General features: G+C 62.6%; 54 protein-coding genes and 2 pseudogenes (1 of these 56 cut by a window edge). 30 read left to right on the top strand and 26 right to left on the bottom strand.

The features are described 5' to 3' along the window. The 7 genes from PPUTUW4_RS16070 to PPUTUW4_RS16040 form a co-directional block, all read right to left on the bottom strand. Positions 1-1,368: the 5' portion of an AAA family ATPase gene (locus tag PPUTUW4_RS16070; protein ID WP_015095638.1), read on the bottom strand. Its footprint begins 396 nt before the window's first position; only the first 1,368 of its 1,764 coding nucleotides appear in the window; its start codon is at positions 1,366-1,368; its stop codon lies beyond the left edge, outside the window. Positions 1,369-1,652: 284 nt separating this feature from the next. Next, entirely contained in the window at positions 1,653-2,420 is a 768-nt protein-coding gene (gene phnE / locus PPUTUW4_RS16065) for a phosphonate ABC transporter, permease protein PhnE (protein WP_015095637.1), read from the bottom strand. Further along, positions 2,417-3,244 carry an ABC transporter permease subunit gene (locus PPUTUW4_RS16060; RefSeq protein WP_015095636.1) on the bottom strand — a complete coding sequence of 276 codons (828 nt, stop codon included), beginning with the start codon at positions 3,242-3,244 and terminating at the stop codon, positions 2,417-2,419. Before PPUTUW4_RS16060 ends, phnE begins: the two co-directional genes overlap by 4 nt. Then, positions 3,238-4,035, bottom strand: a complete 798-nt coding sequence (locus PPUTUW4_RS16055) for an ATP-binding cassette domain-containing protein (protein WP_015095635.1) — start codon at positions 4,033-4,035, stop codon at positions 3,238-3,240. The genes PPUTUW4_RS16060 and PPUTUW4_RS16055 overlap by 7 nt, the downstream gene beginning before the upstream one ends. Continuing rightward, the gene (locus PPUTUW4_RS16050) at positions 4,032-4,883 is read right to left on the bottom strand and encodes a putative selenate ABC transporter substrate-binding protein (RefSeq protein WP_015095634.1); all 852 of its coding nucleotides are present in this window, start codon (positions 4,881-4,883) and stop codon (positions 4,032-4,034) included. The genes PPUTUW4_RS16055 and PPUTUW4_RS16050 overlap by 4 nt, the downstream gene beginning before the upstream one ends. A 272-nt stretch (positions 4,884-5,155) precedes the next feature. After that, positions 5,156-6,334, bottom strand: a complete 1,179-nt coding sequence (locus PPUTUW4_RS16045) for a PLP-dependent aspartate aminotransferase family protein (protein WP_007976078.1) — start codon at positions 6,332-6,334, stop codon at positions 5,156-5,158. After that, positions 6,331-7,707 (bottom strand): pyridoxal-phosphate dependent enzyme, encoded by a 1,377-nt coding sequence (locus PPUTUW4_RS16040; protein ID WP_015095633.1) that lies wholly within the window; start codon positions 7,705-7,707, stop codon positions 6,331-6,333. The genes PPUTUW4_RS16045 and PPUTUW4_RS16040 overlap by 4 nt, the downstream gene beginning before the upstream one ends. A 274-nt stretch (positions 7,708-7,981) precedes the next feature. Here PPUTUW4_RS16040 and PPUTUW4_RS16035 point away from each other — a divergent pair, with 274 nt between their 5' ends. The 6 genes from PPUTUW4_RS16035 (at position 7,982) to PPUTUW4_RS16010 (ending at position 14,315) form a co-directional block, all read left to right on the top strand. Then, entirely contained in the window at positions 7,982-9,343 is a 1,362-nt protein-coding gene (locus PPUTUW4_RS16035; RefSeq protein WP_015095632.1) for an NAD(P)/FAD-dependent oxidoreductase, read from the top strand. Beyond that, entirely contained in the window at positions 9,343-9,753 is a 411-nt protein-coding gene (locus PPUTUW4_RS16030; RefSeq protein WP_003201555.1) for a RidA family protein, read from the top strand. The genes PPUTUW4_RS16035 and PPUTUW4_RS16030 overlap by 1 nt, the downstream gene beginning before the upstream one ends. Positions 9,754-9,763: 10 nt before the next feature. Then, positions 9,764-10,438 carry a DUF1028 domain-containing protein gene (locus tag PPUTUW4_RS16025; protein WP_015095631.1) on the top strand — a complete coding sequence of 225 codons (675 nt, stop codon included), beginning with the start codon at positions 9,764-9,766 and terminating at the stop codon, positions 10,436-10,438. Then, positions 10,431-11,600, top strand: coding sequence for an acetylornithine deacetylase (gene argE / locus PPUTUW4_RS16020; protein ID WP_015095630.1), 1,170 nt, complete (start codon positions 10,431-10,433; stop codon positions 11,598-11,600). Before PPUTUW4_RS16025 ends, argE begins: the two co-directional genes overlap by 8 nt. 35 nt (positions 11,601-11,635) lie before the next feature. Further along, positions 11,636-12,676: an ABC transporter substrate-binding protein gene (locus PPUTUW4_RS16015; protein ID WP_015095629.1), complete on the top strand. Its 1,041-nt coding sequence runs from the start codon at positions 11,636-11,638 to the stop codon at positions 12,674-12,676. A 571-nt stretch (positions 12,677-13,247) separates the two neighbouring features. Continuing rightward, positions 13,248-14,315 carry a GGDEF domain-containing protein gene (locus PPUTUW4_RS16010; protein ID WP_015095628.1) on the top strand — a complete coding sequence of 356 codons (1,068 nt, stop codon included), beginning with the start codon at positions 13,248-13,250 and terminating at the stop codon, positions 14,313-14,315. On the opposite strand, the gene PPUTUW4_RS16005 is transcribed toward PPUTUW4_RS16010, so the two are convergent. From PPUTUW4_RS16005 to PPUTUW4_RS15990, 4 genes are all read right to left on the bottom strand, one after another. Then, positions 14,312-14,671 carry a cupin domain-containing protein gene (locus PPUTUW4_RS16005; RefSeq protein WP_015095627.1) on the bottom strand — a complete coding sequence of 120 codons (360 nt, stop codon included), beginning with the start codon at positions 14,669-14,671 and terminating at the stop codon, positions 14,312-14,314. The genes PPUTUW4_RS16010 and PPUTUW4_RS16005 overlap by 4 nt on opposite strands. Positions 14,672-14,684: 13 nt before the next feature. Further along, complete coding sequence (locus tag PPUTUW4_RS16000; RefSeq protein WP_015095626.1) at positions 14,685-16,082, bottom strand: FAD-dependent oxidoreductase; 1,398 nt, start codon at positions 16,080-16,082, stop codon at positions 14,685-14,687. Between the two features lie 70 nt (positions 16,083-16,152). Continuing rightward, positions 16,153-17,436, bottom strand: a complete 1,284-nt coding sequence (locus tag PPUTUW4_RS15995) for a glycosyltransferase (protein ID WP_015095625.1) — start codon at positions 17,434-17,436, stop codon at positions 16,153-16,155. 98 nt (positions 17,437-17,534) lie between these two features. Continuing rightward, positions 17,535-18,467: a GntR family transcriptional regulator gene (locus tag PPUTUW4_RS15990; RefSeq protein ID WP_015095624.1), complete on the bottom strand. Its 933-nt coding sequence runs from the start codon at positions 18,465-18,467 to the stop codon at positions 17,535-17,537. Positions 18,468-18,666: 199 nt separating this feature from the next. Between PPUTUW4_RS15990 and PPUTUW4_RS15985 the strand changes: the two genes are divergently transcribed. The 14 genes and pseudogenes from PPUTUW4_RS15985 to PPUTUW4_RS30500 all read left to right on the top strand — a co-directional run bounded on the left by PPUTUW4_RS15985 (position 18,667) and on the right by PPUTUW4_RS30500 (position 32,160). Then, the gene (locus PPUTUW4_RS15985; RefSeq protein WP_015095623.1) at positions 18,667-19,722 is read left to right on the top strand and encodes a spermidine/putrescine ABC transporter substrate-binding protein; all 1,056 of its coding nucleotides are present in this window, start codon (positions 18,667-18,669) and stop codon (positions 19,720-19,722) included. 82 nt (positions 19,723-19,804) lie between these two features. Beyond that, positions 19,805-20,665 (top strand): ABC transporter permease, encoded by an 861-nt coding sequence (locus PPUTUW4_RS15980; protein WP_015095622.1) that lies wholly within the window; start codon positions 19,805-19,807, stop codon positions 20,663-20,665. Further along, complete coding sequence (locus PPUTUW4_RS15975) at positions 20,662-21,468, top strand: ABC transporter permease (RefSeq protein WP_015095621.1); 807 nt, start codon at positions 20,662-20,664, stop codon at positions 21,466-21,468. Before PPUTUW4_RS15980 ends, PPUTUW4_RS15975 begins: the two co-directional genes overlap by 4 nt. Then, entirely contained in the window at positions 21,461-22,540 is a 1,080-nt protein-coding gene (locus tag PPUTUW4_RS15970) for an ABC transporter ATP-binding protein (protein WP_007976116.1), read from the top strand. Before PPUTUW4_RS15975 ends, PPUTUW4_RS15970 begins: the two co-directional genes overlap by 8 nt. Before the next feature lie 32 nt (positions 22,541-22,572). Next, positions 22,573-23,856, top strand: coding sequence for a glycosyltransferase (locus tag PPUTUW4_RS15965; protein ID WP_015095620.1), 1,284 nt, complete (start codon positions 22,573-22,575; stop codon positions 23,854-23,856). Beyond that, a complete protein-coding gene (locus PPUTUW4_RS15960) occupies positions 23,849-24,217 on the top strand; it encodes a cupin domain-containing protein (RefSeq protein WP_015095619.1) in 369 nt (122 codons plus the stop codon). Before PPUTUW4_RS15965 ends, PPUTUW4_RS15960 begins: the two co-directional genes overlap by 8 nt. 132 nt (positions 24,218-24,349) lie before the next feature. Further along, positions 24,350-24,694: a cupin domain-containing protein gene (locus PPUTUW4_RS15955; protein ID WP_015095618.1), complete on the top strand. Its 345-nt coding sequence runs from the start codon at positions 24,350-24,352 to the stop codon at positions 24,692-24,694. A gap of 5 nt (positions 24,695-24,699) precedes the next feature. Further along, entirely contained in the window at positions 24,700-25,767 is a 1,068-nt protein-coding gene (locus PPUTUW4_RS15950) for a phosphotransferase (RefSeq protein WP_015095617.1), read from the top strand. Beyond that, positions 25,754-27,262 (top strand): aldehyde dehydrogenase family protein, encoded by a 1,509-nt coding sequence (locus PPUTUW4_RS15945; protein ID WP_015095616.1) that lies wholly within the window; start codon positions 25,754-25,756, stop codon positions 27,260-27,262. Before PPUTUW4_RS15950 ends, PPUTUW4_RS15945 begins: the two co-directional genes overlap by 14 nt. A 27-nt stretch (positions 27,263-27,289) precedes the next feature. Continuing rightward, positions 27,290-27,769 (top strand): annotated as a pseudogene (locus PPUTUW4_RS30305) (NTP transferase domain-containing protein); the annotation flags it as partial. Positions 27,770-28,063: 294 nt separating this feature from the next. Beyond that, positions 28,064-29,542 (top strand): aldehyde dehydrogenase family protein, encoded by a 1,479-nt coding sequence (locus PPUTUW4_RS15940; RefSeq protein WP_015095613.1) that lies wholly within the window; start codon positions 28,064-28,066, stop codon positions 29,540-29,542. Between the two features lie 264 nt (positions 29,543-29,806). Continuing rightward, on the top strand, positions 29,807-30,943 hold the full coding sequence (locus PPUTUW4_RS15935; protein WP_015092973.1) for an IS3 family transposase: 1,137 nt from the start codon (positions 29,807-29,809) through the stop codon (positions 30,941-30,943). 757 nt (positions 30,944-31,700) lie between these two features. Further along, complete coding sequence (locus PPUTUW4_RS30045; protein WP_177325100.1) at positions 31,701-31,847, top strand: hypothetical protein; 147 nt, start codon at positions 31,701-31,703, stop codon at positions 31,845-31,847. A 187-nt stretch (positions 31,848-32,034) separates the two neighbouring features. Next, complete coding sequence (locus PPUTUW4_RS30500) at positions 32,035-32,160, top strand: hypothetical protein (RefSeq protein WP_263986893.1); 126 nt, start codon at positions 32,035-32,037, stop codon at positions 32,158-32,160. A 127-nt stretch (positions 32,161-32,287) separates the two neighbouring features. On the opposite strand, the gene PPUTUW4_RS15930 is transcribed toward PPUTUW4_RS30500, so the two are convergent. Together PPUTUW4_RS15930 and PPUTUW4_RS15925 are read right to left on the bottom strand one after the other, a co-directional pair. Beyond that, complete coding sequence (locus tag PPUTUW4_RS15930; protein WP_015095610.1) at positions 32,288-33,247, bottom strand: biotin/lipoyl-binding protein; 960 nt, start codon at positions 33,245-33,247, stop codon at positions 32,288-32,290. A 3-nt stretch (positions 33,248-33,250) separates the two neighbouring features. Next, positions 33,251-33,622, bottom strand: coding sequence for a DUF3302 domain-containing protein (locus PPUTUW4_RS15925; RefSeq protein WP_015095609.1), 372 nt, complete (start codon positions 33,620-33,622; stop codon positions 33,251-33,253). A 151-nt stretch (positions 33,623-33,773) separates the two neighbouring features. On the opposite strand from PPUTUW4_RS15925, the gene PPUTUW4_RS15920 reads away from it, so the two are divergent. The 4 genes from PPUTUW4_RS15920 (at position 33,774) to PPUTUW4_RS15905 (ending at position 37,816) form a co-directional block, all read left to right on the top strand. After that, the gene (locus tag PPUTUW4_RS15920; RefSeq protein ID WP_015095608.1) at positions 33,774-34,436 is read left to right on the top strand and encodes a hypothetical protein; all 663 of its coding nucleotides are present in this window, start codon (positions 33,774-33,776) and stop codon (positions 34,434-34,436) included. A 77-nt stretch (positions 34,437-34,513) separates the two neighbouring features. Beyond that, positions 34,514-35,596, top strand: a complete 1,083-nt coding sequence (locus PPUTUW4_RS15915) for a sterol desaturase family protein (RefSeq protein WP_015095607.1) — start codon at positions 34,514-34,516, stop codon at positions 35,594-35,596. A gap of 331 nt (positions 35,597-35,927) precedes the next feature. After that, on the top strand, positions 35,928-37,148 hold the full coding sequence (locus PPUTUW4_RS15910) for a hypothetical protein (protein ID WP_015095606.1): 1,221 nt from the start codon (positions 35,928-35,930) through the stop codon (positions 37,146-37,148). Positions 37,149-37,183: 35 nt separating this feature from the next. Continuing rightward, the gene (locus PPUTUW4_RS15905; protein ID WP_015095605.1) at positions 37,184-37,816 is read left to right on the top strand and encodes a PQQ-binding-like beta-propeller repeat protein; all 633 of its coding nucleotides are present in this window, start codon (positions 37,184-37,186) and stop codon (positions 37,814-37,816) included. A 188-nt stretch (positions 37,817-38,004) separates the two neighbouring features. Here the strand turns inward: PPUTUW4_RS15905 and PPUTUW4_RS15900 are convergent, their stop codons facing one another. The 5 genes and pseudogenes from PPUTUW4_RS15900 to PPUTUW4_RS15880 all read right to left on the bottom strand — a co-directional run bounded on the left by PPUTUW4_RS15900 (position 38,005) and on the right by PPUTUW4_RS15880 (position 42,774). After that, a complete protein-coding gene (locus PPUTUW4_RS15900) occupies positions 38,005-38,406 on the bottom strand; it encodes a GFA family protein (protein ID WP_015095604.1) in 402 nt (133 codons plus the stop codon). Positions 38,407-39,132: 726 nt separating this feature from the next. Further along, positions 39,133-40,218, bottom strand: coding sequence for an IS110 family transposase (locus tag PPUTUW4_RS15895; RefSeq protein WP_083884580.1), 1,086 nt, complete (start codon positions 40,216-40,218; stop codon positions 39,133-39,135). Between the two features lie 399 nt (positions 40,219-40,617). Further along, entirely contained in the window at positions 40,618-41,478 is an 861-nt protein-coding gene (locus PPUTUW4_RS15890) for a CAP domain-containing protein (protein WP_015095601.1), read from the bottom strand. 102 nt (positions 41,479-41,580) lie between these two features. Continuing rightward, positions 41,581-41,832, bottom strand: a pseudogene (locus PPUTUW4_RS15885) (hypothetical protein); the annotation flags it as partial. Positions 41,833-41,985: 153 nt separating this feature from the next. After that, entirely contained in the window at positions 41,986-42,774 is a 789-nt protein-coding gene (locus PPUTUW4_RS15880) for an alpha/beta fold hydrolase (RefSeq protein ID WP_041474895.1), read from the bottom strand. Positions 42,775-42,903: 129 nt separating this feature from the next. Between PPUTUW4_RS15880 and PPUTUW4_RS15875 the strand changes: the two genes are divergently transcribed. Both PPUTUW4_RS15875 and PPUTUW4_RS15870 read left to right on the top strand, forming a co-directional pair. Next, entirely contained in the window at positions 42,904-43,848 is a 945-nt protein-coding gene (locus tag PPUTUW4_RS15875) for an aldo/keto reductase (protein WP_015095598.1), read from the top strand. Between the two features lie 109 nt (positions 43,849-43,957). After that, a complete protein-coding gene (locus PPUTUW4_RS15870) occupies positions 43,958-44,611 on the top strand; it encodes a peroxiredoxin (RefSeq protein ID WP_015095597.1) in 654 nt (217 codons plus the stop codon). Between the two features lie 145 nt (positions 44,612-44,756). On the opposite strand, the gene yghX is transcribed toward PPUTUW4_RS15870, so the two are convergent. From yghX to PPUTUW4_RS15840, 6 genes are all read right to left on the bottom strand, one after another. Beyond that, positions 44,757-45,644: a YghX family hydrolase gene (yghX, locus tag PPUTUW4_RS15865; protein ID WP_015095596.1), complete on the bottom strand. Its 888-nt coding sequence runs from the start codon at positions 45,642-45,644 to the stop codon at positions 44,757-44,759. 150 nt (positions 45,645-45,794) lie between these two features. Further along, the gene (locus tag PPUTUW4_RS15860) at positions 45,795-46,196 is read right to left on the bottom strand and encodes a heme-binding protein (RefSeq protein WP_015095595.1); all 402 of its coding nucleotides are present in this window, start codon (positions 46,194-46,196) and stop codon (positions 45,795-45,797) included. Between the two features lie 19 nt (positions 46,197-46,215). Next, positions 46,216-47,433, bottom strand: coding sequence for a glycolate oxidase subunit GlcF (gene glcF, locus PPUTUW4_RS15855; RefSeq protein WP_015095594.1), 1,218 nt, complete (start codon positions 47,431-47,433; stop codon positions 46,216-46,218). 3 nt (positions 47,434-47,436) lie between these two features. Next, complete coding sequence (gene glcE, locus PPUTUW4_RS15850) at positions 47,437-48,501, bottom strand: glycolate oxidase subunit GlcE (protein ID WP_015095593.1); 1,065 nt, start codon at positions 48,499-48,501, stop codon at positions 47,437-47,439. Beyond that, complete coding sequence (glcD, locus tag PPUTUW4_RS15845) at positions 48,501-50,000, bottom strand: glycolate oxidase subunit GlcD (protein ID WP_015095592.1); 1,500 nt, start codon at positions 49,998-50,000, stop codon at positions 48,501-48,503. Before glcD ends, glcE begins: the two co-directional genes overlap by 1 nt. Before the next feature lie 238 nt (positions 50,001-50,238). Then, positions 50,239-52,002 carry an L-lactate permease gene (locus PPUTUW4_RS15840; RefSeq protein ID WP_015095591.1) on the bottom strand — a complete coding sequence of 588 codons (1,764 nt, stop codon included), beginning with the start codon at positions 52,000-52,002 and terminating at the stop codon, positions 50,239-50,241. A 180-nt stretch (positions 52,003-52,182) separates the two neighbouring features. On the opposite strand from PPUTUW4_RS15840, the gene PPUTUW4_RS15835 reads away from it, so the two are divergent. After that, complete coding sequence (locus PPUTUW4_RS15835; RefSeq protein ID WP_007975246.1) at positions 52,183-52,419, top strand: hypothetical protein; 237 nt, start codon at positions 52,183-52,185, stop codon at positions 52,417-52,419. Between the two features lie 38 nt (positions 52,420-52,457). On the opposite strand, the gene PPUTUW4_RS15830 is transcribed toward PPUTUW4_RS15835, so the two are convergent. Then, the gene (locus PPUTUW4_RS15830; RefSeq protein ID WP_015095590.1) at positions 52,458-52,718 is read right to left on the bottom strand and encodes a hypothetical protein; all 261 of its coding nucleotides are present in this window, start codon (positions 52,716-52,718) and stop codon (positions 52,458-52,460) included. A 433-nt stretch (positions 52,719-53,151) separates the two neighbouring features. Here PPUTUW4_RS15830 and PPUTUW4_RS15825 point away from each other — a divergent pair, with 433 nt between their 5' ends. Both PPUTUW4_RS15825 and PPUTUW4_RS15820 read left to right on the top strand, forming a co-directional pair. Next, positions 53,152-54,216, top strand: a complete 1,065-nt coding sequence (locus tag PPUTUW4_RS15825) for a hypothetical protein (protein ID WP_015095589.1) — start codon at positions 53,152-53,154, stop codon at positions 54,214-54,216. 17 nt (positions 54,217-54,233) lie between these two features. After that, positions 54,234-54,587 (top strand): DUF1428 domain-containing protein, encoded by a 354-nt coding sequence (locus PPUTUW4_RS15820; protein ID WP_015095588.1) that lies wholly within the window; start codon positions 54,234-54,236, stop codon positions 54,585-54,587. Positions 54,588-54,601: 14 nt separating this feature from the next. Here PPUTUW4_RS15820 and PPUTUW4_RS15815 read toward each other — a convergent pair whose 3' ends face one another. After that, entirely contained in the window at positions 54,602-54,796 is a 195-nt protein-coding gene (locus PPUTUW4_RS15815; RefSeq protein ID WP_015095587.1) for a hypothetical protein, read from the bottom strand. Positions 54,797-54,919: 123 nt separating this feature from the next. On the opposite strand from PPUTUW4_RS15815, the gene thpR reads away from it, so the two are divergent. Next, positions 54,920-55,459: an RNA 2',3'-cyclic phosphodiesterase gene (thpR, locus tag PPUTUW4_RS15810; RefSeq protein ID WP_015095586.1), complete on the top strand. Its 540-nt coding sequence runs from the start codon at positions 54,920-54,922 to the stop codon at positions 55,457-55,459. The last annotated feature ends 4 nt before the right edge of the window (positions 55,460-55,463 follow it).

The raw sequence follows: 55,463 nt of genomic DNA, 5'->3' as shown, positions 1-55,463 counted from the left end.
GGAACCCAATGCTGGATACAACGGTTGGGCCGGTTGCCCGAGAACCACTACTCCTGATGGGTCGGCGTCGGTAATCAATGCGACAGGAATCTTTAGAGCGCGCTCGCCAAACAGCGGAAGGAAGGAATCAAAATTGAGCCCCTCAACGCTGATCAAGCTTACGCCATGCCCACGCAAGTCGAAGCCTGCCGAAGTGGCCAAGGCATCGACGAGCATCATCTCTGCGGCCCCCTCGACAAAAATGACCCGGCGGGCAAAGAACAACTCCGCCCGAGTGACGTCGAGATAGCGCTCCAGCTTCTCCCGCTTGCCGTTCTCAAATCTTACTTCGCGTGGAAAGAATGTCTCGACCCGTCCCTCCGACTCTACCAAGCAAACCAAGCAATCAAGATTTGCGTTGCTGGCGAAGTTGGGTGAATGGCTCGTCACGAAGAGTTGAACAGGCTGCTCCCCGGCTACCTCTTGCAAGCTCGCCAGATATCTCAACAGTACCGCCTGCAGTTGGGGATGCAGGTGAGCTTCCGGCTCCTCCACAATCAGGCCGCGGTATGCAGCATCAGAGTTTCGGGCAAGCTCACTGAGTACCACCGCCATGAAGATCAGGTTGTTGAAGCCCAGGCCGTTGTGCTCGAGCTCGAAATCATCCACAGAGAGCGTCAACCTGGTAGACAGACGTTGAAAGTCTGACGCACTCAGTCCCACGGCAAGGGCTTGGCGCAACTGCGGTCCGAGCATCGCGTTGTGACGATCAGCAATCGCTGTCTGCGTACCTAGAATAGGTGCGTGATTCCGAAGCTCATCGTCCAATCGCTGTAGTGCTTCATTTATGCCTTGGCGACCCGCGTCATCTGTAAGCAAGTGCAGCAGGCGCGAAAGCTGACTATTCCGCCCTGGACGCATCCCTTGCGCCGCATCACGAAGAGGCTGCAGATAGACCCCTCGCAGGTTTTCAATCATGTCCGCAGTCAGCGACAGCTCTTGGTAATCGCCACACCAGCGCCGTACTCGCAAGCGCCCCCCTTGATCGGCATCTGAGTAACACACATGAAAGTGTGCTTCTGCTTGGCCACCTGCCATGGGCTTGAGCGCGGCCAGAAAATCCGCCTCGTCATCGGGTCCCAGCTCTCGAAAGACGTAGTGGAACTCAATGTCGCCATCCTGTTCCTGCTCCGGAGACCTGTGCCGATCTTCAGGTCCGAATCGAGGGTATGGCTCTTCATAACCTGCCAGCAGAGCTCGTAGTGCATCGACTGCAGCACTCTTGCCTACGTTATTAGCACCCACCAGAACATTCAGACCAGGTTGAAAACGCAACTGGAGTTCACGCAATTTTCGAAAGTTGCGGATATTCAGTTCAGCCAGATACATGCTCAGTGCCTCCGTCCTTGGTTTAAAAATCAGCGCTTAAAGCTGGTTTCGGCGTGCGCGATCAGTAGAGATATTGTAGGCGCAATCAATTTCAACCAGCGCCTCCATTTTCAAAGCGACTGAAGAGAAATGGAGAAAAATCAGGACAGATTTATTTTCCTATTCTAAACGTCCCCTTCTGGCCGTTTTCTGCGAGTCATGCCCATGAAGCGTAGTAGTCAACTCCATACAACTACCTGCTCAGCTCGAACGCAATCAACTGACCAAATCCACCCAACCCCCCATCACGCCTTAACCCACCGCTGCCGACTCCAACTACTCAACCCATCAACAGCAAACACCAGCACCAACATCGCCAAAATCACCGTACTCGCCTGAGCCTCCTGAAACAGGCTAAGACTCACATAAAGCATCTGCCCCAACCCCCCAGCCCCAACAAACCCCAGCACGCTGGCCATGCGAATGTTGTTCTCCCAGCGGTACAAAATGTACGCCAGCAGCTGCGGAAACAGGTTGGGCAGGGTGCCGTAGCAGAAGGCCCAGACGACGTTGCCGCCCTGCAATCGAATGGCTTCGGCAGGTTGTGGCGGAGTGTTTTCCAGCGCTTCGGCGAACAGGCGGCCGAGTACGCCGGTGGTGTGCATGGCCAGTGCCAGGGTGCCGGCGTTCGGTCCGAGGCCGGCGGCCAGCACCATCAGCGCGGCCCACACCAGTTCGGGAATGGCGCGCAGGCCATTGAGTACAAGTCGCGACGCGCTCTGCAACAGCCAGCCGAAGCGCCCGGCCGCTGGCAGCGCCAGCAGCAGGCCAAACACTGCCGCGAGCAGGGTGCCGAGGGCGGACATCGCCATGGTTTCCACGGCGCCACGGCCGATGGCTTGCAGGTGGCCGGCGCTCAGGTCGGGGCTGAGAAAGCGCAGCACGTAGGCGCCCATCTGCTTCAGGTTGCCGCTGCCCGTCAGTTCGCCGAGGTCGATGCCCAGATAGCGGAACGAGGCGACGACCGCAGCGCCGATGCACAGGATCAGCAGCAGGTTGATCAGGCGATTCATGCGAACCTCCAGCGCAGCAGGCGGCTGATCTGGTCGGCGAACAGCACCAGGACGAAGAAGGTCAGGAGCATGCTCGCCACTTCACCGCCGGCGAACATGCGCAGCGACAGGTCGATCTGCTGGCCCAGTCCGCCGGCGCCGACGAAGCCCATCACCACGGATGCGCGGATCGCGCATTCCCAGCGGTACACGGTGTACGACAGTAGCTCCGCCGCGACATTGGGCAGGATGCCGTAGCAGAACGCCGCCAACCGGCCACTGCCGGCTTGCAGCAGTGAGTGGGCGGGGCGCTGGTCGACCGACTCGAAGATTTCTGCGTAGACCTTGCCCAGCATGCCGCTGTAGGTGATGGCGATGGCCAGCACCCCGGCCGTCGGGCCAAGGCCGACGGCGCGCACGAACAGCAAGGCCCAGACGATTTCCGGCACGCTGCGCAGGAAGATCAGCAACCCGCGCACCGGCCAGCGCAACAACCGGCCCAGGGCGCTCGGGCGACCACCGCGCGAGGCGGCCGACAGCGACAAGGCGCGGCTGGCGAGCAGGCTGGCGGGTACGGCCAACAGCAAGGCCAGGGCCATGCCGGCGGTGGCGATGGCCAGGGTCTGCAAGGTGGCTTGCCACAGCAGCTGGAGGAACTCTTCGCCATGGGCCGGTGGCCAGAAGGCCGAAACGAAACGGCCCATTTCACTCTGGCTGTCGGCCTGGAGCAGCACGCCCAGGTCCAGTTCGCTGAAGTGGATGCCGGGCCACAGCAGGGCCAGCGCCAGCAGGCTGAGCAGCAGGCGGGGCAGGGTGGCCGGGTCTCGTGTATCGCGCGTCAGCATCGGGGAATCTGCAGGCTCAAGGGCGCCACCGGAGCGGGCGGGGATTGCAGTTGCTCGTTGGCGTAGAGCCGGTCGAGCAAGTCGTGGTCGATGTCGGCAGCGGGAAGATCGAAGAGGATCTGGCCGTCGCGCAAACCGATGATGCGCGAGAAGTTGCTCAACGCCAGATCCACCGCATGCAGGCTGGCGACCAGGGTCACCTTGTGTTCCCGGGCGTGGCGGCAGAGGATCGACAGGGTGTGCCCGGCCAGCACCGGGTCCATCGCCGACACCGGCTCATCGGCCAGCAGCACGTCGGGGGCCTGGTACAGCACGCGGGCAATGCCCACGCGCTGCAGTTGGCCACCGGACAGTTGCTGGCACTGGGCGAACAGCTTGTCGCCCAGATCGAGTTTGACCAAGGCCGCGCGTGCGCCGGGCACATCCACAGGATGCAGCAGGCTCAGCAGGCTTTTGGCAAAACCCCACTGCCCCAGTTTGCCGGCCAGCACTGCCGTGACCACGCGCTGGCGCGGTGGCAGTGGCGGCGCCTGATGCACCAGGCCGATGCGCGCGCGCAGGCGTTGGCGCTGTCGGGCGCCAAGTTGCCAGGCGTGCTCGCCGAGCACTTCGACTGTGCCGCTGCCGGGACGCAGGGCGGTGGCCAGCAGGTTCAGCAGGCTCGACTTGCCGGCGCCGGACGGGCCGATGATCGCCACCTGTTCACCGGCGCTGATGTGCAGGTCGACCTCATGCAGCGCCCGCACGCCTGTGTCGTGGGTGAGGCTGACCCGGTTCAGATGCAAGGTCATTTCAGCAGGTCGGCAGCGCGCGCGGCTTCCTCGATGCCCTTGTAGTTCTCAGGCTTGGTCTCGATGAAGCGGCTGGCGGCCTGCAGGTCGAGGATCGCCTTTTGCTCCGGGTTGGCCGGGTCGAGTGCGAGGAAGGCGACCTTGATTTTCTCGGCCAGGGCCGGGTCGAGGGTGCCGCGCACGGTCCAGTTGTAGTCGAAGTAGGCCGGCGTGGTGGCGAAGACCTTGACCTTGTCGGTGTCGACCTTGCCGGCCTTGACCAGTTTTTCCCAGACGCTGGCGTTGAGTACGCCGGCATCCACTTTGCCCGCCTGAACCCAGGCGACCGTGGCGTCGTGGGCGCCGGAGTAACCGACGCGGCTGAAATAGGTTTCCGGCTTGATGCCGTCCTGCAGCATGAAATAACGCGGCATCAGGCTGCCGGACGTCGACGAGACCGAGCCGAAGGCGAACGATTTGTCCTTGAGGTCGGCCAGGGATTTGACCGCTGGGTCGGCGGTGATGAATTTGCTGGTGAACTGCGCATCCTGCTCACGCTGTACCAGGGGAATGGCATTGCCGGTTTTCAACCGCGCCTGCACGAAGGTGAAACCGCCCAGCCAGGCCATGTCGATACGGTCGGTGGCCAGCGCCTCGACCACCGCCGGGTAGTCGGACACCGGTACGAACTCGACCTTCATGCCCAGTTGCTTCTCGAGGTATTCGCCTAGTGGCTTGAACTTGCGCAGTAATTCGGTGGGGGCTTCGTCGGGAATGGCGCTGACCTTGAGGGTCTCGGCAGCCTGTGCCAGCAGGGTGGAAAGGGACAGGGTCAGGCCGACGGCCAAGGCCAGGGTACGTTTGAGCATGGAAGTTCTCCGGTTCAATAGCGGAAAAATGTCGATGCGCCCCGCACAAGCTGATTGCTGCACGACGCTTCGTGAGGGTAGACGAAAACGGCGCGATTATAGGGGCTACGGCGTACTTGACCAGCCTGCAACATGAGAGATGGCGCAAAACCTGTGGGAGCGAGCCTGCTCGCGAATGCGGTATGTCATTCAACATTGATGTTGACTGAACTGACGCTTTCGCGAGCAGGCTCGCTCCCACAGGGGTTACGGTACTCAGGACTTTGGACGACTCACATCCGCGCCAACGCTTGCGCCAGATCCGCGCGCAAGTCCTCCACATCCTCAACCCCCACCGACAACCGCACCAGCCCATCGCCAATCCCCAACTCTGCGCGGGTATCGGGCGGGATGGTGGCGTGGGTCATGATCGCCGGGTGTTCGATCAGGCTTTCCACGCCGCCCAGGCTCTCGGCCAGGGCGAAGATCTGTACGTTCTCGAGGAAGCGTTTGGCGCCGGCCAGGTCGCTGTTGAGGTCGAGGGAGATCATCCCGCCGAATCCGCGCATTTGCCGCTGGGCCAGTTCGTGCTGCGGGTGCGAGGGCAGGCCGGGGTAGTAGACCCGTGAGACTTGCGGCTGGCGTTCCAGCCACTGCGCCAGTTCCAGTGCGTTGCTGCAATGGCGTTCCATGCGCAGGGCCAGGGTCTTCACCCCGCGCAGGGTGAGGAAGGCGTCGAACGGGCCGGCGATGGCGCCGACGGCGTTTTGCAAAAAGCCCAGGCGCTCGGCCAGTTCGGCGTTCTGCCCGACCACGGCGATGCCGCCGATCACGTCGGAGTGGCCGTTGAGGTATTTGGTGGTCGAGTGCAGCACGATGTCGAAACCCAGTTCCAGCGGGCGCTGGATCCACGGGCTGGCGAAGGTGTTGTCGGCCACGCAGATGATGCCGCGCGCGCGGCAGGTGCGGGCGATGGCGGCGAGGTCGGTGAGGCGCAGCAACGGATTGCTCGGGGTCTCGACCATGACCATGCGGGTGTCGTCCTGCAGGGACGCCTCGAACGCCGCCAGGTCGGTCAGGTCGACGAAGCTGAAGCGGTGCCCGGCGCTGCGCTGGCGCACCTTGTCGAACAGGCGGAAGGTGCCGCCGTACAGGTCGTTGCCGGAGACGACGTGCGAACCGGCATCGAGCAGTTCGAGCACCGTGGAAATGGTCGCCAGCCCCGAGGCGAAGGCAAAGCCCCGGGTGCCGCCTTCGAGGTCGGCCACGCACCGCTCCAGGGCCCAGCGCGTCGGGTTGTGCGAGCGCCCGTAGTCGAGGCCTTTGTGTACCCCGGGGCTCTGTTGCAGGTAGGTGGAGTTGGCGTAGATCGGCGGCATCAAGGCCCCGGTGGATGGGTCCGGCGTTTGCCCGGCATGGATCACCCGGGTGGCGAAGCCTTGAGGCGGGGCGTTTTTGTCCTGTTGACTCATGGCAGGGATCTCCGCAAATGGTTGAGCATGTCGGTTCGGGTAATCAGGCCGTGGAAGCCCGAGGCATCCTGGATGATCGCCACCAGCCCACGGCCCAGCTCTGCCTCCAGTTCCGCCAGGGTGGCGGCAGGGGACAGGGTTTGCAGTTTGTCGGTCATGGCGCTGGCCACGGTTTTACGGAAGTGCGCAACGTCTTCATGCACCCCCAGCAGGATGTCGGACTCGTCGATCACGCCGACCAGTTGCTGACCCTTTACCAGCACCGGCAATTGCGACACGTCCGCCAGGCGCATGCGCTGGAACGCGGTGAGCAGGGTGTCGTCGGGGCCGACGCTGATCACCCGGCCATCCTCGAAACGCCGCGCGATCAGGTCGCGCAGGTCGCCGTAGTGCTTGCGTTGCAGCAGGCCCTGATCGTTCATCCACTGGTCGTTGTAGACCTTCGACAGGTATCGCGTACCGGTGTCGCAGACGAAGCTCACCACCCGTTTCGGCTGGGTCTGTTCGCGGCAGTAACGCAGCGCCGCCGCCAGCAGAGTACCGGTCGACGAGCCGCCGAGAATGCCTTCGGCGCGCAGCAACTGGCGGGCATGGTCGAAGCTTTCTTCGTCGCTGATCGAATAGGCGTGGCGCACGCTGGAGAGGTCGGCAATCGACGGGATGAAGTCTTCGCCGATGCCTTCCACCGCCCAGGAACCGGGGGTGGGGAGGGTGCCACCGCGGCTGTATTCGGCCATCACCGAACCGACCGGGTCGGCCAGGACCATTTCCAGGTCCGGCTGCACGCGTTTGAAGAAACGGGTCAGGCCGGTGAGGGTACCGGCCGATCCGACGCCGACGACGATGGCGTCCAGATCGTGCTGGGTTTGTGCCCAGATCTCCGGCGCGGTGCTGCATTCGTGGGCCAGCGGGTTGGCCGGGTTGTTGAACTGGTCGGCGAAGAACGCATCGGGAATTTCCGCCGCCAGCCGTGCGGCGACGTCCTGGTAGTACTCGGGATGGCCCTTGCCGACATCGGAGCGGGTGATGTGCACCTCGGCGCCCATGGCCTTGAGGTGCAAGACCTTCTCGGTGGACATCTTGTCCGGCACCACCAGCACGACGCGATAGCCCTTGGCGCGGCCGACCAGGGCCAGGCCCAGGCCAGTGTTGCCGGCGGTGGCTTCGACGATGGTGCCGCCGGGGCGCAGGCGACCGTCGCGTTCGGCGGTGTCGATCATGGCCAGACCGATGCGGTCCTTGATCGAACCGCCGGGGTTCTGTGATTCGAGTTTGAGAAACAGCGTGCAGGGACCGGTATCGAACCGGCTGACGCGTACCAGCGGGGTATTGCCAATCAGTTCGAGTACGGCAGGACGGGAATAGTCGGGCATGTCATCACTCCTTGCGTGAATCCGCACTGGATGGACAGCAATCCGCGCCGGGTCTTCGCGCCGGTCGCGGGCAATGCATCGCTTGGACCATAGGCCGGGATCGGGTCGTCCGCAACCTCGTACGGCCAGCCGGTCACCTCGACGCTTTTTCCTCGCCAGCAACCACAAAAAACATAATTTCGCTATTTCCCGGCTCCGAACAGAATGCGGCCAACACCCTGATACCGATAGCCGCAGCAGAAGAACAACAGTGATCAGCATCGAGGCGGCAGCCATGACCGACCTGAATCAAACCACCTTTCAGAAGTGCACAGCCATGACAGTTGATAAAACCGCAATTGATACGCTTGTTGTCGGCGCCGGCCAGGCCGGCGTGGCCATGAGTGAACACCTGAGCAAACTCGGTGTGCCCCACCTCGTGCTGGAGCGCAACCGTATCGCCGAAGCCTGGCGCACCGGCCGCTGGGATTCGCTGGTGGCCAACGGTCCTGCCTGGCACGACCGCTTCCCGGGCCTGGAATTCGACGGCCTGGACCCGGACGCCTTCGCCGGCAAAGAGCAGGTGGCGCAGTACTTCGAAGCCTACGCCCGCAAGTTCAACGCGCCGATCCGCACCGGTGTTGAAGTCAAGAGCGTACAACGTAATGCCGACCGTCCGGGTTTCACCGTTGAAACCTCTGACGGCGTGATCGAGGCCCGCCACGTGGTGGTCGCCACCGGCCCGTTCCAGCGTCCGGCCATCCCGCCGATTGCCCCGCCAATGGCCGGCATCAGCCAGATTCACTCTGCCCAGTACTACAACCCGCAGCAACTGGCCGAAGGCGCGGTGCTGGTGGTGGGCGCCGGGTCGTCGGGCGTGCAGATCGCCGATGAGCTGCAACGTTCCGGCAAACAGGTCTACCTCTCGGTCGGCGCCCACGACCGTCCGCCGCGCGCCTACCGCAACCGCGATTTCTGCTGGTGGCTGGGGGTGCTGGGCGAGTGGGATGCCGAGGCCATGCAACCGGGCAAGGAACACGTGACCATCGCCGTGAGCGGTGCCCGTGGCGGCCACACCGTGGACTTCCGCCGCCTGGCGCATCAGGGCATGACCCTGGTCGGCCTGACTCAATCGTTCAATGGCGCTGTGGTGAGTTTCGAAAACAACCTCGCCGACAACATCCGCCGTGGCGATGAAAACTACCTCGCGCTGCTCGACAAGGCCGATGCCTATATCGAGCGCAACGGCCTGGACCTGCCGCTGGAACCGGAAGCCCGGGCCATGCTGGCCGATCCGGATTGCGTGACCCGGCCGATCCTTGAGCTGGACCTGGTCAAGGCCGGCGTGACCACGATCATCTGGGCCACCGGTTACTCCACCGACTACAGCTGGCTGAAGGTCGATGCCTTCAAGGAAAACGGCAAACCGCAGCACCAGCGCGGCGTGTCGGCCGAGCCGGGGTTGTATTTCGTCGGTTTGCCGTGGCAGTCCCGTCGTGGCTCCGCGTTCATCTGGGGCGTTTGGCACGACGCCAAGCACATCGCCGATCACATCGTTAAGCAGCACACCTATTTCAACTATCGGGATGCGGCCCAGCGCCAAGCCGACGCCGCCCGTGCACCCGTTCAGAAAGCCAGCCTCATGGGAGTTCGTTAATGCCTACTCATACCCGCATCCGCATGTTCAACACCAAAGACACCTACCCGAACCAGACGCTGGACAACGATCTGTGCCAGGCCGTGCGCGCCGGCAACACCGTGTATGTCCGTGGCCAGGTCGGCACCGATTTCAACGGCCAACTGGTGGGCCTCGGTGATCCGCGCGCCCAGGCCGAACAGGCCATGCGCAACGTCAAGCAGTTGCTGGAAGAGGCGGGCAGCGACCTGAGCCACATCGTCAAGACCACTACCTACCTGATCGACCCGCGCTATCGCGAGCCGGTGTACCAGGAAGTCGGCAAGTGGCTCAAGGGTGTGTTCCCGATTTCCACCGGGCTGGTGGTCAGTGCCCTCGGCCAGCCGCAGTGGCTGATGGAAATCGACGTGATTGCCGTTATCCCTGAATAAGGACTTCGCCATGACTTTTTCCATCGTGGGTCGCTGCGCCGAGACCGGCCAGTTGGGCATTGCCATCAGTTCTTCGAGCATCGCCGTCGGTGCGCGCTGCCCCTGGCTGCGGGCCGGGGTCGGTGCGGTGTCCAGCCAGAACATCACGCTGCCGGCCCTCGGCCCGCATATCCTCGATGAACTGGCCAACGGCTCGGCGCCGCCCCAGGCGCTGGACCACTCGTTGACCCGCAACGGCTACAGCCAGTACCGCCAGGTGGCGGTGGTGGATGCCCACGGGCGTACGGCGGTGTTCAGCGGCAACCATGCGCTGGGCATCAACAACGCAGTGGCCGGTGACCAATGCGTGGCGGCCGGCAACCTGCTGGCCAACAGTGGGGTGATCGAGGCGATGGTCGCGGCCTTCGAAAACAGCGAAGGCTGCCTCGCCACCCGCCTGATGAACGCCTTGCAGGCCGGGCAGGACGCCGGCGGCGAAGCGGGCGCGGTGCACTCGGCGGCGTTGTCGGTGGTCGGTGACCTGACCTGGCCGATTGTCGACCTGCGGGTGGATTGGGCCGATGAAAACCCGATTGGCGAGCTGGGCAAACTGTGGACGGCCTACGAACCGCAATTGCAGGACTACCTGACCCGCGCCCTCAATCCGACCCTGGCCCCCGCCTATGGAGTGCCCGGCGATGAGTGAGTTGCGCAGCCGCGCCATGCTCGCGCGATTGATCGGGTTCGCCACGGTCAGCCGCGATTCGAACCTCGAGTTGATCGAGTTCGTGCGTGACTACCTGCACGGACTGGGCGTGGATTGCGAACTGATCTACAACGCCGAACGGACCAAGGCCAATCTGTTGGCCACGGTCGGCCCGAGCGTGGCGGGCGGCATCGTGCTGTCCGGTCACACCGACGTGGTGCCGGTGGACGGCCAGGCCTGGACGGTCGAGCCGTTCAGCCTGAGCGAGGCGGGCGGCAAGCTTTACGGTCGCGGCAGCGCGGACATGAAAGGCTATCTGGCCTCGGTGCTGGCCGCCGTGCCGGTGTTTCTCGCCAGCCCTTTGAAGCGCCCGGTGCATTTGGCGTTTTCCTATGACGAAGAGGTCGGCTGCCTTGGTGTGCGCGGTTTGCTGGAGGTGTTGCCCCAACGCATCCCGGCCCCGGCGTTGTGTTTGATCGGCGAGCCAACCGAGCTCAAACCGGTGCTTGGCCACAAGGGCAAGCTGGCGATGCGTTGCCACGTGCGCGGGGCGGCCTGTCATTCGGCCTACGCACCTTATGGGGTCAATGCCATCGAGCAGGCCGCACGCCTGATCGGTCGGCTGGGCGACATCGGCGCCACCCTGGCCCGGCCGCCGTTGCACGACAAGCGCTTCGATCCGGCGTTCTCGACTGTGCAGGTCGGCGTGATCCAGGGCGGTACGGCGCTGAACATCGTGCCAGCGGACTGCCGTTTCGATTTCGAGATCCGCGCCTTGCCGGACTTCGCCCCGCAGGTGGTCGTCGATGAGCTGCGGGACTACGCCGAGCAGACGTTGCTGCCGGCCATGCAGGCCGTGGACACCGATACCGCGATCCGCTTTGAAAAAATCTCGGCCTATCCAGGCCTGGCGACACCCGCCGACAGCGCCGCCGCCCGGCTGATTGCCCAGCTGTGCGGCAGCGATGATTTCGGCACCGTGGCCTTTGGCACCGAAGGCGGGCTGTTCAATCAGGCCGGGATTGCGACCGTGGTCTGCGGTCCCGGCAGCATGGACCAGGGGCACAAGTCCGATGAATTTGTCAGCGTCGACCAGATGGCGGCCTGTGACCGCCTGATGGATCGCCTGGCGGCTTACTTGAGTGAATCCGAACACCCATAACAACAGCGGGCCGACCAGCCCCGAGGAAGCGATCCATGTCCAGATCCTTGCGTTGCAGTGTTCCGTTTGCCCTGGCGTTGTTGAGTGCCAGTGTGTGGGCGGCCCCCCAGGACCTCACCGTGATTTCCTTCGGTGGTGCTACCAAACAGGCCCAGGATAAAGCCTACTTTCAGCCCTTCAACGCCAGCGGCGCGGGCAACATCATCGCCGGTGAGTACAACGGCGAACTGTCGAAGATCAAGGCCATGGTTTCGGCCGGTCACACCAGCTGGGACGTGGTGGAAGTCGAAAGCCCCGAGCTGTTGCGCGGCTGCGAGGAGGGCTTGTTCGAGAAGCTCGACGCCGGGCGCTTCGGTGATTCGGCGAACTTCGTGCCCGGTGCGCTGACCGAATGCGGGGTGGCCACTTACGTCTGGTCGATGGTCATGGCCTATGACCAGAGCAAGCAGGCCAAGGCGCCGCAATCCTGGGCGGACTTCTGGAACGTCGCCGACTTCCCGGGCAAGCGCGGCCTGCGCAAGAGCGCCAAGTACACCCTGGAAATCGCCTTGCTCGCCGACGGTGTCAAGGCGGACGACGTGTACAAGGTCTTGAAAACCCCACAAGGCGTGACCCGGGCCTTTGCCAAGCTCGACCAGATCAAGCCGAACATCCAGTGGTGGGAGGCGGGCGCGCAACCGGCGCAATGGCTGGTGGCCGGCGACGTGGTGATGAGCGCGGCCTACAACGGCCGGATCGCCTCGGCGCAGAAGGAAGGCATGAAGCTGAGCATCGTCTGGCCGCAAAGCCTGTACGACCCGGAATACTGGGCAGTGGTCAAAGGTACGCCGAACAAGGCGCTGGCGGAAAACTTCATCGCGTTCGCCAGCCAGCCGCAGACGCAAAAAGTCTTCTCGGAAAACATCCCCTACGGGCCGGTGCATCGCCAGACCCTGCCGCTGCTGCCCAAGGATGTGCAGGAACAACTGCCAACCGCCGAGGCCAACCTGGCCGGCGCGCGGGCGGTTGATGCAGAGTTCTGGGTCGACCATGGCGAAGAGCTGGAACAGCGCTTCAACGCCTGGGCTGCACGCTAACCCAGCAACCACATAACCCCCTTTGTGGGAGCGGGCTTGCTCGCGAAAGCGGTATATCAGTCACATCGATGCTGGATGTGCCGCCGCCTTCGCGAGCAGGCTCGCTCCCACAAAAACCAGTGCGATACCTCGGGTTCCAGCTATGCAGCCTTCGCGCAGTGGTGATGTTAGTCAGGTAAAGCACAGAACCCTGTGGAGCGAGCCTGCTCGCGAAAGCGGTATGTCAGTCGCATCGATGCTGGATGTGCCGCCGCCTTCGCGAGCAAGCCCGCTCCCACAAAAAGCCTGGTGCAATACCTTAGGCTCAAGCGTTGCCGCCTTCGCGCAGTGGTGATGGTAGTCCGTTAAAACACAGAACCCTGTGGAGCGAGCCTGCTCGCGAAAGCGGTATATCAGTCACATGGATGCTGGATGTGCCGCCGCTTTCGCGAGCAGGCTCGCTCCCACAAAAAGCAGTGCGATACCTCGGCCGGGTTGAAATACGGGTGTAATTCGGGATAGCCGTTTGTCGGGCGTATGGTTATGCTCAGCGAGCCTGCCAATCGCCAATGATAACAACCACAGTGAAGCCATGAGCCAATCCGACACGCGTGCGACTGTTCTAGCGCTGTATCCAGAAGATTCCCGTGAGGCAGCGGCGTTGCTCAAGCAGGCAGTGCCGCTGATGGTTCGTCACAACATTCCGCCCAATCCGGTGCACTACGCGCTCTGGTACACCTATAGCAAGGGCCAGGAGCCGGAGCTCAATCGGCACCTGGACCGGGTGGTCAACGATTTCGACTCTTTCCCGCCGGAGTCGGCCGCCAAGCTGTTTCGCGAATACATCATCCGCGACGAACTGGCGGACGCCCGTTCCGGGCAGCAGGAAGCGATCAACCTGGTCGACGACATGGAGCGTGATGTTTCGCGCAGCGTGAAGGGTAACCAGAACTTCCAGGCCAGCCTTGGCCAGTACTTGCAAATGCTCGAAGAACCGGCCACTGAACGCTTGCCGAGCATCCTGATCCAGCTGCAACAGAGCACCCAGCTGATGCAGAGCCAGCAGGAACATTTCCTCTCCCAGTTGCAGTCTGCGCAGCATGAAATCAAAAGCCTGCGCGACAAGCTGGAACGTGCCCAACTGGCTGCGACCCTCGATGGCCTGACCGAATTGCTCAACCGCAGCACCTTCAACCGCAAGTTTGAACAGGCGATGAATGACGCAGCGTCCGGCCTGGCGCTGGTGATGCTGGATATCGACCACTTCAAGCAATTCAACGATCAGTACGGCCATCCATTGGGGGATCGTGTTCTCCAGCATGTTGCCCGGGTGTTGCGTGAATCGCTGTCTGGCGAAGCGTTCGCGGCACGCTACGGCGGCGAGGAGTTCTGCGTGGTGCTCAAGGATTGCCCGGATCTGGCGGCGGCGGGTGCATTTGCCGAGCGCCTGCGCCTGAAAATCCAGTCGCTGCGGGTCAAGGCCCGGGGCACCGATACCGTGCTGGATACCATCACTGCGTCGTTCGGCGTGGCCCATGCACAACCCGGCGACACGCCGGAAAGCCTGCTGACCCGCGCCGACGATGCGCTGTACCAGGCCAAGCGCAACGGGCGCAACCAGGTACGTCAGCAGCCGGACGTACCGGTCGCGGCCGGTTAACCTAGGATGAAGTAGACCTTGCGCACCGGGGTGAGGTTTTCCCAGGTGCCCTGGAATCCGCTGGCGACCACGAAGGAATCGCCGGGGCCGAATGTACGCGCGACGCCTTCGGCATCGGTCAGGCGCACCGTGCCCTCGAGAATGTGGCACAGCTCATCGTAATCGCACTGGCAACGCTCCCGGTGCGGTCCTGCCTCCCAGATGCCGGCCACGGCGTTTTTCCCGGGCGCCACAAAGTGCCGCCAACTCTTGCTGCGATAAGGCGCGTCGACCACGGCCGGGTCGTCGATTTCGGTTTCACGGGGGGCAAGCTCACTGGCAAAGTCGATGACGTGCCGGGGCAGGGCTGTGGACATGGTGGTCTCCGGGTCAGGAATCGAAACCGATGCCAAAGGCATCGAAGGTCTTGAGCAGCAGGTCGCGGTGACCGTCGCGGTCCTCCCGCGCCAGAGAGCGCTGGGCCAGTTTCACGCCGACATACCGCAACGGCTCGGGCGGAAAGCGGAACGGCGCCTTGGAGGTCATCAGCAACTCCGTTCGTTCGGTGCGTTCCCCGGCCAGCAGGTCGAGCATGTTCAGCGCGGCGAAGCGACTGGCCGATACCCCTTGCCCGGTGAAGCCCAAGGCATAGGCGACCCGGCCCTGATGTTCGCAACCGGTGAACATCGTGGTGCGTGCCGAGGTGTCGATGATGCCGCCCCAGGCATGGCTGAAGCGCACATCGCCCAGGGCCGGAAAGGTCTGTTGAAACTGTTCGGCCAGGCGCTGGAAGCTTTGCGGGCGCTGGGTCAGGGCTTCGTCGCGGCGCCCGCCGAAATGGTAGATGGCATCAAAGCCGGCCCAGAGAATGCGGTTGTCGGCGGTCTTGCGCAGGTAGTGGAACTGATTGCCGGAATCGGCGATGCCGTAACGGCCGGTCCAGCCGATGGCGGCCAGTTGTTCATCGCGCAGTGGCTCCGTGACCAGCGAGTAGTCATAGACCGGGATCACGCTCGAGGCCAGATGGCCGAGCAGCGGTGGAGCAATGTTGGTGGCGAGGGCGATCTGCCCGGCGATGATTTCGCCGTCGGCCGTGCGCAGGCGCAGGCTGTCGTTGCGGGCATCCAGTTGCAGCACCGGGCTGTTTTCGAACAGCACGATCCCTTGTTCAAGGCAGACGCGGCGCAGCTCGGCGGCCATTTTTGCCGGGTTGAGCAGCGCGTAGTTGGGCTCGAACAGACCGGCCGCATAGGCCGGCGAATCAAGCTTGCAGGCCAGATCGCTGCCCTCCAGCCACTCGCAGTCAATGCCGAACCGCGCGTAGTTGCGTTGCATGGCGCGCAGTCCGTCGACCTGCCAGGGTTGGCTGGCGACGTTGAGCTTGCCCCGGCGTTCGAACTCGACCTGCATGCCGAAACGATCCAGATCGGCGGCCAGCTCATCGAGGTTCTGCCGGCCCAGGCGGATCAGTTGCTCTGCCTCATTCGGCCAACGCTTGAGGGCGTTGGACACGCCATGGGAAATGCTAGGTGCACAAAAACCGCCGTTGCGCCCGCTGGCCTCACCGCCGCAACGACGCGCCTCGATGATCGCGATGCTCAATCCGGGGTTGCGCTGGCGTGCCAGTAGCGCCGTCCACAATCCGGTGAATCCGCCACCGACCACGGCCAGGTCGCATTCCACGGTTGCGCTGACGGAAGGTGCGGCGGGCGGTGGGGTGACGGTGTCTTGCCAAAAGGGATGGGGCAGGACGTGGTCGAGCGCATCGAGACGCGATGGGGCATTCATGCTGAAACTCCGGCGGTGTGTCGGGCAACGAGGATTGCGTACGGTTGCCCGACGGTTTTTGTTGTTATGGCTAGAGGTCTGGAAGCGCGAGGATCGCGCGGGCGGCAATGTCGGTGCCGCGGGTCGCCTGCATGCGCTCGCTGAACGAGGCAAGGCGTTGCTTCATCGGTTGGTCGGCCAGCAGTTGTTCGAGGGCGCCGGGCAGGGCGGCCAGGGGATCGGCGAAGCGCGGCAGGTAGCGGCCGACGCCGACTTCCTCGGCGCGGGCGGCATTGTCGTGACCGTCCCAGCAATACGGAATGATCAGCGACGGCAAGCCGAAGTACAGCGCCTCGCAGAAGCTGTTGTTGCCGCCGTGATGGATGAACGCATCGCATTCCTTGAGCACGGCCGGCTGGGCAAACCAGCTGTCGAGGTACACGTTGTCCGGCACGGTGGTGTACATGTCGCGGTAGGCGCCGACGTTGACCAGGAAGCGGTACGGCAAGGTTGCGATCGTGCTGATCAGGCGTTTCATCATCCCGGTGTCGGCGGCGCCAAGGCTGCCGAAGCTGAGGTAGATCAGCGGTGCATCGTTGTGCCGTGGGAAGTCCGGGACGATGTACGGCGCTTCGCGGCGTACGCAGCCGTCGAGGTAGACGTAACGCTGCGGATCGAGCGGCTGCCGGCGTTCATAACGCACAGGCGTCGGCGACAGCAGCAGGTTGAGCCAGGGTGAATCGGTGAGGAACTGCCCCGCCGGACAGGGCGCCGTGTTGTTGCCCAGGAGAAACTGCGAAAAGCGTTCATGGGCCGGTGCGACAGCCTTCAGGTACTGCTCGGAGTAACGCTCGCAGGCCTCGGTGTCACTGGCCAGGCATCCGGACAGGTACGGCGGAACAGCGGCATCCGGCAGTTCGGTCTCGGCGCAGGACACCACCCGCACCCACGGGCAGCCGGCGTTGGCGATAGCCGGGAACATCACTACGTTGTCGAGCACGATCACGTCGGGCTTGAGCCGGCCGAGCAACTGCTGCAAGGGTTTTTCCGCTTCGATGGCGGTGTCGATGATGGCTTCCCAGGCGGGCGCCACATAGCTGTCGATCTGCGCCAGCGGGGGCTGGTCGAAGTAGGGAATGCTGCGTTCGATGAAGCGTTCCCAGTAGTGCTGGTGTTCCGCCGCCGACAATGGACTCACTTGCGGAATCGGGTATTCGTCGAAGCCGTACTCGGCGAACAGCCCCTGGAAATGCTCGTGGCAGATGAACACCGGTTTGGCGCCCAGCGATCGCAGCGACTGAGCGATACCAATGCAGTTCAAGGCCGCGCCGAAACTGGCTTCCGGAAACAGGGCGATCAGTTTTTGTTTTTGCATGGCGAGGGCTGTCCATGGCGGGTCAGACCCGCCGCTCCTGAAGGTGTTTTTGATGCTGTCTTATTTTCAAAAAAAATCATCATGTTTTTTCGTGACGCTTAACGGCGCCCAAACAGATGGCTCTGCGGAATGCCCCGGTTGGCGGTTTGCGGGCGTTGTGCGGCGCTCAGGCGCAGGTGCAGGCGCAGCAGGTCGGCGGCGATCTCCATCTGCCCGCGTTCGATCTGCGCGATGATTTGCAGGTGTTCGCGCAGGGCTTCCTGCAGGCGGTGCACGCTGACCGATGGCAGCAGGTTCGGCAAGCGGCGCAAGCCCTGATGCTGGAGCAGGGCGTCGCTGATGAAGCGGTTGCCACAGCTCTGGGCCAGCAGCTCGTGGAAGCTGATGTCCAGCTCGCGAAACTGCTGCAGATCGAAGTCTTCCACGGGGCGGGCGAGCAGGCTTTGCATGGCGCTGCGCAACAGCGCCAGGCGTTGCGGGTCGGCGTTGAAGCTCGGGCTGAGCAAGGCCTCGGGCTCGAGGATCAGGCGGAACTTCAGGCTTTCTTCGAGGGCGGCCAGGCTGTTCAGCGACGGCCGAAACAGCCAGGACTGGCCGGGGCCGCGCTCGATGGCCTGGCTTTCGCTCAGTTGCTGCAGGGCCTTTTGCGCCGCCGGCCGGCCGATATCGTAGCGGCGCATCAGTTCGCTGATGCTGATGCTGTCGCCCAGGCGCCCGGCCATGCGGTCACGCAGCACCGAGGCGGCCAGTTCTTCTTCCTCGGCCTGGGGCAGGGCGGCATTGAACGCCTGGCCCGCCGGCGAAGCCAGCAGTCGGTAGCCCTTGCCGGCTTCGTGGCTCAGCAGGTTTTCTTCCAATAGCACTTTCAGCGCGCCGCGAATCAGCGTGCGCGACACCTGGAATGTGCGGGCCAGGGCCTGTTCGGCCACCGGGTCGCCGGCCACCAGGCCGCTTTCCTGGGTGTGCTCGAGGATGCGCCGGGCCAGTTCCAGGTGATTGGTGCGCGGTTTTTTTTCGGCTGTCGTGCTCAAGCGTCTTTCTCGTTGTGATCCGCTGTGGGACTCAGTTGCCCATCTTATGTCATGCGCTGGCCAGTCGTCAGGCCGTAAAAAAAGCGTTGACATCTTTTGATGCTGGTCCTAATTTCTAAAAAAAAAACACAAGCAATCGTTTCTCCTTTTGCCGTACTGCCTTCGAACACAACAATAAACAATCGTCGGGTGAGTATTTATGAGCAAGCTGAATGATCTTCTGTGCGCGGGATTGGCCGTTTCCCTGGCGATCGCTTCACAGGCTGCAAGTGCGAAAGACATGGTGATTTCCATCTGGGACGGCTACATGGCCCCGGATGCGCTGGAGAAGTTCAAGGCTGCCAGCGGTGTGGACGTCGACAAGGCGCTGCACGCCACCAACGAAGAAATCATGGGCAAGCTGATGGCCTCCGGTGGTGAAGGCTATGACGTGGTGTTCGTCTCCTCGCCCTTCGCCGAAGTCCTGCACAAACAGGGACTGCTGGCGGACATCGATCCGGTCAAAGTCCCCAACCTGAAAAACCTCTACCCCGAAGCCTCTCGCCTGGAATATGACCAGGGCAACCAGTTCTCTGTGCCTTACACCTGGGGCACCACGGGCATCTGCTATCGCTCCGACAAGGTGACGCCGGCGCCGCAGAGCTGGAACGAGCTGCTCAATCCGAGCGATGCCCTCAAAGGCAAGGTGACGATGCTCGCCACCGACCGCTGGATGCTCGGCGCCGGTTTCCTCGCCAGGGGCTGGTCGGTCAACGACAGTGACCCGGCACAAATCGCCGCGGTTCGCGACCAGTTGATCGCCACCAAAAAACGCATTCTGTCCTTCGACGACACCACCTTCTATTCCAAGCTCGCTTCCGGCGAATCGCTGATGGCCCATGCCTGGGACGGCTGGTGCAACTACGGCACGCAGGCCAACGCGGCGATCAAGTTCGTGGTGCCGAAGGAAGGTTCCGACCTGTGGGTGGACACCATGGTGGTGCTCAAGAGTTCGAAGCACCAGGACCAGGCCTTCAAGTTCATCAACTTCATGCTGGCCAAGGAAAACCACGCCTGGGTCGCTGAAAACATCCTCTACAAAGTCCCCAATCAGGCGGCCATGGCCGGGTTGTCCGCAGACCTGCTCAAGCAATACCCCAACCTGACCATCGCCCCCGCCGAGCTGCTGAAAATGGAGCAATTGCGCGACCTGGGCGGCACCACGCAAAAGGCCTACACCCGCGCCGTCACCGAAATCATGGCGGCGCAGAACTAACGCCACGTCGATCCGAGGCATGCCCGGCATGCCTCGCCACGCACGCAAGCCGCTTCTGTCCTGAAGCGGGAGGGTAGAGTTAATGAGTGCTTTACATGCTGACAGGCGTCTGTCGGCCTGGCTTCTTGCGCCTGGCTTCGGCTGGCTGCTGATGTTCCTGGTGATTCCGTGCCTGCTGGTGCTGGTCTACAGCTTCGTCGAACGCGGTGCGTATGGCGGCATCGACTGGTTGTTCACCTGGGAAAACTACCAGCGCGCGTTCGATCCGCTGTACCTGGGCATCCTGCTCAAGTCGGCGAAAATCGCCGGGCTGGCCACGGTGTTCGCGGTGTTGATCGGCTACCCGGCGGCCTACGCGATTGCCCGGGCGCCACGGCGGCGCCAGGCGGTGTATCTGTTCCTGGTGATGCTGCCGTTCTGGAGCAATTACCTGATCCGCACCTACGCCTGGATCGTCCTGCTCAACCGTGAAGGCCTGATCAACCGCCTGCTGCAAGTGTTCGGCTACAGCGGCGAACCCATCAGCCTGCTGTACACCGAGTCGTCCGTGGTGTTGGGGCTGGTCTACAACTACATCCCCTTTGTGATCCTGGCGATCTTCTCGTCGCTGTCGCGGATCAACAACGAACTGTGGGACGCCTCGAAAGACCTCGGCGCCTCGGGCTGGATGACCTTTCGCCGGATCATCCTGCCGCTGAGCGTGCCGGGGATTGCCGCTGGTGCGGTGTTTGTCTTCGTGCTGAGCATCGGCAACTTCATCACCGCCGACCTGCTGGGTGGCAAGCAGGTGCAGATGGTCGGCAACCTGATCTATGCGCAATTCCTCACGGCGCGGGACTGGCCGTTCGGCGCCGCACTGAGCTTCTTCCTGATCGCGATCATGCTGATCCTGTTGTTCATCCAGGCCCTGGTGGCCCGTCGTGCAGAAGGGGCGCGCTCATGAGTCAGTCACGTTCTGTCAGCGCCACCGTGCTGGGTTCGCACCTGGGGCTGGTGTACGCCTTCCTTTATATACCGATCCTGGTGTTGATCCTGCTGTCGTTCAACAAGTCCGGGTTGCCCACCGCCTGGGGCGGCGTGTCGCTGAAGTGGTATGCGGCACTGGCGCACAACACGGCGATCCTGTCGGCGGCGCTCAACACCCTGATCGTCGCCTTGTTGGCGACCTTCATTGCCTGCGTGCTCGGCACGTTCCTCGCGCTGGGCATCGAGTTGCGCCGCAAGGGCAATGACAAGGGCCAGGTGGTCGATACCCTGCTGATGGCGCCGATGATCATTCCCGACATCGTGCTGGCGATTGCGCTGCTGAGCTTCTTCAACCTGCTCAAGGTCGGTCTGGGCCTGCACTCGATCATCATCAGCCACGCCGTGTTCAACATCGCCTTCGTCTGCGCGGTGGTGCGCACGCGGCTCAAGCACTTCGACTACTCGATCCTCGAGGCCTCGATCGACCTCGGCGCGAGCTGGTTCACCACCTTGCGCCGGGTGCTGCTGCCGGTGATTTTCCCCGGTGTGCTGGCCGGTGGATTGCTGTCGTTCACCCTGTCGGTGGACGAATTCATCATCGCATTTTTCAACTCAGGCTCCGGCCAGGCTTCGACCACGTTGCCCATGCAGATCTACGCCATGATCCGCTTCGGCGTCACCCCGGAAATCAACGCTCTGGCGACGCTGGTGATGCTGGTCAGCATCACCGCGCTGCTGGCTTCGCAGCGTCTCAACAAGGCTCCTCGCACCCATGAATAATTCATCTGCGGTACTGATCCTGGATAAGGTCAGCAAGTCTTATGGCAACGGCCTGGCGGTCAACGAGGTGTCGCTGAGCATCCGCGAGAACGAGTTCTTCGCGCTGCTCGGGCCGTCCGGCTGCGGCAAGACCACGCTGCTGCGCATGCTCGCCGGTTTCGAGACCCCCAGCGGTGGCTGCATCTACCTGGACGGCAATGACATCTCGCCGCTGCCGGCCAACAAGCGTCCGCTGAACCTGATGTTCCAGTCCTATGCGCTGTTTCCCAACATGACCGTGCGCAAGAACATCGCCTACGGCCTGGAAATGGAGCGTCTACCCGAAAGCGAAATCCGCCGGCGGGTTGATGAAGTGCTGAGCACTGCGCAGCTGGGTGAGCTGGCCGAGCGCAAGCCCGATCAGCTGTCCGGCGGCCAGCGTCAGCGGGTGGCACTGGCCCGGGCATTGGTCAAACGGCCACGGGTTTTATTGCTCGACGAGCCCTTGGGCGCCCTCGACAAAAAGCTGCGGGAAAAGATGCAGCTGGAACTCAAGCGCCTGCAACACGAGAGCGGCATCACCTTCATCATCGTCACCCACGATCAGGAGGAAGCGCTGGTGATGTCCGACCGCATGGCGGTGCTCGACGGCGGCAAGGTGTGCCAGTGCGGCAGTCCGTCGGAGCTGTACGAGAACCCCAACAGCCGGTTTGTCGCCAACTTCATCGGCGTCAGCAACCTGCTCGAAGGCGTGCGCTCGGGCCAGCACTCGGTGCGCGTGAATGGCCAGGAGTTGAGCGTGGAAACCGACGCGCCGCTGGTGTCCGGCCAGTCCGTCGCCGTGGTGGTGCGCCCCGAACGCCTGCAAGTGCTGACGGAGCAGGGCAGCGATTGCCCCAATCAGGTCAGCGGCAAAATCGTCGAGGTCGCCTACCACGGCCTCGACACCAACCTGCACGTGCAGACAGCCCTCAGTGACAAACCGTTGATCGTGCGCGTGCCGTCCTCACAGTTTGAATTCGCCCATTTTGCAATCGACACGACCATCCGGCTGGGCTGGCAGGCCCGGCATGCCCGCGTATTGACACGCTGAACAATAAAAAGACCAGGCAGGAGCAGCACTCGATGAAACAGAAAGTGATCGCATTCTTCCCCGAAGCCGCCTACGGCCCGGCGCTGAACTCAGTCGGTATCGCCCAGGCCTGTGAAGCCCTGGGCCATAAAGCGGTGTTCCTCACCGACCCGGGCATGAGCGGTGTCTACGCCGGTTATGGTTTCGAGGAGCACATGGTCAACATGTCGGCACCGATGCCGGCCGAAGAAATGGCCCGCTACTGGGTGGACTTCATCAACGGCCACATCCCGAACTTCCGCAAGTCGCCGCTGGAGCAGATCGACAACTACGTCAAGGAATGCTGGGCGGCCATCGTCGAAACCGCCAAGTGGGCGCAAAAGGACCTGCCGGCGGTACTGGACAAGGTCAAGCCCGACCTGATCTGCGTCGACAACGTGATCCTGTTCCCGGCGATCAAGCAATATGGCAAGCCGTGGGTACGGATCATTTCCTGCTCGGAAAACGAGATCGAAGACCCGGATATCCCGCCGCACCTGTCGGGCATGAGCATCGACGACAAGGCCGGCCACGCGCAATTCCGCCAGCGCTTCGAGGAGGTGGTCGGGCCGATCCACGAGGACTTCAACCAGTTCCTCCAGGCCCACGGTGAACAACCTTATCCGCCGGGCACCTTCTTTGAAGCGTCGCCCTTCATGAACCTGCTGCTGTACCCGGATGCGGTCAAGTTCGACCGCCGCCATCCGCTGCCGGCCGAGCGTTTCCATTACCTGCAAGGCTGCGTGCGTCACGACACGCCGTACGAGATTCCACCGTTCCGTGCCCACAACGACAAGCCGCTGCTGTACGCCAGCTTCGGCAGTCTCGGTTCCGGCGATGTCGAGTTGCTCAAGCGCCTGATCGAGGCGGTGGGCAAGCTGCCTTACCGGGCGTTGTTCAACGTCGGCGAGCACCTGGACGAATACACCGACCTGCCGGACAACGTGCAGATTTCCAACTGGTTCCCGCAGCCGTCGGTGATCGCCCAGGTCGACGCGGTGATCCACCACGGCGGCAACAACAGCTTCACCGAGTGCCTGTTCTTCGGCAAACCGGCGATCGTCATGTCCTACGTCTGGGACGGCCACGACAACGCCATGCGCGCTGAAGAAAGCGGTCACGGTTTCAAGCTCGACCGCTACGAATGGAGCGAAGAGCAGCTCGCAGAAAAACTCCACGCCTGCCTCAACGACGAGGCCATGCGCCAACGCCTGCAGCGCACCAGCGCGCAGATGCAATCTCGCAAAGGACCGCAAGACGCGGCCGCGATTCTCGACAAGGTGCTCAACGATGCCTGATTCATCCACCACGGCGGGTATCACGCCGTACCTCGAAGCCGTCAGCAGCCGCACCGACCTGGTGGACTGGGGCGTGCAGAGCGACGCCATCGAAGGCGTCTCGCATTCCAGCGGGCGCTTGCTGTTCAAAGGCCCGAACAACAGCCCGGAAACCGGGTTGTGGGTGTGCACCCCCGGGCGCTGGCGGTTGTCGATTCCCCGGGACGAGCTGTGCCATTTCATCGCCGGGCACGCGACCTACCGCAACGACAACGGCGAAGTGATCGAAGTACGACCCAACACCCTGGTGCTGTTCCCGGCCGGCTGGACCGGTGAATGCGACGTCCGGGAAACCCTGCGCAACGTGTACATGCTGGCTTGAGCCTGCCCTTTGTAGGAGCGAGCTTGCTCGCGATGGGCGTTAACGATGACGAGGGGGGCCTGAATGAATGCGGCGCCCTTACGTTTTTCGCGAGCAAGCTCGCTCCTACACACACAACCTGGAGAACTACACATGACTACCCCGTTTCTGTACAACCCGCTGGAAATTACCGACGTCAAGGATTGGGGCGTGATCCCGACCATGCTCGAAGGTGAATCCCGCGTTTCCGGCGTGGTGCTGCACAAAGGCCCCGAAGGTCAGTCCGAATGCGGCATCTGGATCTGCACCCCGGGCAAATGGTTTTGCCATGTCACCAGCGACGAGTTCTGCCACTTCCTCGAAGGCCGCTGCACGTATGTCCACGAGTCCGGCGAAGTGATCGAGATCAAGCCCGACACCGCCGCCTTCTTCGGCAAGGACTGGAAGGGTGTGTGCACCGTCCACGAGACCATCAAAAAGGTCTACATGATCCGGTGACTGCCATGACTGATGCACTGGCGTCATTGCCAACCCGTGAAGACCAGCGCGCCGCCTTTCTGGCACGCGCCGGTTTCGCCGGGGCCCCGCTGGTGGCCTTGCCGGCGGATGCTTCGACCCGGCGTTATTTCCGCCTGGACGGTGCCGGCCTGTTGCTGATGGATTCGCCGCCCCATAGCGAACCCATCGGCCCGTTTGTTCGGATCGCTCGGCAGTTGCAAGGGCTGGGCCTGTCTGCGCCGGCCTTGCTGGAAGTAGATGAAGAGGCGGGGCTGGCGCTGATCGAGGATTTCGGTCACGACACCTACACCCGGCTGCTGCTGGCCGGGCATTCGGAGTCGGCGTTGTATCACCTGGCGGTCGATACGCTGGTGGCCTTGCATCGCGCAGCGCCAGCGGCGGAACTGGCACCTTACGACGCGCAGCGACTGGCGGACGAGTGCGCGCTGTTTATCGACTGGTACGTGCCGCTGTTGATCGGCAAAGAGGCGGCACAGGGGCTGCGCGAAGAGTATCTGGCGCTGTTCGCCGAGGCTTGTGGTGACGTCGCCCAGCGCCGCGAAGCCCTGGTGCTGCGCGACTTTCACGTCGACAACCTGATGCTGCTGCAAGGCCGCGAAGGTGTCGCCGCCTGCGGCTTGCTGGATTTCCAGGACGCCCTGGCCGGGGCGGCGGCCTATGACCTGATGTCGCTGCTCGAAGACGCCCGGCGCGATGTGCCCGAGGCGTTGCGGGAGGCACTGATCAGCCATTACCTGTTGCAGCGTCCGGAGCTGGACGCGCTGCGTTTTCTCGAAGACTACCGGCGCCTGGCCGCCCAGCGTCACGCCAAGGTGCTGGGGATTTTCGTGCGCCTGGCCGGCCGCGACGGCAAGCACGGTTACCTGGCGCACCTGCCGCGCACCCTGGGTCTGTTTGTCCGTGCGCTGGACGCGGAGGCCTTTGCGCCCCTGCGCCAGTGGCTCGACCGGCACGTGCCGGGCTGGCGAGAAGAACTGCCCGCCACGACCCTGGCGACATTGCGTCAAACCCCTTATCGATTGGTTCAAGGATCATCCCATGGCCACGTTTAACTGCGATTCTGCCTTGCGTTTCATCAACCCCGAGTTCCTGCCGCTGAGCGATGGCCGCGTGCGCCAGGTGCTCGATCCGGCGACCCTGCAACCGGTCGGGCAAGTCGGCGTGTGTGGCGATGCCGATGTGCAAGCCGCCATCGATGCCGCCACCGCCGCGCAAAAACAATGGCGCCTGGTGGACGCGAAAAGCCGCGCCGCGCGCCTGCATCAACTGGCCAATGCCATAGAGCAGAACCTGGCATGCAACCGCGAAGTCGCACGCCTGATGACCCTGGAGATGGGCAAGCCGTTTCCCGAGGCCATGGGCGAGTTGGCCAACTGCGCGCCGATCTTTCGCTACTACGCGGAAATGGCCCGGGACGATGCCGGCAAGGTCGCCGGCACCACGCAGATCGGTTCCTTCCAGCATGTGCGCTACGAGCCCTATGGCGTCAGCGTGCACATCATGCCGTTCAACTTTCCGATCCTGCTGATGTGCTGGACGGTCGCCGCGTCGCTGGCGGCGGGCAATGCCTGCCTCATCAAGCCGGCGGAAGCCACGACCCTGTGCACCCTCAAGTTCATGGAACATTTCAGCGCATTGTTGCCGGGACTGGTGTCCTGTGTGCCGGGCGATGCGGTGACTGCGCAACTGCTGGTGCAGTCGGCGCAGACCCACGCGGTGGCGTTCACCGGCAGTGTCGCGGCGGGCAAGGCGGTGGCCGTGGCCTGTGCCGAGCGGATGAAGCCTTGCGTCATCGAGGCCGGTGGCAGCGATCCATTGATCATCTCCAGGCATGCGCCGCTGGATGTCGCGGCGGCGGGTGCAGTGACGGCTGCATTCCATCTCAGTGGGCAGATCTGCACCTCGGCCGAGCGCCTCTATGTCGTGGACGAGGTGCATGACGAATTTGTCGCGAAATTCGCCGAGCGCACCCGCGCCCTGCGCATCGGCCATGGCCTGGAGCGCTCGGAGATCGGGCCGATGGTCAGCGAAGCGGCCCGCAACAAAGTCATGCGCCTGGTCGATGACGCCGTGGCCAAGGGCGCGAAAGTGGTGTGTGGCGGGCGGATTCCACCCCAGCACACGGTCGGCTGGTTCTATGAGCCGACCATCCTCACCGGCGTAACCGGTGACATGGCGATTCTTCAGGAAGAGTGCTTTGGCCCGGTGGCGGCGATCTGCCGGGTCAGCGATTTCGATGAGGCGGTGCGGCTGGCCAACGACTCGCCGTTCGGCCTCGGGGCCTCGCTGTTTTCCACGGACCTGGCCGAAGCCATGGAGGCCGCCGAGCGCCTGGAAGCGGGGATGGTCTGGGTCAACAACCCGCTGATCGACAACGATGCGCTGCCGTTCGGTGGCTGGAAGATGTCCGGCCTTGGGCGCGAGCTCGGGCGTCAGGGGCTGGAAGCGTTCCGCCGCTCGAAAATGGTCATCATCGATCACCAGCCGAAGATTCAGGACTGGTGGTATCCCTACGCCGACGATGTGTTCTATCGCGATCCGGCCTGAAGCCCGGATGCACACAGGAGGATCGTGATGAGCGACAACATGGGCGGGTCGACGCTGGCGGTGATTCTCGCGGCCGGGCAGGGCAAGCGGATGCAGTCGCCGCTGCCCAAGGTCTTGCACCCGGTGGGTAACCGGCCGCTGCTCGGCCATGTGCTGGCGGCGGTGGAGGCGGCCGGTATCGAGCAACGGGCGGTGGTGGTGGGCGCGGGCGGCGAGCAGGTGGCTGAATACCTGCGGCAGGTCGCACCGACGGCACAGGTGTTTACCCAGCATGAGCAACGAGGCACGGCCCACGCGGTACTCGCCGCCCGGCCGGCCTTGCAGGTCCAGCAGCAGGGCTATGTGTTGGTGCTGTTTGGCGACTCCCCCCTGATCACCCCGCAGACCCTGAATCGCTTGCGCAGGGCGTTGATGGACGGTGCGGCGGTGGCGGTGGCGGGTTTCCACACCCAGCGGCCGGGGCCCTACGGGCGGCTGCTGGTGGAGCAGGGGCGTTTGCGGGCGATCCGCGAAGCCAGGGATGCCAGCCCGCAGGAGCTGGACATCAACTTCTGCAATGGCGGCGTCATGGGCCTGCGGGCAGATACCTGCCTGTGGTTGCTGGAGCGTATCGGCAACCGCAACGCCCAGGGCGAGTACTACCTCACCGATGCGGTGGCGGTGGCCAACGAGGCGGGGCTGATGGTGACTGCCGTGGAAGTGGAGGAAACCGACGTGCTCGGGGTCAATGACCGCGAGCAATTGCAGGCCGCCGAACAGCTGTACCAGCAGCGTCGGCAGCGCAGTATCAAGGAGTGCCCCATGGGTGACTATCAACGGTTGTACATCGGCGGTAAGTGGGTTGCCCCGGTTCAAGAGGGTGTTTTCGATACGCTCGATCCGAGTGACGAGTCGGTGCTGGCGCGGGTTGCTTCTGCCACGTTCGAAGACGTCGACCGGGCGGTGGCGGCCGCGCGTTCGGCGTTTGATGAGGGGGACTGGCCACGCTGGTCGGGCGCGCAACGGGCCGAGGTACTGCACCTTATCGCCGAGGGCATTCGCATCCGTCAGGACGAACTGGCCGCCATCGAAGTGCGCGACAACGGCAAGCCATTGCCGGAAGCGTTATGGGACATCGCCGACACCGCCGGTTGCTTCGATTTCTATGCCGGGTTGGCCGAGCAGTCGGATCAACAGGGTGAACAGTCGATCGATGTGCCGGATGCGCGCTTCACGTCATCGGTGATCAAGGAACCGGTCGGTGTGGTCGCGGCGATCATCCCGTGGAATTTCCCGATGCTGATGGCTTCGTGGAAAGTGGCCCCGGCGCTGGCGGCAGGTTGCACCGTGGTGCTCAAGCCATCGGAGCTGACTCCATTGACCGCACTCGAGCTGGCGGGCATCGCCGACAAGGCAGGGTTGCCGGCCGGGGTACTGAACGTGATCACGGGCCTGGGACGCGAGGCGGGCGCGCCGCTGGCCAAACACCCGTATGTCGACAAAGTCGCCTTCACCGGCAGCGTACCGACCGGGCGCAAGATCATGCAGGCGGCTGCCAACGATATCAAAAACATCAGCCTGGAGCTGGGCGGCAAATCACCTTTCGTGATCTTCGCCGACAGCGACATTGAAGCCGCCGTGGAGTGGATTCTGTTCGGGATCTTCTGGAATCAGGGCCAGGTCTGTTCAGCCACTTCGCGGGTGCTGGTGGAGCGCGGGTTGTACCCGGCGTTGCTCGAACGCCTGATTGCCGCGACCGAGCAGATTCAGATCGGCCAGGGTTTCGAAGAGGGGGTGAAACTCGGGCCGCTGGTCAGTCAGGGGCAACTGGACAAGGTGCTGGAGGCCATCGCGGCCGGTCAACAAGAGGGCGCGCGGCTGGTGTCGGGCGGTGGGCGGCCGGGCAATCTGGAAAAGGGTTACTACCTGACGCCGGCGATTTTCGCCGATGTCCCCGAGGACAGCTCGGTATGGCGTGAGGAGATCTTCGGACCGGTGGTGTGCCTGCGCGCCTTCGACACGGAAGCCGAAGCGATCCGATTGGCCAATGACTCGCCGTTTGGCCTGGCGGCAGCGGTCATGTCCCGGGATATGCCGCGTTGCGAACGGGTCGCACGCGAATTTCGCGCCGGCATTGTCTGGGTCAACTGCTCGCAGCCGACCTTCGTCGAAGCGCCGTGGGGCGGTTACAAGCAGAGCGGCATCGGTCGCGAACTGGGTGAGTGGGGCTACAACAGCTACCTGGAAACCAAGCAGATCACCCGCTACAACGGCGAACCCTGGGGGTGGTACCAGAAGTGAACGCCGGTTGGCAGGTACCCCGCAAGGGGTATCGGCCACAAAACCCTGTAGGAGCGAGCCTGCTCGCGATGGTCGTCAACGATAACGCGGGTTGCCAGGTATCCCGTGGCGCTCTCGGGTTTATCGCGAGCAAGCTCGCTCCTACAGATGGCATTGGCCGCCGGCGAAAACACAAACCCTGTAGGAGCGAGCTTGAACTGGCCTAATGATTTTGGACACTTCAATCGGGCGCTATGATGGCGCCCAAATCTGAGGTGTTTGGATATGCGTAAATCTTATTCCAGTGAGTTCAAACTCAAGGCCGCCAGCATGGTGCTGGACGAGGGCCAGTCAGTTCCCGATGTTTGTGCCAGTTTGGATATTGGCCCTACGGCCTTGCGCCGTTGGGTCGACCAGGTTCGCAAAGAACGCTTGGGTTCGACCCCGGTGGGGGCCAAGGCAATCACCGCCGATCAGCGGGAGATTCAGCAGCTCAAAGCGTTGCTCAGGCAAAAAGACCTGGACATTGAAATCCTAAAAAAAGGCCAGTGCTCTCCTGCTTTTGGACTCCAAAGATCATTCTCGCTGATCAATGAGCTGGACGAGCAGTACGGCGTTAACAATTGCTGTCGGGCGTTTGGAGTCACCCGCAGCAGCTTTTACGCCTGGCGTCAGCGTCAGGGCAAGGTGAATCCTGAGCGGGAGAAACTTAAGGCCGTGCTGGTCAAGCATCACAAGGAATCCAGAGCGTCCGCAGGGTCTCGCACCCTGTCCAAGGAACTGCAAGCCAAGGGGCATCGTGTCGGGCGACATATGGCTCGCAGCTTGATGCGCGAAGCCGGTGTTGCCAGCCATCAACGGCGGCGGCACAAGTACAAATCTTCCGGCGTTGAGGCGCTGGTGGCGCCGCATGTGCTCAAGCGCAAGTTTGATGTCACTGCGGTTAACCAAGTGTGGTGCGGCGATGTGACCTACATCAAAGTCGGCACGCGCTGGATGTATTTCGCGGCGGTGCTGGATCTGTTTGCCCGCAGGATCGTGGGCTGGTCGTTTTCGATGATTTCCGATGCCACGCTGACCTGCGAAGCGTTGCGGATGGCGGTCGACCTGCGAGGCCGGCCAAAAGAGGTGCTGTTTCACTCTGACCAGGGCTGCCAATACACCAGTCATAAATTCAGGAAAGAAATGCGCAAACATGGCCTCCTGCAAAGCATGAGTCGCAAAGGTGAGTGCTGGGACAACGCTCCGATGGAGCGTTTCTTTGGAAGCCTCAAGTCAGAGTGGGTACCAGAAGATGGCTACCGCTCGGAACATGAGGCGCGGGTGGATGTGCAGCGTTATGTGATGCGTTACAACAACGTCAGGCTCCATAGCTACAACGGCTACCGGTCGCCGGTAGCTATGGAGAAACTGGCGGCATGAAACCGTAACTGGTGTCCAAAATTAGTTGACCAGTTCGGTTGGCAGGTGCTCCGCGGCGCTCTCGGGTTTATCGCGAGCAAGCTCGCTCCTACAGATGGCATTGGCCGCCGGCGAAAACACAAACCCTGTAGGAGCGAGCTTGCTCGCGATGGTCGTCAACGATAACGGGGGTTGGCAGGTGCTCCGCGGCGCTCTCGGGTTTATCGCGAGCAAGCTCGCTCCTACAGATGGCATTGGCCGCCGGCGAAAACACAAACCCTGTAGGAGCGAGCCTGCTCGCGATGGTCGTCAACGATAACGCGGGTTGCCGGGTACCCCGCGGCGCTCTCGGGTTTATCGCGAGCAGGCTCGCTCCTACATCCCCACACATGGGTTATTACACCCACCTGACCGGGCCTTTTTCACCAAAATTGCGTCTCGCCTGGCACACCGTCAAACAGCTTGTTCATTAATTTGGACTTTTTCTTGGCCCTCTAGTGATGGCTCATTCGTTGCTTAACCCCTTGGTACCCGCAACAGTTTTCGTCCCATGACGCGAGGGGTGAAAAAATGAAGCTAGCGACGCCAGCATGCAACGCCATCGCCTTACCGCTCAGGTCAAGCCCGCCCTGCACGATGCTCTTTCCCGGAACACGTCACGGGCTGACAGCGCGCTTGCACCCAACGTGCAGACATCATTCAGATCGCCACCGACGGCCAGCCCAGGCAATTGTTCGCGGGAGCTATTACATGTGCGGCGGGAAAGGGAGAATTGGTGATGGCTTCCACGACTAAATCCATTGCTCTAACCACGAAAAGATCGACACACCTTTATAAGCAGCTCGCTCAGTTGAGTCTGATGTTTATCGCGTTGCTGATGATGCTGGCGTTGTCCGCCGTACTGACGATGGCGTTGACCCTTTGAGCGCTCTGACCTGCCGGCGCCTATTACGGTCAGGTCGAATGCAAAGGGTGGGCAAGCCTGTGAATTACCCGGCCTATGGAACTGCACACCATTCGGGCGATCGAATCCTTTACGGGTGAGACGCGCATCGTAATGGTTACGCATTCGCATTGAACGCCCGGTATGGCTGTAAAGCCGGGAGGGCTGCATGGGAAACCGCGCGATGTTCAAGTTCTTTGCGGGCTACCTGTTCGTGTGCGCACTGCTGGCATGGGCGGTGACTCAGGCGTCGCCCTGGATTGCCTCGCACCTGCTGCTCAACTGGATTCTCTAGCGTCGTATCCCCTCAAGCACCGCGATCCGCAGCCTGCTCGATCAGTCGTTGCAATTGCGCGACCAGGCCGGTTCGCTGAACCGGCAACTGACCCCATTCAAGGGAGCCAGTTGCCGACGCTAGCGGGTTAGTGGAACGGAAAGATGTAGTTCATCCAGGCAGCCATGCGCAGGAGGATCTTGCGCATCATCGCGATGTGATGGAAATGCTGGCTGTACAACGCCGCCTGGCCGTAGGCACCGCCGGGCATCAGGTCGGCGTACTGGGCATAGTCGGGATCGGTGATTTCAATGATCACCGGTACCCGGCCGGCCGGTGGCGAACCGGTGAAACCGATCAGCGTGCCCGACGGTTGGATCTGGCCTTCGGCGATGACCGACACCACGGTTTTGACCTTGCCTTCGAACACCCTCCCGGGAATGCCGTCAAATGCGACTTCGGCCTCATCGCCCTCGGTCAGGCGCAACAGGCTGTTCTGTCGCATCCACGCCGAAAGGTAATGCCCCTCGGCGGGAATGAACACCATCGAAGGGCGCAGCGGCAATTTGGTCGCCATCATGCCCGGACGCAGCGAAACATGGGTGACGAAGCCTTTGCTCGGTGCGCGCACCGTGGTGTTGTCGAGTTCGTACTGCGCGTTGTCCAGTTGTGCCTTCAGGTCGTCACTGCGAGCGATCACCATATCCAGTTCACGTTGGGTACTGAAATTACGCTTGATCAACTCGGTGATCCGGGCACGATCGGCCTGGGCAGCAATCAGCTGTGCCTTGAGGGATTTGACCCGGTACTCGAATGGTGCGGGGTCGATGCGAAACAGCACATCGCCTTTTTCCAGGGGCTGGTTGGTCTTGACCGGCACGTCGATCACCTGGCCACTGACCACGGGAATCACCGGAACCGATACGAAATAGGAACGCGCCACCTCGGAGTAGGGGTGGTTGTAGTTCATGGTGAAAATCAGCGCGCCGATAATCAAGATCCCGCCCAGCACCGCCGTGGGCACCGTCCATTTGTTCAGGGGGATGCGGAAGATCTTGAAGATGGCAACGCAGAGTGCCGCATACGTCAGTATGAGTAAGAGATCCATGGCTCAAATGCCCTCGCCGAGATTGTCCGTTGGCCGTCTGCTCTGTGCCGTACCCGTTGCTGCCTCGAGGCGCTCGATCCGGCCTTGCAGTTCGGCGACCTGTTGTTCGAGGTGAACCACATGGCTCTTGGGTGAGTGTCCGTCACTGAAACCCCAGCCCCGGTCCTCTCGATAGGCCATCGCCCAGATCCACAGGAACGGCCAGAGCGCGTGCAGGGTGAACAGGCTGACCCAGCCGGTGGCGTGGATTGCATCCTGGTGAGGGTGGTTGCGGTGGACGGCAATTTCATAGGGGATGTCGTGGAGCAGGATGATCCCGTAGAACAGGACAAGCCCGACAAAAATCAGCAGGCCCAGCGCGAAGTAATCAAGCATGAACCACTCCTCTTGAAGCAGGTAACGTGTGCGCATGAGTGTAGCCGTTCAATCTACACTTGACGGGGATGCGGATATCCAGCCTGGGCAACCGGTGCCTGGCCGAAGCGTCGACCGGTATCGTGCAGGCAGCCCAGGGGGAGGTGTATTCATGCCAGGCAATGATCAATTCGAGAGGGCGCCTGTACTTGACCCTGTCGAGCGCATTACCGAGGTGATCTTCGGCCTGCTGATGGCCATGACGTTCACCGGCACCATCAGCGTGGCCACGGCAGACCAGGCCGCCGAGCGCACGATGATGCTGGCCGCGCTCGGTTGCAATCTCGCCTGGGGACTGGCCGATGCGGTCATGTACCTGTTGCGCGCACTGGTCGAGCGCACGCGCAGGATCAAGCTGTACCTGGCCCTGCGCAACGGCGCGGACGCCACGGCCGGTCAGGCGCTCATTGCGCAAGTACTGCCGTTGCAATTCGCGACGGCGGCCGGCAGCGAGGGCCTGGAGCTGTTGCGCCGTCGGCTGCTCGAACAGCCGCCCTTGCCGATCAGGGCCGGCCTCGGCTGGAACGACTTCAGGGGCGCGTTCGGTGTTTTCCTGCTGGTGGTGGGCTCGACCTTTCCGCTGGTGGTGCCGTTCATACTGCTCGACCAGACGGCGCTCGCCATCCGCTTGTCCAACCTGATCGGCCTCGTGGTGCTGTTCATCGCAGGCTGGATGCTCGCCAGATACGCTGGCGCCACGCAGTGGCAGGGTGGGGTGATCATGGCCGCTACGGGAGGTGTGTTGATCCTTGCGATCATTGCGCTGGGCGGCTGACAACTGGACATAATTCAGCACACTAAAGACTCATTCTCATTTACAATCGCCCTTCCATTTACGTTGGGCAGCCCGGTATGGATGTTCTTGCCGCAATCCATCTTTATTTATCCCAGTGGGTCATCGAGCCGGTCACCCGGCAGTTCCTGGGCATTTTCGACTTCAACGGCAGACTCGGTCTATCCTTTCTCTGCATGTCTTACGGCGTTGCTTATTGCCTGTTCCGGTACCGTAAATCCCGGGGTTTGACCGACGCGCGCTCCTTCGTTCAGTTCATCGGCGGCCGCCGGGTTTACCTGCACCGCTCGGCGTTGCTCGACTACCGCTATTACTTCGTACTCGCTATCCTCAAGGTTGTCCTGGTACTGCCCATCGTCGGTCTGGTCGATCCGTACGTGTTGCGCTCGGCGGACTACATCGCCTTCTTCACCCGGCTGTGGGGCGCGCGCACGCAAGTGGAGGAGCACCTGGCGCTGACCCTGCTCTATGGGCTCGGCGTTTTTCTGGTCAAGGACTTCAGCCATTACTGGGGCCATCGCGCGTTTCATTCGCGGTATCTGTGGGCCTTCCACAAAGTCCATCATTCGGCGCCCGTGCTGGTGCCGGCGACGGCCAGCCGCGTGCACTTTCTGGAAGAGGTGGTCGAAAAGCTCACGGACATCATCTGTATCGGCGCCTTTGCCGGTGTCTTCTGGTACGCCTGCGGGGGAGAGATCAGCCGCTACACATTGTTTGGCGTGACCTACATGGTGTTCATCTTCAATTGCCTGGCGGCCAACCTGCGTCACAGCCACGTCTGGTTGTCCTTCGGGCCTGTGCTCGAACGGGTGTTGAGCAGCCCGGCGCAACACCAGATTCATCACAGCGACGCGCCACGACACTTCAACAAGAACTTCGGCATCAACCTGTCGCTGTGGGACTGGATGTTCGGCACGCTGTACGTCACCCGGTCCACGCCCGAGGTCATCGCCTTCGGCACCGGGGAACAGGATCACGAGCGTTACCTGACGATGAAGGGTTTGATCGTCACGCCCTTTGTGGACATCGCCCGCAAACTCCTCTGTGCAAAACGCCCGAAAGCACAGCCTGAAAGCGCATCTGATCCGTATTTTTCAGTGCAATCTGCCTCTGTAACGGATACAGCCACCAGCCCACAATAAATCTCCGGTACGGCAGCACTCGGCGCCCGCTGTACCGCCAATTCATAGTGTGGGAGGCCGCATGGCCAAGATGACGATTTTTCTCGGCGGTTTTCTGCTGTTGACCATTCTGATCGGTATGTTGGCGACGATTCCTCCGGCGTGATCATTCCGGGGCCCCGTTTCATTGCACCTCTGGACGCGCGGTCGAGCCATTGGTACATGCTCCACAACCCGTCCAGTCCTCGCGCGTTTTGTGCGTGTTCATCGCTGTACGCTCCTGGTGAAAGGTCGTGAATTAGACTAAACCCGGGTATCGAACGGTGGGAGTGACAAGCGTGGCGGGATTTCGATGGACTCGATGATCACTGCCGCCGCCCAGGCGCTGGCGGCGGGCAATCCGCTGGGGGCACTGGACCGCGTGGCCTTGCGCGACGATGCGCCGGCGCTGGCCCTGCGCGGCATCGCCATGGCGCAACTGGGCGATCTGGTGCGCGCCCGGGCGCTGGTCAAGCGCGCGCACCGAGCCTTTGCGCCCAGGGAGGTGCTGGCCCGTGCCCGATGCGTGGTGGCCGAGGCCGAAATCGCCCTGGCGTCACGGGATCTCGGCTGGCCGGTCAAGGCGCTCGAGGCAGCGCGGGTCACCCTTGAAAATCACGGTGACCGGGTCAATGCCGCTCATGCGCGGTATCTGCAGATGCGCCGTTTGCTGTTGATCGGCCAGCTCGATGAAGCGCAGCAGTTGTTGGCCAGTCTCGACCCCGGCCCCTTGCCGCCGGCCTTGCGCGCCACCCATGAACTGGTGCTGGCGGGGATCGCCATTCGCCGCCTGCAATCGAACGCGGCACGGGAGGCGTTGACGCGAGCCGGGCAGGCTGCCGGTCAGTCGGGGATTGCCGCGCTGATCGCTGAAGTCGAACAGGTTGCGTGCCTGCTCGACGCACCCGCGGCACGCCTGATTGCCCAGGGTGAGGAACGCGCGCTGCTGCTCGATGAAGTCGAAGCCTTGCTCGGTTCAACGTCGCTGGTGGTGGACGCCTGCCGGTACGTTGTGCGGGGCTGCGGCATGTCGGTGTCGCTCGCGACGCGGCCGATCCTGTTCATGCTCGCCCGTACCTTGGCCGAAGCCTGGCCCGCCGATGTTGCGCGGGAAACGCTGATCGCCCGCGCGTTCCGTCTGAAGCTCTCGGATGAGTCCCATCGTGCCCGGCTTCGCGTGGAAATCGGCCGGCTGCGTAAAGCGCTCAAGCCGTTGGCCGGCGTCATCGCGACGCCCCGGGGTTTTGCCCTGCAAACGTCCGTGTGCACGGAGGTGGTGACACTGGCGCAACCGGTCGAGGAAAAATATGCCGCGGTATTTGCCTGCCTCGCCGATGGCGAGTCGTGGTCGAGTTCCGCCCTGGCCCTGGCGCTGGGTATCAGCCAGCGCACGGTGCAGCGTGTGCTCGATACGCTGGCGAAGCAGGGCAAGGTGCAGTGGTTTGGTCGAGGCCGCGCGCGGCGCTGGATGACGCCGCCGGTACCGGGATTCGCGACGACCTTGTTACTCCCGGCACCGCTGCCCGGTGGCTAGGATGAACGCCACCAACCCCCGTTGAGGATTGCCAGATGAAACACGCAACTGCTGAAGTCATTCGTGAATATGGCCCGTTTGCCGAGGTCGATCATGTGTGCGGCGTCACCTGGGACGGCGAAAAGGTCTGGTTCGCCAGCAACAGCAAAATCAACGCTCTGGACCCGGAAAGCGGCAAGCTGCTGGACTCGATCGATGTCGCTGCCCATGCCGGCACCGCGTTCGATGGCAAGCATCTGTTCCAGATCGCCGACGATCGCATCCACAAGATCGATCCCCGTACCGGCCGCGTCCTCTCGACGATTCCGGCCCCCGGCGCCGGTGCTGATTCGGGGCTGACCTGGGCCGAAGGGACGTTGTGGGTGGGCCAGTACCGCGAGCGCAAGATCCACCAGATTGACCCTGAGACCGGCAAGATCCTGCGTACCCTCGAATCCAACCGTTTTGTTACCGGCGTGACCTGGGTGCAAGGTTCGCTGTGGCATGGCACCTGGGAGGGCGACGAGAGTGAGTTGCGGCGCATCGACTCGCAAACCGGTGAAGTACTCGAGAGCCTCAGGCTGCCGGAAGGCGTCGGCGTGTCGGGACTGGAGTCCGATGGCGGCGAGCGGTTGTTTTGCGGTGGCGGCGAAAGCGGCAAGGTGAGGGTGGTGCGTCGGCCTTCGTGATGCACGGATCTGTTTACACCCACTTACCCTGTGGGAGCGGGCTTGCTCGCGAAGGCGGCGTGTCAGACGACATTGATGCTCCCTGACACACCGCCTTCGCGAGCAAGCCCGCTCCCACAGGGGCAGTGGGTGTATGCAAAATCTGCAAGCAACCGAAATCACTGTGGGAGCAAGCTCACTCCAGCCACTCAGTCCGCTTGTGGATAATGATCGCTGATCTCGTACCAGTCCGCTTTCGAGCCGACGCAAACATGTTTTTGCTTGCGTGTCCGTAGCGGCGTATCCAGCGAGCCGAGGGCAATCGAAACCCACTCGGAAAACGCGCCTGTCGAGTCAGTCCAGAACAGCGAAGATCCGCAGCGGGAACAGAACTGCCGCGTGACACCTTTGGACGATTGATACGCCATCAGCGAGTCAGTGCCGGTCATGATCGACAGCGCCGAGGCGGGCGCGCTTGCGTAGGTGGCAAACGCAGCGCCATGGCTCTTTCGGCACTGGCTGCAATGGCAATGGGTGACGGCTTTCAACTCGCTCGACACGCGATATTTGACCGCACCGCAAAGGCAGCTGCCCCGGTGAAACTCATCCATGAAATGCCATCTCCTTATCGATAGTATTTTTCCGTCCTGCCATGTTTTCTACTGGTCGAAATCGGTCTAAAAGCCCGGTTGGCAATCGTCCCTGTTTTGCTATCCTCAACCTTGTAGGTGAAGACGCAGACTGATGCGCAAAAGGATAGCAAGGAGACGTGGGGCGCGTTCCGAAGGGTACACGGTTAGAAAGATCCCCGCGCTGGGATCCAGCCCTTATGCCGTGTGAAGCAGAAGAGTTCCATTACGGTTTCACGACTCTTTTGTGGGAGGCCTGATAAACCTTGTAAGCCGGAGACCAGCACCGGCCACCTACTTGTACTCACCCACGAAGCCCGCCCAGTGCGGGCTTTTTAATGCGTTGGTTTTTTCACGGTGTAGGAGCCAGCTTGCTGGCGATGGTCGTTAACGATAACGCGGGCGAACTGGATAAACGCGGCGCACTGGAGTCCATCGCCAGCAGGCTGGCTCCTATGTATGGACTCGCCCCCACTTTCAACCTGCTTCTAAACACTGCTGCCCGGTTGCATCTATGTATCAGGCCTGTTTGAGGAAGCCTTGAACGGCTTCTGGCCAACATTGGATAAGCGCGCGGTATGCCGATTACAGTGAGGCCTCAAGGGCCGGTAGGAGCCCAGGCATCAATCCGCGACGGTCTGACCTGGGGTCAATGTTTTTTAGCATGGGTTGGAGCGGCTTAACGCCCCGGTGGCAGAACGCTATTGATCAGTGACTCATCGCCACCTCGGGGCCATTTCCCGGCCGGCGATGATAAGTCTGATCGTTTTGTAGTAGTACCCAGAGAATGCGCAGGTTGCGGTTGGCCAATCGCACTGCCGCCTCCTTGCGCCCCAGGCGGGAAATCCAACGCTGTAGACGTTGGTCGTCCGGCTGCTGTGAGTCAGATCGTATCTGCCTTAAAACAGCATGGGCTCCTTGGATCGTCAGACTGCGCAAGTAGGCATCGCCATGTTTGCACATCTTGCCCAGCCGGATTTTATCGCCGCTGCTGTGCTGGTTGGGCACCAACCCGAAGTACGCGGCAAACTGCCGGGCGTTGGCGAAGCGTTCAGGCTCGGTCTGCTTGGCCAGCAGCGCCGTGGCGATGATTGGACCAACACCGCGCACAGTCATCAGCCGCCTCGCTATCTCACTCTCTTTCGCCGCCGTTTCCAGTCGGCCGGTCAGTACGTTGACGCGTTCACCCAGTTGACTCCATTCACCCAGCAGTTCGGCGATCAGCTCGCGCAGTAGATCGGGCAATGGCTGGGTAACATCTTCCAATATCCGAGGCACGAGCTGGCTGATCGCCATTTCGCCCTGCGCCAGAGCCACGCCATGTTCCAGCAGCAAACCGCGCATCTGATTGCCCACCGCCGTGCGTCGCCGTATATATCCCTGTCGAGCTCGGTGCAGTGCCTGCATCGCGAGCGCCGCCGGGCTCTTGACCGGAACGGCTGAAATCGTGCTATCGCGGCCTGCACGCAGGATAGCGAACGCATCGTTGTGATCATTTTTCGGGCCACAGCGATGTTTGGCAACAAGCTGGGCCGGCAGGATGCGGACCGGATTGCCCTGTATTTGCAGTAACCGGGCCCACGCCTGAGCGCCTGGCCCGGTTTCCACCAAGACCGTCACACTCTCGGGAAGCTTGTGCAGAAATACCTGGAAGGCCTCGCGGGACTTGATTCGATCCTCGAATTTTACCTGGCCGAGAGCATCCTCCCCGGCGACCTGAAAGACCTTTTTTGCAAGATCTACCGCAACGGTCGTGCACGCCGACTCGTCGGCTGACAAAGACTGATTGAACATCGTATGCTTTTTCATGGCCTCGCCCTCGCTGTCGTTGGCTTCTATAAGAATGCCACCGCGGCGCACAGACGCCTCGGCTTGGGCGAGTCCATTTAATTACAGTTTCAGCGTGGGCATGGCCCCTTGTGGGAGCTGGCTTGCCAGCGATGGTCGTCAACGATAACGCGGGTGATCTGGATAAACGCAGCGCACTTGAGTCCATCGCCAGCAAGCTGGCTCCTACAGTTTCAGCGTGGGCAGGGTCCCCTGTGGGAGCTGGCCTGCCAGCGATGGTCGTTGACGATAACGCGGGCGAACTGGATAAACGCGGCGCACTGGAGTCCATCGCCAGCAGGCTGGCTCCTACAGTTTTGCGTCGAGAACCTTTTCTATGCCCGCAAGGCAGGTCTGGCCGGCCACTCAAGGCGCGCCGAACAGCATCGTCCAGTAAACACCGTTGTCGCTGCGGGCGTTGGCGGCGTACGCGGCACCGACCTGGGTGAACATCGGGTTCATCAGGTTGGCGCAGTGCCCGGGACTGGCGAGCCAACCGGCCATGGCCTTGCTCGGCGAACCTTGCCCGGCGGCGATGTTTTCGCCGATCTGGCGGCCACGGTAGCCGGCAGCCCTGGCGCGGTCGGCGGGCATGTCACCGTCGCGGTCCTGGTGGGCGAAATAGTTGCCGTAGGCCATGTCCTTGCTGTGATTTTGTGCTGCGGAACCCAAGGCCGCACTCCAGGACAGCGGCCGCGCGGCGGCGAAGCGCTGGCGACCACACAGGCGCGGCCTGGCCCGGGCAGCGTTGACCTGCGTCAGCAACGCCTGGGCGGCGCTGCGAGGATCGGCGGTTTGCCGGTCGAGCACCGGCCGCGCCAGCACCACTTGCCACTCGCTCCCGGCGCGGCTGACGCCGATATCGGCGTATTGGTTGTCGAGCAGTGCGGCGCAGTGCTCGTCCTGGAACATATCGAAGGCTTCTTCGGCGTCCCGTGCACCCACCACGCGGATAGAACGCACCATGGTCGCCTGATAGCCGGAAGCTTTTAACCGATCCCGCAACCCACCGCCATAGCCAACGGGCAAGGCCAGGTTCGATTTGAGCGTCAGGGGTGACAAGCGTTGCGCGGGGCGCCGATCGCAACGTTGCGGATGGGCGCGGTAGTCGTTGATGGCGTCGACCAGTTGCCGTTGCCCATCGGCGTGGGCGGGGCTGGCAAAAACGGGGAGCAGGGGAAGCAGGCACAGCGAAGAAAAGCGCAAGGCAACGACGGTTTGGCGCATGAACGGACAACTCGAATGAGATGACGACGAAAGGAGTGGGGAAAAACGCAGGGTATGACTGGTGTCTCGACACAAGGTTCACGGCGCACAAGCAGCTGCCTGTCATCCAGCCGAGGCGTCCGACGAAGGGTAGGGTGGAGTGCGCCGTTTAAACGGGATCCTGGTGCTCGTTCGGTCGCAGCCTGAAGCGACCATGCACTCGCTGTGCTGGACTTCGCCGCCGCCCAACGCGCCGATCAAGGCCAGGTCCAGTTCGCGGCCCATGCTGCGCATCAGCGAGGCCAGGGCTTCGGGGCCGATGATGGCGGCGACTTCATCGATCAGGACGCTGGCCAGTAGCTGATAGTGGCGGGGGGGCTTGTCGGAACGCCGCATCGCCCCGTTGGGTCGCGAAGCGGCCCCAAACCCTGCAATCGCGGTTACTCAGGCAAATGCATTGTTCGGGTTTGCGACTGCTGCGCAGCCGAACGGGGGCGAGCCCCCTCGCCACAAAGACCGGTGTTGCCGTTACAACCCATCCCCCAGCGCCTTTAAGTATTCAGGACTTTCGCTGATCGAGTTATGCCCCGTCCCCGGTATCACCTGCAACGACGCCACGCCTTTGGTGAAATGACTCAACAAACGCTCCGTACTCGAACGCGGAATCACTTCATCATGCTCGGCGGCAATCAGGCGAGTCGGCACCGTGATGCGGGCGGCGTACTGCCAGGACGGGTATTTGTCCTTCAGCAACCAGCGCACCGGAAACCAGCCAAACTGACGAGCGGCCAGCCCCTCGAGGCTGTTGTAGGGCGTGATCAATACCAGGCGCGCCGCCGGGCGCTGGCTGGCAAGGCGCACGGCGACACCCGAGCCCAGGCTGCGTCCGACCACCGCCACATGCGAGTGGCTGGCATACACCTGGTCGAACAAGGTCAAGGCATCGCGGGCGATGGCCTCTTCGGAGGGCGAGCCGGAACTGCCGCCAAAGCCCCGGTAATGCAGCAGATACAGCGCGTAGTCAGGGAACGCCTGGGTGAACCCGGGCAAGTTGCGCGAGACGTCCTCGGCGTTGCCGCCAAAGTAGATCAGCGCCTTCGGGCCTTCGTGAGGCCGGATGGACACCAGCACCCGTGCGTCGGCGACCGGCAGGGTGAGCAGCGTCCCGGCTGCGCCGACGGCGCGCGGTTGCGGGTAATAGATCAGCGCCCGCTGAAACACGAACAGCGTCACGCACAGCGTCAGGTACAACGCAGCGACGATGACGACGAGCAACACCAGGGTGCGCGACATTCGACTAACGTTAGTGGGCGGCATTGACGGCTCGGGGTTTGAAAGTGGCTGGCGCCGCAGGGCTTTGTGAGTGTAGTCAATCGACCCTGGGCGCGGGTTATCCGCCGTGTCGGTGCAACAGGCCGGACCCGAACGACTGGTGAGAAGCGTTTTATGAGCCATCCTGAGGGTTACACCCGTAGAGCAATACTCACGCTGGCTGCCGGTGCTTCGGCGGTCTTCACGTTCGGTCCGGTGGGCGCGCAACCCGCGCCGTCGACGGGAACAGGAGGCAAGACCATGCAGACTCGCGCCATTCCTTCCAGCAACGAGTCCTTGCCGATCGTAGGCTTGGGCACTTATCGCGGATTCGACGTCGAGCCCTCGCAACCGGCCTACAAGGACTTGCCCGCGGTACTGGATGCGTTGTTCGACAAGGGTGGCAAGCTGATCGACAGCTCGCCGATGTATGGTCGCGCCGAACAGACCACCGGTGAACTGCTGTCGATCCATGAGCCGCGCTCGCCGGCGTTCCTGGCCACCAAGGTGTGGACCCGCGGGCGCGAGGAAGGCATCGCGCAGATGGAACAATCCTTCGCCCTGTTGCAGACCGACCGGATCGACCTGATGCAGATTCACAACCTGCTGGACTGGCAGACGCACTTGCCGACCCTGCGCCACTGGAAAGAACAGGGGCGCATCCGCTACATCGGCATCACCCATTACACGGCGTCGGCCTACGACGAAGTGGAGGCGGTACTCAAGGCCGAGCCTGTGGATTTCCTGCAGATCAACTACGCCCTGGATGATCGCGGCGCCGAGAAACGCTTGCTGCCGTTGTGCCGTGAACGGGGCGTGGCGGTGATCTGCAATCGGCCGTTCGGCGGTGGCGGCCTGCTGGCCAGACTGAAAGACAAACCGCTGCCAGGCTGGGCGGCGCAAGTCGGGGTCAAGAGCTGGCCGCAACTGGCACTGAAGTTCCTGTTGTCGCATTCGGCGGTGACCTGCGTGATTCCGGGCACCGGCAACCCGCGCTATATGGCGGAAAATACCCGGGCCGGATTCGGCCCGATGCTGACCGATGCCCAGCGTCAGCAACTGATTGCGCTGGTGGACTAGCGCAGCCGGCGAGTTGCGCAACCTCTCCTATACTGTCCGCGTCCATGCCGTTGAAAGCGCATTCGTTGCCCTGACGGCGTCCCTGTCCATCACTGCAAGGAGATCGAACATGGCTATCCGCATTGGCGATGAAGCACCGGATTTCACCGCCGAAACCACCGAAGGCACGCTCAATTTTCACCAATGGATCGGCGACGGGTGGGCCATCCTGTTTTCCCACCCCAAGGATTTCACCCCGGTGTGCACCACTGAACTGGGCTACCTGGCCAAACTCAAGCCCGAATTCGACAAGCGCAACACCAAGGTCATCGGCCTCAGCGTCGACCCGGTCAGCGATCACAACCGTTGGGTCGGCGACATCGCCGAGACTCAGGGCTGCGCCGTCAACTATCCGCTGATCGGCGACGAAAACCTGGTGGTGGCCAAGCTTTACGACATGATCCACCCCAATGCCAGCGGCGGCGCGCGCACGGCGGTGGACAACGCCACGGTGCGTTCGGTGTTCATCGTCGGCCCGGACAAGAAGGTCAAGGCCATGCTGATCTACCCGATGAGCGCCGGGCGCAATTTCGATGAAGTGCTGCGTTTGCTCGACTCTCTGCAACTGAATGCCAAGCACACCGTTGCCACGCCGGTGAACTGGCGGCCGGGCGAGGATGTGATCATCCCGACTTCAGTGTCTGATGAAGATGCGAAGAAGAAATACCCGGATGGCTTCAAGACACTGAAGCCGTATTTGCGGACGGTGGCTCAGCCGAAATAACCTCGGCAGCCCTGAAACCGCCTTCGCGAGCAAGCTCGCTCCCACAGGGATCTCCGGTGAACACAAGATCTGTGTACGACAGAGATCCCCTGTGGGAGCGGGCTTGCCCGCGAAGGGGCCGGAATTGCTGGCCGAGAAATTTCTGTCAAACCAGATACTTTTTAAACCACCCCAACGTCCGCTCCCACGCCAGCTTCGCCGCCGCCTCGTCATAACGCGGCGTCGAGTCGTTGTGGAAGCCATGATTGCAGCCCGGATAAATGTAGGCCTCATAGGTCTTGCCCCCGGCCTTCAACGCTTTCTCATAGGCCGGCCAGCCCTCGTTGATCCGCGTATCCAGCTCGCCGTAGTGCAGCATCACCGGTGCCTTGATCCGGGGCACTTCCTCGGCCGTAGGCTGACGACCATAAAACGACACGGCGGCGCCCAGTTCCGGATAGGCCACGGCGGCGGCGTTGGTCACGCCACCGCCGTAGCAGAACCCGGTGATGCCGACTTTTCCGGTGGCGGCAGGGTGTTTCATCATCCACTCGACGGCGGCGAAAAAGTCGTTCATCAGCTTTTGCGGGTCGACCGTGGCCTGAAGCTCGCGGCCCTTGTCGTCATTGCCGGGATAACCGCCGACCGAGGTCAGGCCGTCCGGGGCCAGGGCGATGAAACCGGCCTTGGCCACACGCCGGGCCACGTCTTCGATGTACGGGTTGAGCCCGCGGTTTTCATGCACGACCACCACCGCTGGCACCTTGCCGGTGGCCTTGGCCGGGCGCACCAGATAAGCCCGTACCTGGCCGTGGCCCTTGGGCGACGGGTAGGTGACGTACTCGGCAATGATGTCCGGGTCGGTGAACTCGACTTGCTCGGCCAGCGCGTAGTTGGGACTTAGCACGGCAAGCAGGGCACCGGCGGTCATGCTGCCGAAGGTGAACAACGCTGCGCGGTCGAGAAACTCCCGGCGGTTGATCTTGCCGTGGGCGTAGTAGTCATATAGCTCAAGCAGTTGCGGGGAAAAGTCTTTGGCAGTTAGACGGGTCATCGGTGCAACTCCTCTCGGCTGGTTGAACACGAAACCTGTGGGAGCGAGCCTGCTCGCGAAGACGGCGTCAGGTTCAGTATCCCGGTGTCTGACACACCGCTTTCGCGAGCAGGCTCGCTCCCACAGGGGTTAAAGGGTGAGGCTAAAATCTCATTTCACGCACTGCGCCCCAGCCTTCGCTATTTGCGCATCTTGTTCAGGCTTGACGCCCGAGACCCCAACAGCGCCTATCACCTGGCCATCGAACACAATCGGCACGCCACCCTCGAGCGAAGTCAGCACGGGTGCTGACAGAAAAGCGTAGCGCCCCCCGTTGACCATGTCCTCATAGCTTTTCGATTCGCGCCGCCCGAGGGCTGAGGTGCGGGCCTTTTCGGTGGCGATATACGCACTGCTCGGTGCGCAACCGTCGAGGCGTTCGAGGGCCAGCGGGTGACCGCCGTCATCGACCACCACTATGGTCACCGCCCATTGATTGGCCTGTGCTTCGGCACGGGCGGCTTTGATGATCTGCTGGACTTCGGTCTGGCTCAGCACGGCTTTGCGGTTCATGGGCATCTCCGGGGTTCGGTTAAGGCAGGGCGGCTTCGACCAGTTCGATCCAGTGCCGCACCGGGGTCCGGCCCGCGCCGTCGAGGTGCGACTGGCAGCCGATGTTGGCCGTGACGATGACCTCGGGATGGCCGCTTTCCAGGGCATTGAGTTTGTTGTCGCGCAGTTGTCGCGACAGTTCGGGCTGGGTCAGTGAATAGGTGCCCGCCGAGCCGCAGCACAGGTGCCCGTCGGGCACGGACGTCAGGTTGAAACCGAGTCCGCTCAGCAGCGCTTCCACGGCGCCGCCGAGTTTCTGCCCGTGCTGCAAGGTGCAGGGGCAATGGAAGGCCAGGCGCTGCGAGGCGTGGATCCCGAGTTTTTCCAGCGGCTCGTCGCGCAACACCTCCACCAGGTCCCGGGCCAGTTCGCTGACCTTTTTCGCCTTGTCGGCATAGGCCGGGTCGCTGGCGAGCAGATGGCCGTAGTCCTTGATGAAGGCGCCGCAACCGCTGGCGGTCTGCACAATCGCCTCGACGCCTTTTTCGATGCCCGGCCACCACGCGTCGATGTTGCGCCGGGCGCGATCGAGGCCGGCGGCCTGGGCGTCCAGGTGGTAGTCCACGGCACCACAACAACCGGCTTCGCGGGTCGCGATGACGCTGATTCCCAACCGGTCCAGCACCCGCGCCGCCGCGGCATTGGTGTTGGGCGACAGGGCGGGCTGCACGCAGCCTTCGAGCATCAGCACCTGACGCTCGCGCAGGGTCATGGGTCGCAGTTTGGCTGGCGGTGCATGGCGCGGCAATTTGCTTTGCAGGGTGCCCGGCAGCAGTGCGCGGAACATCTGGCCGCCATTGATCAGGCTCTTGAACAAATCCGGATGCGGCACGGTCTGGCGCAATCCCTCGCGCAACAGGCGCTGCCCGAGGGGGCGCGGCACCGCCGCATCGACCACCGCCCGACCGATGTCCAGCAGGTTGTGGTAGTCGACGCCCGACGGGCAGGTGGTTTCGCAGTTGCGGCACGACAGGCAGCGATCCAGGTGTTGCTGGGTCTTTTGCGTGACGTCGTTGCCTTCCAGCACTTGCTTGATCAGGTAGATGCGGCCCCGCGGCCCGTCCAGTTCATCGCCGAGCAATTGATAGGTCGGGCAGGTGGCATTGCAGAAGCCGCAGTGCACGCAGGTGCGCAGGATGCTTTCGGCTTCTGCGGCGCGGGGCAGTTGGCTGGCGCGTTCACTCAGGGTCGTCTGCATGGTTCAAAGCTCCGCGTACAGGCGTCCGGGGTTGAAGATGCCCCGTGGATCGAGCTGTTGTTTCAGGTTGCGGTGATAGCGCATGAGGGCCGGGGGCAGCGGCTGGAACGGGGTGTCGGTGAGGCCGTGGCTGAAGCAGGTGACATGCCCGCCGACCTCGTCGACGACCTGACGGATGAACGCCGCTTCGGCGTCGGATTTCAACCAGCGCTGGGCGCCGCCCCAGTCGATCAACTGACGCCCCGGCAGCGACAGGCGCGGTGTGTTGTGCGGCAGTGACAGGCGCCAAAGCGGCTGGTCTTCATCGAAGAAACTCAAGCGCTGTTCGTTGAGGTCTTCCCAGTACGAAGCGTCCAGCCGTTCGCCACCGAGGCGCTCGTGGGCCGCCGCCACCGAGCCTTCACCGCCCTCGAGCCGCAGGTGCAGGTGTGAGCCGTCGTGGCAGGCCGCGCTGATCGGCAACGGTTGCTGGCCCCATTCCGCCAGGCGCAGCAGGGCGCGTTCAGGGTCCATTTCCAGGCTGATGCTCAGGACTTTCCGGGGTTTTGGCAGCACTTTGAGCGAGACTTCGGTGATCAGCCCGAGGCAGCCGTAACTGCCGGTCATCAGGCGTGACAGGTCGTAGCCGGCGACGTTTTTCATCACCTCGCCACCGAAGCGCAACAGCTTGCCTTGCCCGGTGATGACCCGCGTGCCGAGGACGAAATCGCGCACCGAGCCGGACCACGGGCGCCGCGGGCCGGACAGCCCGCAGGCGATCATGCCGCCGACCGTGGCGCCGTCGCCAAAGGACGGCGGCTCGCAAGGCAACATCTGTTGCGCGGCATCCAGCGCCTGCGCCAGCTCCGACAGCGGCGTGCCGCAACGGGCAGTGATCACCAGTTCGGTCGGGTCGTAACTGACGATGCCCCGGTGCGCGCGGGTATCGAGAATTTCCCCGGCCGTGGTGCGGCCAAGAAAACCTTTGCTGTTGGAACCCTGGATGCGCAACGGCGTGGCGTTTTCCAGCGCCTGATTGACCTGCTCCAGGAGCAGTTGGCTGTCATCGAAATCTGCCGGGCCGCGCATCAGAAACGCTCCAGCTCGGGGAAGGGCAATTGACCGCCATGTATGTGCATGGCGCCGAATTCGGCGCAGCGATGCAGGGTCGGAATGTTCTTGCCGGGGTTGAGCAGGCCGCTGGGGTCGAAGGCGGCTTTGATGGCATGGAACAGGGTCAGCTCATCGCTGTTGAATTGCGCGCACATCTGGTTGATCTTCTCGCGGCCCACACCGTGCTCACCGGTGATGCTGCCGCCGACCTTCACGCACAGCTCCAGAATCTTGCCGCCCAGGTTTTCCGCGCGCTCAAGTTCACCGGGTTGATTGGCGTCGAACAGGATCAACGGATGCATGTTGCCGTCGCCGGCGTGGAATACGTTGGCCACCCGCAGGCCGTATTCGTTCGACAGTTCGGCGATGGCGTGCAGCACGCCGGGCAGTTCGCGACGGGGGATGGTGCCGTCCATGCAGTAATAATCCGGCGAGAGGCGGCCCACCGCCGGGAAGGCGTTCTTGCGCCCGGCCCAGAAACGCACGCGCTCGGCTTCGTCTTTGGCCTGGCGCACCTCGGTCGCACCGGCCTGTTGCAGGACCTGGCGCACCCGGTCGCAGTCATCCGAGACATCGGCTTCAACACCATCGAGCTCGCACAGCAGAATGGCCTGGGCCTGCACCGGGTAACCGGCGTGGATGAAGTCCTCGGCGGCACGGATGGCCAGGTTGTCCATCATTTCCAGGCCCCCGGGGATGATGCCGGCGGCAATGATGTCGCCGACGGCGCGCCCGGCTTTTTCCACGGAGTCGAACGCCGCCAGCAATACCTTGGCGGTCTGCGGTTTGGGCAGCAGCTTGACCGTGACCTCGGTGATCACCCCGAGCAGGCCTTCGGAGCCGGTGAACAGTGCCAGCAGATCGAAACCGGGGGCGTCGAGGGCGTTGGAGCCCAGGCTCAAATGCTCGCCGTCGACCGTGAGGATGTCGACCTTGAGCACGTTGTGCACGGTCAGGCCGTACTTCAGGCAGTGCACGCCACCGGCATTTTCCGCGACGTTGCCGCCGATGGAACAGGCAATTTGCGAGGACGGATCCGGCGCGTAATACAGGCCGAACGGTGCCGCCGCCTGGGAAATCGCCAGATTGCGCACACCCGGCTGAACCCGCGCGGTACGGGCGGCGGGGTCGATGCCCAGGATGTTGTTGAAGCGCGCCATCACCAGCAGCACGCCTTTCTCAAGGGGCAGCGCGCCGCCGGACAAACCGGTGCCGGCGCCACGGGCCACGACCGGGACGTGCAACTCATGACAGACGCGCAGCACCCCTTGCACTTCATCGAGGTGCCGGGGCAGCACCACCAGCATCGGCGTGGTGCGATAGGCCGACAGTCCGTCGCATTCGTAGGGCCTGAGTTCCTCCTGCTGATGCAGGATTTCCAGGCCCGGCAAGCGGCTCTGCAGGGCCTGCAACAGTGCCTGTCTGTCGACGTTGGGCAAGGCGCCGTCAACGCGTTCATCGTAGAGAATGTTCATCGGCGCTCGACACTCGTTTTGTTGATGCGTGAGGTCTGTTTTTGCGGTCCACTGTCTTAATCATTGGCCCGCCAGGCTCAGCTGTCCATGTGATCTTTGTCTGCTCGACGGACCAATCATTCAATAAAAACCACCGTCCACTGTGGGAGCGAGCTTGCTCGCGATAGCGGTGTCACGTTCAACAGAGATGTCGACTGTGCCACCGTCATCGCGAGCAAGCTCGCTCCCACAGTTCGATTCAATGCCCACCCACCACCATATGGCTGAACGGCGCAACATAGGCCTGCAACGTCACCAGCCCGCCGACCAGAATCGCCAGCACAATCGAGTGGAAGAACACGTAGCGCAGGATTTCCCCTTCATGGCCGTACCAGCGGGTGGCGGTGGAAGCGACCACGATCGACTGGGCGTCGACCATCTTGCCCATGACCCCGCCGGAACTGTTGGCGGCGGCCATCAACACCGGGCTGATGCCCAGTTGCTCGGACGTCACCCGTTGCAGGCCGCCGAACAGCACGTTGGACGCGGTGTCCGAGCCGGTCAGCGCCACGCCGAGCCAACCGAGCAGGGTGCCGAACATCGGGTAGAAAATGCCCGTCGCGGCGAAGGCCAGGCCCATGGTCGCATCCAGGCCCGAGTAGCGCGTGAGAAAGCCCAGGGCGAGCATCGCCACAATGGTGATCAGCGAGTAACGCACTACCCACAAAGTGCGCAGGTACTGGTGAATCAGTTGCGGGATCGAGTACCCCATCAGCAAGCCGCCGACAATCGCCGCCAGCAGAATGCCGCTGCCGGTGGAGGTGAACCAGGTGAACTTGTACACCGCCTCCTCGGTTTTCGGCGCGGCCACCACGGGCGGGACTTTCTCGATCTGCAAATGCAGGGTGTTGAAGGTCACGACCGGCGCAAACAGCGGGTTGGCTTCGCGCATCGGCTTGCCCTGCGGATCGAGCTTGGCGGCACTGGTTTGCGGATCGATGGCAGGGCGGGTGTCGAAGGTGTTCTTAAAGCCCTGGGTGCCCCAGATGAACACGAAGACCGTCAGGATGATCCACGGCATCCACGCCCGCATCACCGCCGGTTTCGCCTCGCTGGCAAAGGTTGCAGTGGGTACGGGCTTTTCGTCGTGCTCGACATCGATCTTCGAGTTGTCGACCCGGCCGGACAGGGCGGCGGAGGTGTGCACGGTGGCCGGTTTCCAGACCTTGAGGAAACCGGTCAGGCAGGCCATGGAAATCAGCGCGGCGATCACATCCACCAGCATGGGCCCGTGATAGTTAGACACGAGGAACTGCGGAATGGCAAAACTGACCCCGGCCACCAGGATCGCCGGCCAGATCTCCAGCATCTTGCGCCAGCCGGCGAAGGCCCAGATCAGCCAGAACGGCACCAGCACCGAGAAGAAGGGCAACTGCCGACCGACCATCATCGACAGCTCCATCTCATCCAGCCCGGTGACCTTGGCCAGGGTGATGATCGGCGTGCCGAGGGCGCCGAATGCCACCGGCGCGGTGTTGGCGATCAGCGCCAGTCCCGAGGCGGCAAGCGGCGAAAAGCCGAGCCCGATGAGAATCGCCCCGGTCACCGCCACCGGCGTACCGAAACCGGCCGCGCCTTCGAAAAACGCACCGAAGCAGAAGGCGATCAGGAGCAATTGCAGACGCCGGTCATCGGTGATGCGCGCCAGGGAGTCTTGCAGCACCTTGAACGAACCGTTCTCGGTGGTCAGGCGGTGCAGGAAGATGATGTTCAACACGATCCAGCCAATCGGCAGCAAACCGTTGGCTGCACCGAACAGCGCCGCGGAACCGGCCATGTTCGCCGGCATGCCGAAGGCGAAGATCGAGATCAGCAAGGCCGAGACCAGGGCGAGCAGCGCCGCCAGGTGCGCCTTGATATGGAAAAACGCGAGGGACGCCAGCATCACCACCACCGGCACAGCCGCCATGAGCGTTGAAAGCACCGGGTTACCGAACGGATCGTAGACTTGCTGCCAGATCATGTTCCACCTCTGCTTTTTATTGTTGGACGTGCAGATCCCCTGGAGGGGAGGTGGCCTTGAGTATAGGAGGCATTGCGCCGCTGTCAGGGCCGGCCTTCGGTCCTGCCAATCGGCGAATTCCAGAGGGCTGAGCTAGCATGGCCAGTAGGGTTTGAATCCAGTCGAGGGAGCAATGCAGTCATGACCGAGCGCCATATAGAGCACAAGGAGACGTTATCGAACGGATGCAAAATCAAAGTCACAGCCGAGATATTGAAAGACGGTTCGTTGGGCATGTTTATCGGTGTCTACAAGCCGGACGGCTCGGTCATCGACGAAAACCACGACCCACGGCCGCACATGCTGGACATGGAGGCGGCGATGGATTGGGGAATCGATATTGCGAGGGGGACTGGCAATAGCCAGCGAACGTTGTGAGCGGTTCGCGTCCGTGCCCGGGTGACCCGCGGTCGCCGTCAGGATCCGAAGGCGCTGGCCGAGCTTTTTGCCAGCTCGACATCCAGCAGATGCTCGGCCAGCACGTCATTCAAAAAGCGGAACTGATCATTAAGCCCGACCACTTCGTTACTGAAGTGATGATCGGCTGAAGGGATCAACAGCGCTTCGAACTTCTCGTCGAACAGCAGAGTCAATTCTTTACGTGACTCGAATTTCTGCGCGTAGAAATTGTTGCCGAACAGCGGAAAACGCACGGCGAGGGAGACGGTGTGCATCATGAAGTTTGCTCCTCGCTCAGGACGTACCAGGCAAACACACTCAATGTGAACGCCGTCAGGGCCAGGCAGGTCAGCAGATGGATCAGCATGAGGTTTCCCTCCGATTCGGGGTTTCGTGTTGGCTTGGGATCGATCCTACGCTGACGGCGTTCAAGCGGAAGGCAATCGCGGCGATGGTGAATATCGACGCCAGTGATGGTGGTTTTTGCGCTGTCTGCTCTGGCCCCTTCGCGAGCAAGCCCGCTCCCACAATGTTTTGTGCTTGCCACATGATCCGGGCACGACACGCAACCTGTGGGAGCGGGCTTGCCCGCGAAGAGGCCCCCAAAAGTGCCGCCGGTTGTCGGCCATGCACATGCCGCGACCTATACTTGAATCATGGTTTTCGAGTGCTGGACATCCCGCCCGGTGCACACTTCAGGAAGCCGCCATCTTGAACCTGCGTTCGCTGATCATTGCCGTGCTGGTGGTGCTGGCAGGGTGCGCCACGCCGCCCCGTGCGCCAGTGGAAGTGGCGCCGGTCATCGTTCCCGCCAGCACCTGGCAACAGGTGGACCGGGAGATCGTCGCCGCGTCGCAGTCGGCCACCGAACAGACCCGAATCTACGCCCGTGGCGCCATGGAGTACTGGCGTACGCGGGTCTATGAACTGACCGAAGAAAATTTCATTCCGTGGTTCAGCAGCTACTGGACCCAGGAATGGCTGTCGATGAAGGTCAGCTGGTACAACATCAGCGCCAAGGGTGAGCAGGATGCCTCGGCCAAGCGCCTGGCGGCGTATCTGCTCGAAGCTTATCAGGAGAAGGTCCTGGCCCCGGTGGCGGCGGAAATCGATCCCGATGCGATTCTTAGCCTGGCAGCGGCGTTCTACGTCGACATCCTCAAGGAAGAGCTGCAGAAAATCTCCACCCGCCATGGGGTGCCGATGGCCCAGCTCAATGGGCGCATCCAGAAAATCCCGGCCATTGCCCTCGGGCCGCCGCCGGCGCGGGACGCCTCGTTGTACCAGATCGTGCACACCGAATCGCTGAACTCATTGCCGGCCTACACCGCGTTGCTTGACAAAGTCCATAAGGCCGGCGGTGACAGGGGCGTGGGTTCGACCGACACCGCGATGGCGCCGGTGGCCAAGCGCGCCAGCCAGCGTATGGAAGCCGAGATGGCCCCGCGCGGGGCCGCCAGTGCCGTGGCCGCCGCCGCGGGGAGACTCGCCGGCGGCTTGATCACCGTCGGTGTGGCGGCCATTCGCGCGATGATTCAGGCCAATGACAGGCCCGACAGCGAGGCGCTGATCCGCAGCAGCCTGGGCAACACCTTCGACAAGGCCTGGATCAAGCTGGTGCAGAACCCGACCACCGGCGTCATGGCCGGCACGCTTTACATGGCGGGGCAGATCGAAGGGAGTCTGGGCGGCGGTGCACAACCGCCGGTCGGTTTGAGTGCCGGCACTGTCGATTGGACGCCGGGGCAACCGACTACCCAGCAGAACACCCCATGATCCAAGGAGAAACACTCATGTCTTATGTCGATGGTTTTATCGCTGCCGTACCTACCGCCCACCGTGGGCAATACCTCAAGCACGCCCAGATCGCCGCCTCGGTCTTCAAGGAAAACGGTGCCTTGAGCGTGGTCGAATGCTGGGGCGAGGATGTCCCGGAAGGCAAGGTCACCTCGTTCCCGATGTCGGTGAAGCTCAAGGAGGGCGAAACCGTTGCCTTCGGCTGGATCATCTGGCCGGACAAGGCCACCCGCAATGCCGGGATGGACAAGATGATGCAGGACCCGCGCATGAAGCCGGAGGTCAATCCGATGCCCTTCGATGGCCAGCGCATGGTGTACGGCGGGTTTGAAGTACTCCTCACGGCTTGATGCCGGACGCAGGATCACTCCGGCGTCGGGGTGATCCTGCAACTCTTGCGCTCGCGGATCTCGTCATCCGTCGGCCGCTCGCGGATGAACTCGAAGCGCGGCTCACCTTCGCTGTAATGCACCAGCCAGCCCCATTCCAGCTGGAGTTCATCCTGGCCTGGCGCGGGCGGTCTGGCCCACCATGGCTCTTTGCTGATGATCTGTCGCATGGTCCCCCCCTCCGGTTTTGGGATGCCAGAACTATAACGCGCCTAGAGGACGTTGCCAGAAATCCGCTGGCCGGCAGGCGGGTGTTGAGTACACTCAGACAGTCTTCCCACAAGGAGTGCGGCATGAACGATGAAACCCGCGAGCCGATCAAGCGTTTGTTCTTTGCGCTGGACTGCGCTCCGGCCCAGCGCCGGGAGATCGCCCAGTGGCGCAGTGCGCTGCAGCTGCGCAACGGACGACCGGTGCCGGCGGACAACTTTCACCTGACATTGAAGTTTTTGGGCGCGGTGGGTGTGGCGCAGATCGCCGAGCTCTGCACCGCAGCGGCGTCCATCCGCACGCCGGGCGAGCGCTTGACGGTGGAGCTTGACCGGCTGGACGTATGGCGCAGGGCGGGGGCGTTGGTGCTCGCACCGCAGCAGGCGCCCCCTGCATTGCTGCGTCTGGTCTATGCCCTGGAACAGGCGATGTTGCCGTTCGGGCTGGAGGAGGCCCCAAGGGAATATCGCCCGCACCTGACCCTGGCGCGCGATTATCGGGCGCCGGTGCCGGAGTCCCCGACCGCGCCGCAATTCTTCCTGCATGCCGAGCGCTTTACCCTGTTCGAATCCCACAAGGGCCGTTATCGGGCGCTGGCCGAATGGCCGTTGATTGATCCATAAAAAA

The organism is Pseudomonas sp. UW4, assembly GCF_000316175.1.
GTDB classification, from domain to species: domain Bacteria; phylum Pseudomonadota; class Gammaproteobacteria; order Pseudomonadales; family Pseudomonadaceae; genus Aquipseudomonas; species Aquipseudomonas laurylsulfatiphila.
Note: the sequence above shows the minus strand (reverse complement) of the source record. Positions and strands in the feature narration are given on the sequence as shown.

Bases quoted from the DNA above. Each gene is read 5' to 3' on its own strand.
- phnE (WP_015095637.1), bottom strand. From the start codon at position 2,420: ATGAATCGCCTGATCAACCTGCTGCTGATCCTGTGCATCGGCGCTGCG.
- PPUTUW4_RS16060 (WP_015095636.1), bottom strand. From the start codon at position 3,244: ATGCTGACGCGCGATACACGAGACCCGGCCACCCTGCCCCGCCTGCTG.
- PPUTUW4_RS16055 (WP_015095635.1), bottom strand. From the start codon at position 4,035: ATGACCTTGCATCTGAACCGGGTCAGCCTCACCCACGACACAGGCGTG.
- PPUTUW4_RS16050 (WP_015095634.1), bottom strand. From the start codon at position 4,883: ATGCTCAAACGTACCCTGGCCTTGGCCGTCGGCCTGACCCTGTCCCTT.
- PPUTUW4_RS16045 (WP_007976078.1), bottom strand. From the start codon at position 6,334: ATGAGTCAACAGGACAAAAACGCCCCGCCTCAAGGCTTCGCCACCCGG.
- PPUTUW4_RS16040 (WP_015095633.1), bottom strand. From the start codon at position 7,707: ATGCCCGACTATTCCCGTCCTGCCGTACTCGAACTGATTGGCAATACC.
- PPUTUW4_RS16035 (WP_015095632.1), top strand. From the start codon at position 7,982: ATGACCGACCTGAATCAAACCACCTTTCAGAAGTGCACAGCCATGACA.
- PPUTUW4_RS16030 (WP_003201555.1), top strand. From the start codon at position 9,343: ATGCCTACTCATACCCGCATCCGCATGTTCAACACCAAAGACACCTAC.
- PPUTUW4_RS16025 (WP_015095631.1), top strand. From the start codon at position 9,764: ATGACTTTTTCCATCGTGGGTCGCTGCGCCGAGACCGGCCAGTTGGGC.
- argE (WP_015095630.1), top strand. From the start codon at position 10,431: ATGAGTGAGTTGCGCAGCCGCGCCATGCTCGCGCGATTGATCGGGTTC.
- PPUTUW4_RS16015 (WP_015095629.1), top strand. From the start codon at position 11,636: ATGTCCAGATCCTTGCGTTGCAGTGTTCCGTTTGCCCTGGCGTTGTTG.
- PPUTUW4_RS16010 (WP_015095628.1), top strand. From the start codon at position 13,248: ATGAGCCAATCCGACACGCGTGCGACTGTTCTAGCGCTGTATCCAGAA.
- PPUTUW4_RS16005 (WP_015095627.1), bottom strand. From the start codon at position 14,671: ATGTCCACAGCCCTGCCCCGGCACGTCATCGACTTTGCCAGTGAGCTT.
- PPUTUW4_RS16000 (WP_015095626.1), bottom strand. From the start codon at position 16,082: ATGAATGCCCCATCGCGTCTCGATGCGCTCGACCACGTCCTGCCCCAT.
- PPUTUW4_RS15995 (WP_015095625.1), bottom strand. From the start codon at position 17,436: ATGCAAAAACAAAAACTGATCGCCCTGTTTCCGGAAGCCAGTTTCGGC.
- PPUTUW4_RS15985 (WP_015095623.1), top strand. From the start codon at position 18,667: ATGAGCAAGCTGAATGATCTTCTGTGCGCGGGATTGGCCGTTTCCCTG.
- PPUTUW4_RS15980 (WP_015095622.1), top strand. From the start codon at position 19,805: ATGAGTGCTTTACATGCTGACAGGCGTCTGTCGGCCTGGCTTCTTGCG.
- PPUTUW4_RS15975 (WP_015095621.1), top strand. From the start codon at position 20,662: ATGAGTCAGTCACGTTCTGTCAGCGCCACCGTGCTGGGTTCGCACCTG.
- PPUTUW4_RS15970 (WP_007976116.1), top strand. From the start codon at position 21,461: ATGAATAATTCATCTGCGGTACTGATCCTGGATAAGGTCAGCAAGTCT.
- PPUTUW4_RS15965 (WP_015095620.1), top strand. From the start codon at position 22,573: ATGAAACAGAAAGTGATCGCATTCTTCCCCGAAGCCGCCTACGGCCCG.
- PPUTUW4_RS15960 (WP_015095619.1), top strand. From the start codon at position 23,849: ATGCCTGATTCATCCACCACGGCGGGTATCACGCCGTACCTCGAAGCC.
- PPUTUW4_RS15955 (WP_015095618.1), top strand. From the start codon at position 24,350: ATGACTACCCCGTTTCTGTACAACCCGCTGGAAATTACCGACGTCAAG.
- PPUTUW4_RS15950 (WP_015095617.1), top strand. From the start codon at position 24,700: ATGACTGATGCACTGGCGTCATTGCCAACCCGTGAAGACCAGCGCGCC.
- PPUTUW4_RS15945 (WP_015095616.1), top strand. From the start codon at position 25,754: ATGGCCACGTTTAACTGCGATTCTGCCTTGCGTTTCATCAACCCCGAG.
- PPUTUW4_RS15940 (WP_015095613.1), top strand. From the start codon at position 28,064: ATGGGTGACTATCAACGGTTGTACATCGGCGGTAAGTGGGTTGCCCCG.
- PPUTUW4_RS15935 (WP_015092973.1), top strand. From the start codon at position 29,807: ATGCGTAAATCTTATTCCAGTGAGTTCAAACTCAAGGCCGCCAGCATG.
- PPUTUW4_RS30045 (WP_177325100.1), top strand. From the start codon at position 31,701: ATGGCTTCCACGACTAAATCCATTGCTCTAACCACGAAAAGATCGACA.
- PPUTUW4_RS30500 (WP_263986893.1), top strand. From the start codon at position 32,035: ATGGGAAACCGCGCGATGTTCAAGTTCTTTGCGGGCTACCTGTTCGTG.
- PPUTUW4_RS15930 (WP_015095610.1), bottom strand. From the start codon at position 33,247: ATGGATCTCTTACTCATACTGACGTATGCGGCACTCTGCGTTGCCATC.
- PPUTUW4_RS15925 (WP_015095609.1), bottom strand. From the start codon at position 33,622: ATGCTTGATTACTTCGCGCTGGGCCTGCTGATTTTTGTCGGGCTTGTC.
- PPUTUW4_RS15920 (WP_015095608.1), top strand. From the start codon at position 33,774: ATGCCAGGCAATGATCAATTCGAGAGGGCGCCTGTACTTGACCCTGTC.
- PPUTUW4_RS15915 (WP_015095607.1), top strand. From the start codon at position 34,514: ATGGATGTTCTTGCCGCAATCCATCTTTATTTATCCCAGTGGGTCATC.
- PPUTUW4_RS15910 (WP_015095606.1), top strand. From the start codon at position 35,928: ATGGACTCGATGATCACTGCCGCCGCCCAGGCGCTGGCGGCGGGCAAT.
- PPUTUW4_RS15905 (WP_015095605.1), top strand. From the start codon at position 37,184: ATGAAACACGCAACTGCTGAAGTCATTCGTGAATATGGCCCGTTTGCC.
- PPUTUW4_RS15900 (WP_015095604.1), bottom strand. From the start codon at position 38,406: ATGGATGAGTTTCACCGGGGCAGCTGCCTTTGCGGTGCGGTCAAATAT.
- PPUTUW4_RS15895 (WP_083884580.1), bottom strand. From the start codon at position 40,218: ATGTTCAATCAGTCTTTGTCAGCCGACGAGTCGGCGTGCACGACCGTT.
- PPUTUW4_RS15890 (WP_015095601.1), bottom strand. From the start codon at position 41,478: ATGCGCCAAACCGTCGTTGCCTTGCGCTTTTCTTCGCTGTGCCTGCTT.
- PPUTUW4_RS15880 (WP_041474895.1), bottom strand. From the start codon at position 42,774: ATGCCGCCCACTAACGTTAGTCGAATGTCGCGCACCCTGGTGTTGCTC.
- PPUTUW4_RS15875 (WP_015095598.1), top strand. From the start codon at position 42,904: ATGAGCCATCCTGAGGGTTACACCCGTAGAGCAATACTCACGCTGGCT.
- PPUTUW4_RS15870 (WP_015095597.1), top strand. From the start codon at position 43,958: ATGGCTATCCGCATTGGCGATGAAGCACCGGATTTCACCGCCGAAACC.
- yghX (WP_015095596.1), bottom strand. From the start codon at position 45,644: ATGACCCGTCTAACTGCCAAAGACTTTTCCCCGCAACTGCTTGAGCTA.
- PPUTUW4_RS15860 (WP_015095595.1), bottom strand. From the start codon at position 46,196: ATGAACCGCAAAGCCGTGCTGAGCCAGACCGAAGTCCAGCAGATCATC.
- glcF (WP_015095594.1), bottom strand. From the start codon at position 47,433: ATGCAGACGACCCTGAGTGAACGCGCCAGCCAACTGCCCCGCGCCGCA.
- glcE (WP_015095593.1), bottom strand. From the start codon at position 48,501: ATGCGCGGCCCGGCAGATTTCGATGACAGCCAACTGCTCCTGGAGCAG.
- glcD (WP_015095592.1), bottom strand. From the start codon at position 50,000: ATGAACATTCTCTACGATGAACGCGTTGACGGCGCCTTGCCCAACGTC.
- PPUTUW4_RS15840 (WP_015095591.1), bottom strand. From the start codon at position 52,002: ATGATCTGGCAGCAAGTCTACGATCCGTTCGGTAACCCGGTGCTTTCA.
- PPUTUW4_RS15835 (WP_007975246.1), top strand. From the start codon at position 52,183: ATGACCGAGCGCCATATAGAGCACAAGGAGACGTTATCGAACGGATGC.
- PPUTUW4_RS15830 (WP_015095590.1), bottom strand. From the start codon at position 52,718: ATGATGCACACCGTCTCCCTCGCCGTGCGTTTTCCGCTGTTCGGCAAC.
- PPUTUW4_RS15820 (WP_015095588.1), top strand. From the start codon at position 54,234: ATGTCTTATGTCGATGGTTTTATCGCTGCCGTACCTACCGCCCACCGT.
- PPUTUW4_RS15815 (WP_015095587.1), bottom strand. From the start codon at position 54,796: ATGCGACAGATCATCAGCAAAGAGCCATGGTGGGCCAGACCGCCCGCG.
- thpR (WP_015095586.1), top strand. From the start codon at position 54,920: ATGAACGATGAAACCCGCGAGCCGATCAAGCGTTTGTTCTTTGCGCTG.